At 66.7% G+C, this 56,224-nt stretch carries 51 protein-coding genes (1 of these 51 cut by a window edge); 31 read left to right on the forward strand and 20 right to left on the reverse strand.

Features of this window, described 5'->3' with window-relative positions; genetic code table 11:
* Positions 1-357: 357 nt before the first annotated feature.
* Together AC5P99_RS18730 and AC5P99_RS18735 are read right to left on the reverse strand one after the other, a co-directional pair.
* A complete protein-coding gene (locus tag AC5P99_RS18730; protein WP_495213424.1) occupies positions 358-2,073 on the reverse strand; it encodes a M28 family metallopeptidase in 1,716 nt (571 codons plus the stop codon).
* An 86-nt stretch (positions 2,074-2,159) separates the two neighbouring features.
* A complete protein-coding gene (locus AC5P99_RS18735) occupies positions 2,160-2,822 on the reverse strand; it encodes a DUF4097 family beta strand repeat-containing protein (RefSeq protein ID WP_005407780.1) in 663 nt (220 codons plus the stop codon).
* A 94-nt stretch (positions 2,823-2,916) separates the two neighbouring features.
* On the opposite strand from AC5P99_RS18735, the gene AC5P99_RS18740 reads away from it, so the two are divergent.
* Positions 2,917-4,218 carry a murein hydrolase activator EnvC family protein gene (locus AC5P99_RS18740; protein WP_032965528.1) on the forward strand — a complete coding sequence of 434 codons (1,302 nt, stop codon included), beginning with the start codon at positions 2,917-2,919 and terminating at the stop codon, positions 4,216-4,218.
* A gap of 108 nt (positions 4,219-4,326) precedes the next feature.
* Positions 4,327-5,775, forward strand: a complete 1,449-nt coding sequence (locus AC5P99_RS18745; protein ID WP_123958143.1) for a S41 family peptidase — start codon at positions 4,327-4,329, stop codon at positions 5,773-5,775.
* Positions 5,776-5,857: 82 nt separating this feature from the next.
* On the opposite strand, the gene AC5P99_RS18750 is transcribed toward AC5P99_RS18745, so the two are convergent.
* A complete protein-coding gene (locus AC5P99_RS18750) occupies positions 5,858-6,550 on the reverse strand; it encodes a rhomboid family intramembrane serine protease (protein ID WP_005407784.1) in 693 nt (230 codons plus the stop codon).
* A 227-nt stretch (positions 6,551-6,777) separates the two neighbouring features.
* Between AC5P99_RS18750 and AC5P99_RS18755 the strand changes: the two genes are divergently transcribed.
* The 3 genes from AC5P99_RS18755 (at position 6,778) to AC5P99_RS18765 (ending at position 9,974) form a co-directional block, all read left to right on the forward strand.
* A complete protein-coding gene (locus tag AC5P99_RS18755; protein WP_005407785.1) occupies positions 6,778-8,205 on the forward strand; it encodes an outer membrane protein transport protein in 1,428 nt (475 codons plus the stop codon).
* 109 nt (positions 8,206-8,314) lie between these two features.
* A complete protein-coding gene (pnuC, locus tag AC5P99_RS18760) occupies positions 8,315-8,914 on the forward strand; it encodes a nicotinamide riboside transporter PnuC (RefSeq protein WP_088436385.1) in 600 nt (199 codons plus the stop codon).
* Positions 8,901-9,974, forward strand: coding sequence for an AAA family ATPase (locus AC5P99_RS18765; protein ID WP_088436386.1), 1,074 nt, complete (start codon positions 8,901-8,903; stop codon positions 9,972-9,974). Before pnuC ends, AC5P99_RS18765 begins: the two co-directional genes overlap by 14 nt.
* Positions 9,975-10,092: 118 nt before the next feature.
* Here the strand turns inward: AC5P99_RS18765 and putA are convergent, their stop codons facing one another.
* A complete protein-coding gene (gene putA, locus AC5P99_RS18770) occupies positions 10,093-13,311 on the reverse strand; it encodes a bifunctional proline dehydrogenase/L-glutamate gamma-semialdehyde dehydrogenase PutA (RefSeq protein ID WP_049448259.1) in 3,219 nt (1,072 codons plus the stop codon).
* A gap of 274 nt (positions 13,312-13,585) precedes the next feature.
* On the opposite strand from putA, the gene AC5P99_RS18775 reads away from it, so the two are divergent.
* From AC5P99_RS18775 to AC5P99_RS18800, 6 genes are read left to right on the forward strand one after another with little or no spacing between them, the layout of a single operon-like run.
* Complete coding sequence (locus AC5P99_RS18775; RefSeq protein ID WP_004153894.1) at positions 13,586-14,062, forward strand: DUF2244 domain-containing protein; 477 nt, start codon at positions 13,586-13,588, stop codon at positions 14,060-14,062.
* A gap of 11 nt (positions 14,063-14,073) precedes the next feature.
* Positions 14,074-15,030, forward strand: coding sequence for a cytochrome c oxidase subunit II (gene coxB, locus AC5P99_RS18780; RefSeq protein ID WP_005407789.1), 957 nt, complete (start codon positions 14,074-14,076; stop codon positions 15,028-15,030).
* Between the two features lie 59 nt (positions 15,031-15,089).
* The gene (gene ctaD, locus AC5P99_RS18785; protein WP_005407790.1) at positions 15,090-16,697 is read left to right on the forward strand and encodes a cytochrome c oxidase subunit I; all 1,608 of its coding nucleotides are present in this window, start codon (positions 15,090-15,092) and stop codon (positions 16,695-16,697) included.
* A gap of 8 nt (positions 16,698-16,705) precedes the next feature.
* Positions 16,706-16,948: a hypothetical protein gene (locus AC5P99_RS18790; RefSeq protein WP_032966368.1), complete on the forward strand. Its 243-nt coding sequence runs from the start codon at positions 16,706-16,708 to the stop codon at positions 16,946-16,948.
* Positions 16,945-17,535: a cytochrome c oxidase assembly protein gene (locus AC5P99_RS18795; RefSeq protein WP_005407792.1), complete on the forward strand. Its 591-nt coding sequence runs from the start codon at positions 16,945-16,947 to the stop codon at positions 17,533-17,535. Before AC5P99_RS18790 ends, AC5P99_RS18795 begins: the two co-directional genes overlap by 4 nt.
* 13 nt (positions 17,536-17,548) lie before the next feature.
* Positions 17,549-18,424 (forward strand): cytochrome c oxidase subunit 3, encoded by an 876-nt coding sequence (locus AC5P99_RS18800; protein WP_005412024.1) that lies wholly within the window; start codon positions 17,549-17,551, stop codon positions 18,422-18,424.
* Positions 18,425-18,444: 20 nt separating this feature from the next.
* Here the strand turns inward: AC5P99_RS18800 and AC5P99_RS18805 are convergent, their stop codons facing one another.
* Positions 18,445-18,663 (reverse strand): twin transmembrane helix small protein, encoded by a 219-nt coding sequence (locus AC5P99_RS18805; RefSeq protein ID WP_005412025.1) that lies wholly within the window; start codon positions 18,661-18,663, stop codon positions 18,445-18,447.
* A 57-nt stretch (positions 18,664-18,720) separates the two neighbouring features.
* Here AC5P99_RS18805 and AC5P99_RS18810 point away from each other — a divergent pair, with 57 nt between their 5' ends.
* From AC5P99_RS18810 to AC5P99_RS18830, 5 genes are all read left to right on the forward strand, one after another.
* Complete coding sequence (locus AC5P99_RS18810; RefSeq protein WP_285310068.1) at positions 18,721-19,434, forward strand: SURF1 family protein; 714 nt, start codon at positions 18,721-18,723, stop codon at positions 19,432-19,434.
* A 108-nt stretch (positions 19,435-19,542) separates the two neighbouring features.
* Positions 19,543-20,112: a redox-active disulfide-containing membrane protein gene (locus tag AC5P99_RS18815; RefSeq protein ID WP_005412027.1), complete on the forward strand. Its 570-nt coding sequence runs from the start codon at positions 19,543-19,545 to the stop codon at positions 20,110-20,112.
* Between the two features lie 10 nt (positions 20,113-20,122).
* Positions 20,123-21,286 (forward strand): COX15/CtaA family protein, encoded by a 1,164-nt coding sequence (locus AC5P99_RS18820; RefSeq protein WP_005407797.1) that lies wholly within the window; start codon positions 20,123-20,125, stop codon positions 21,284-21,286.
* Positions 21,287-21,290: 4 nt separating this feature from the next.
* A complete protein-coding gene (cyoE, locus tag AC5P99_RS18825; protein ID WP_005412028.1) occupies positions 21,291-22,184 on the forward strand; it encodes a heme o synthase in 894 nt (297 codons plus the stop codon).
* A gap of 146 nt (positions 22,185-22,330) precedes the next feature.
* Complete coding sequence (locus AC5P99_RS18830; RefSeq protein ID WP_099605588.1) at positions 22,331-23,137, forward strand: calcium-binding protein; 807 nt, start codon at positions 22,331-22,333, stop codon at positions 23,135-23,137.
* A gap of 116 nt (positions 23,138-23,253) precedes the next feature.
* Here AC5P99_RS18830 and AC5P99_RS18835 read toward each other — a convergent pair whose 3' ends face one another.
* From AC5P99_RS18835 to rpsU, 6 genes are all read right to left on the reverse strand, one after another.
* Positions 23,254-24,225 (reverse strand): bile acid:sodium symporter family protein, encoded by a 972-nt coding sequence (locus AC5P99_RS18835; protein ID WP_005407800.1) that lies wholly within the window; start codon positions 24,223-24,225, stop codon positions 23,254-23,256.
* A 31-nt stretch (positions 24,226-24,256) separates the two neighbouring features.
* Complete coding sequence (locus tag AC5P99_RS18840; protein WP_495213425.1) at positions 24,257-24,757, reverse strand: protein tyrosine phosphatase family protein; 501 nt, start codon at positions 24,755-24,757, stop codon at positions 24,257-24,259.
* Between the two features lie 26 nt (positions 24,758-24,783).
* On the reverse strand, positions 24,784-26,523 hold the full coding sequence (dnaG, locus tag AC5P99_RS18845) for a DNA primase (protein WP_033833640.1): 1,740 nt from the start codon (positions 26,521-26,523) through the stop codon (positions 24,784-24,786).
* A 61-nt stretch (positions 26,524-26,584) separates the two neighbouring features.
* On the reverse strand, positions 26,585-27,505 hold the full coding sequence (locus tag AC5P99_RS18850) for a YihY/virulence factor BrkB family protein (RefSeq protein ID WP_012478940.1): 921 nt from the start codon (positions 27,503-27,505) through the stop codon (positions 26,585-26,587).
* A 105-nt stretch (positions 27,506-27,610) separates the two neighbouring features.
* A complete protein-coding gene (locus AC5P99_RS18855) occupies positions 27,611-28,054 on the reverse strand; it encodes a GatB/YqeY domain-containing protein (RefSeq protein WP_005412032.1) in 444 nt (147 codons plus the stop codon).
* Between the two features lie 134 nt (positions 28,055-28,188).
* Positions 28,189-28,404 carry a 30S ribosomal protein S21 gene (rpsU, locus tag AC5P99_RS18860; protein ID WP_002808376.1) on the reverse strand — a complete coding sequence of 72 codons (216 nt, stop codon included), beginning with the start codon at positions 28,402-28,404 and terminating at the stop codon, positions 28,189-28,191.
* Between the two features lie 166 nt (positions 28,405-28,570).
* Between rpsU and tsaD the strand changes: the two genes are divergently transcribed.
* Positions 28,571-29,596, forward strand: coding sequence for a tRNA (adenosine(37)-N6)-threonylcarbamoyltransferase complex transferase subunit TsaD (gene tsaD, locus AC5P99_RS18865; RefSeq protein ID WP_049448268.1), 1,026 nt, complete (start codon positions 28,571-28,573; stop codon positions 29,594-29,596).
* 31 nt (positions 29,597-29,627) lie between these two features.
* On the opposite strand, the gene AC5P99_RS18870 is transcribed toward tsaD, so the two are convergent.
* Positions 29,628-30,281: a hypothetical protein gene (locus AC5P99_RS18870; protein WP_049448269.1), complete on the reverse strand. Its 654-nt coding sequence runs from the start codon at positions 30,279-30,281 to the stop codon at positions 29,628-29,630.
* A gap of 354 nt (positions 30,282-30,635) precedes the next feature.
* Here AC5P99_RS18870 and folB point away from each other — a divergent pair, with 354 nt between their 5' ends.
* The 4 genes from folB (at position 30,636) to AC5P99_RS18890 (ending at position 35,331) form a co-directional block, all read left to right on the forward strand.
* Complete coding sequence (gene folB, locus AC5P99_RS18875; protein ID WP_005407807.1) at positions 30,636-30,989, forward strand: dihydroneopterin aldolase; 354 nt, start codon at positions 30,636-30,638, stop codon at positions 30,987-30,989.
* Positions 30,990-31,080: 91 nt separating this feature from the next.
* Positions 31,081-32,352 (forward strand): mechanosensitive ion channel family protein, encoded by a 1,272-nt coding sequence (locus AC5P99_RS18880; RefSeq protein ID WP_005407808.1) that lies wholly within the window; start codon positions 31,081-31,083, stop codon positions 32,350-32,352.
* 128 nt (positions 32,353-32,480) lie between these two features.
* Positions 32,481-34,655, forward strand: a complete 2,175-nt coding sequence (locus AC5P99_RS18885; protein ID WP_495213426.1) for a glycoside hydrolase family 3 N-terminal domain-containing protein — start codon at positions 32,481-32,483, stop codon at positions 34,653-34,655.
* A 130-nt stretch (positions 34,656-34,785) separates the two neighbouring features.
* A complete protein-coding gene (locus AC5P99_RS18890; protein WP_495213427.1) occupies positions 34,786-35,331 on the forward strand; it encodes a hypothetical protein in 546 nt (181 codons plus the stop codon).
* A 64-nt stretch (positions 35,332-35,395) separates the two neighbouring features.
* Here the strand turns inward: AC5P99_RS18890 and AC5P99_RS18895 are convergent, their stop codons facing one another.
* A complete protein-coding gene (locus tag AC5P99_RS18895; protein ID WP_049433370.1) occupies positions 35,396-36,565 on the reverse strand; it encodes a PQQ-dependent sugar dehydrogenase in 1,170 nt (389 codons plus the stop codon).
* A 168-nt stretch (positions 36,566-36,733) separates the two neighbouring features.
* Between AC5P99_RS18895 and yiaA the strand changes: the two genes are divergently transcribed.
* Entirely contained in the window at positions 36,734-37,186 is a 453-nt protein-coding gene (yiaA, locus tag AC5P99_RS18900) for an inner membrane protein YiaA (protein ID WP_005407812.1), read from the forward strand.
* Between the two features lie 87 nt (positions 37,187-37,273).
* Here yiaA and AC5P99_RS18905 read toward each other — a convergent pair whose 3' ends face one another.
* From AC5P99_RS18905 to AC5P99_RS18930, 6 genes are all read right to left on the reverse strand, one after another.
* The gene (locus tag AC5P99_RS18905; protein WP_005412038.1) at positions 37,274-37,597 is read right to left on the reverse strand and encodes a hypothetical protein; all 324 of its coding nucleotides are present in this window, start codon (positions 37,595-37,597) and stop codon (positions 37,274-37,276) included.
* A 110-nt stretch (positions 37,598-37,707) separates the two neighbouring features.
* Positions 37,708-39,009 carry an APC family permease gene (locus AC5P99_RS18910; protein ID WP_495213428.1) on the reverse strand — a complete coding sequence of 434 codons (1,302 nt, stop codon included), beginning with the start codon at positions 39,007-39,009 and terminating at the stop codon, positions 37,708-37,710.
* On the reverse strand, positions 39,006-39,767 hold the full coding sequence (locus tag AC5P99_RS18915; protein ID WP_285311725.1) for a L,D-transpeptidase family protein: 762 nt from the start codon (positions 39,765-39,767) through the stop codon (positions 39,006-39,008). Before AC5P99_RS18915 ends, AC5P99_RS18910 begins: the two co-directional genes overlap by 4 nt.
* Before the next feature lie 15 nt (positions 39,768-39,782).
* On the reverse strand, positions 39,783-40,631 hold the full coding sequence (locus AC5P99_RS18920; protein ID WP_099605593.1) for a MurR/RpiR family transcriptional regulator: 849 nt from the start codon (positions 40,629-40,631) through the stop codon (positions 39,783-39,785).
* A 283-nt stretch (positions 40,632-40,914) separates the two neighbouring features.
* A complete protein-coding gene (locus AC5P99_RS18925) occupies positions 40,915-42,009 on the reverse strand; it encodes a dipeptide epimerase (RefSeq protein ID WP_049448557.1) in 1,095 nt (364 codons plus the stop codon).
* Positions 42,010-43,446, reverse strand: a complete 1,437-nt coding sequence (locus tag AC5P99_RS18930; RefSeq protein WP_099605775.1) for a C40 family peptidase — start codon at positions 43,444-43,446, stop codon at positions 42,010-42,012.
* A gap of 132 nt (positions 43,447-43,578) precedes the next feature.
* On the opposite strand from AC5P99_RS18930, the gene AC5P99_RS18935 reads away from it, so the two are divergent.
* The 9 genes from AC5P99_RS18935 to hglS all read left to right on the forward strand — a co-directional run bounded on the left by AC5P99_RS18935 (position 43,579) and on the right by hglS (position 54,646).
* Entirely contained in the window at positions 43,579-45,069 is a 1,491-nt protein-coding gene (locus AC5P99_RS18935; protein ID WP_495213429.1) for a transglutaminase-like domain-containing protein, read from the forward strand.
* Between the two features lie 51 nt (positions 45,070-45,120).
* Positions 45,121-48,120, forward strand: coding sequence for a TonB-dependent receptor (locus AC5P99_RS18940; RefSeq protein ID WP_099605777.1), 3,000 nt, complete (start codon positions 45,121-45,123; stop codon positions 48,118-48,120).
* Positions 48,121-48,142: 22 nt separating this feature from the next.
* Positions 48,143-49,693, forward strand: a complete 1,551-nt coding sequence (locus AC5P99_RS18945) for a serine hydrolase domain-containing protein (protein WP_495213430.1) — start codon at positions 48,143-48,145, stop codon at positions 49,691-49,693.
* Entirely contained in the window at positions 49,626-50,339 is a 714-nt protein-coding gene (locus AC5P99_RS18950) for a M15 family metallopeptidase (protein WP_087803659.1), read from the forward strand. Before AC5P99_RS18945 ends, AC5P99_RS18950 begins: the two co-directional genes overlap by 68 nt.
* Before the next feature lie 398 nt (positions 50,340-50,737).
* The gene (locus tag AC5P99_RS18955) at positions 50,738-51,109 is read left to right on the forward strand and encodes a hypothetical protein (RefSeq protein ID WP_012478956.1); all 372 of its coding nucleotides are present in this window, start codon (positions 50,738-50,740) and stop codon (positions 51,107-51,109) included.
* Positions 51,110-51,341: 232 nt separating this feature from the next.
* Positions 51,342-51,758 carry an EF-hand domain-containing protein gene (locus AC5P99_RS18960; protein WP_005407824.1) on the forward strand — a complete coding sequence of 139 codons (417 nt, stop codon included), beginning with the start codon at positions 51,342-51,344 and terminating at the stop codon, positions 51,756-51,758.
* 84 nt (positions 51,759-51,842) lie between these two features.
* The gene (locus AC5P99_RS18965) at positions 51,843-52,595 is read left to right on the forward strand and encodes an HAD family hydrolase (RefSeq protein ID WP_049448571.1); all 753 of its coding nucleotides are present in this window, start codon (positions 51,843-51,845) and stop codon (positions 52,593-52,595) included.
* A gap of 31 nt (positions 52,596-52,626) precedes the next feature.
* Positions 52,627-53,115 carry a hypothetical protein gene (locus tag AC5P99_RS18970; protein WP_049448574.1) on the forward strand — a complete coding sequence of 163 codons (489 nt, stop codon included), beginning with the start codon at positions 52,627-52,629 and terminating at the stop codon, positions 53,113-53,115.
* A 166-nt stretch (positions 53,116-53,281) separates the two neighbouring features.
* On the forward strand, positions 53,282-54,646 hold the full coding sequence (gene hglS, locus AC5P99_RS18975) for a 2-oxoadipate dioxygenase/decarboxylase HglS (protein WP_049448576.1): 1,365 nt from the start codon (positions 53,282-53,284) through the stop codon (positions 54,644-54,646).
* 173 nt (positions 54,647-54,819) lie between these two features.
* Here hglS and scpC read toward each other — a convergent pair whose 3' ends face one another.
* Positions 54,820-56,224, reverse strand: the 3' portion of a protein-coding gene (gene scpC / locus AC5P99_RS18980) for a succinyl-CoA:acetate CoA-transferase ScpC (protein WP_005407828.1). The gene runs 110 nt beyond the window's last position; the window shows 1,405 of its 1,515 coding nt (coding positions 111-1,515); its start codon lies beyond the right edge, outside the window — the gene reads right to left on this strand; the stop codon is at positions 54,820-54,822.

Raw genomic sequence — 56,224 nt, forward strand, 5'->3', positions numbered from 1 at the left:
AGTGTGGCTCAAGCCATGCGAGAGTAGGTCATCGCCAGGGTTTACACCCAAAACCCCGCTGCTCACGCAGCGGGGTTTTTCTTTGTGCGCAGTAAATGCGGGTCGTGCCGGCCGCTGGCCGGCAACCCGATGGCATTACATGGTCCGGTAGATCCACGCCATGCGTGGAGATCCTCTGCGAAGAAGCATGGCGCCAACCAAGGTTGGCCGCTACCAATCGATTGCCGGCCAGCGGCCGGCACTACCGGCAGATCCACACCAACCGTGGATGAGCCGCCGACGGTACGCAAAAGAAAAGCGGCGCCCCGTGGGGCGCCGCTCTGCTCTCAACGATGTTCAGTCGAGCATGGCCCGGCTCTACTTTGCCGAAGCCTTGTCTTTCATCATCGCGTCGCGGGCTGCCTTGAACGGGTTGCCTTCGTACCAGTTCGGCCAACGATCGCCACCGGCCAGTTCCTTGCCGACGCCGTACATCAGCTGCAGGTCCTCGACAGTCCCGTCCAGCTTCCAGGTGGACGCGTCGAACTCGTCCTTCGGACCGTGGTAGCGGTTGGCGCCGTAGTCCGCTGCGGCCTTGCGGCCGGCGTCCACGCCACCCTCTCGCAGATCCTCGCCACCATCGGCGTACAGGGCCGGCACGCCGGCCTTGGCGAAGTTGAAGTGGTCCGAACGGAAGTAGAAGCCGCTCTGCACCGAGGTCTCACCATGCAGCGTGCGGTCCTGGGCCGCAGCCAGCGGCTTGAGGATGTCCTCCAGTTCCGAGCTGCCGAAGCCGGTGACGGTCACGTCCTTGGCACGGCCGGCCACCGACATTGCGTCGATGTTGATCACACCGGCGATCTTGTCCAGCGGGAAGGTCGGGTGGGAGACGTAGTACTTCGAACCCAGCAGGCCGGACTCTTCCAGGGTCACCGCCAGGAACACCACCGAGCGCTCCGGCTTCGGATCCTGGTGGGCCATGGCTTCGGCCACCTCAAGGATGCCGGCCACGCCGGTCGCGTTGTCGACCGCACCGTTGTAGATGTTGTCGCCGGTTTCACCCTCGTGCTTGCCCAGGTGGTCCCAGTGCGCCATGTACAGCACGGCCTCGTCGGCACGCTTGCTGCCCGGCAGCACGCCCACCACGTTGCGCGACTGCTTCTGCGCGATCTGGCTCTTCAGGTCGACCGTAGCGGTGGCCTTCAGCGGCACCGGCTTGAAGCCGCGCTTGCTGGCGTCCTTGTAGGCCTGTGCCAGGTCCAGGCCGGCGCCTGCGAACAGCGCCTTGGCGGCGTCGGCACTCAGCCAGCCCTGCACCGGAATGCGGGCTTCCGGGTCATCCTTGGCCGGCAGGTCATACTGCGGGCCGGCCCAGGAGTTCTTCACCACGTCCCAGCCATAGGAGGCACCGGCGGTGTCGTGCACGATCAGCGCCGCGGCGGCGCCCTTGCGCGCGGCCTCTTCGAACTTGTAGGTCCAGCGGCCGTAGTAGGTCATGCGCTTGCCGTCGAACAGCTTCGCGTCGTCAACATGGAAGCCCGGATCGTTGACGAACATCACGACCGTCTTGCCCTTCCAGTCCTGGCCGGCGTAGTCGTTCCACTTCTGCTCCGGCGCATCAACGCCGTAGCCGACGAACACCAGGTCGCTGGCATCGACTTTCACCTCAGCCTGGCCGGTACGGGTGCCGACCACCATGTCGGTACCGAACTTCAGCTCGGTGGTCTTGCCACCCTGGGTGATCTTCAGCACGGTCGACGCGTCGGCCGTGGTCTCGGTCATCGGTACGTCCTGGAACCAGCTGTCACCGTTGCCCGGCTGCAGGCCGATGCGCTGCATCTGGTCGCGGATGTAGTTGACCGTCAGTTCCTCGCCCTTGCTGCCCGGCGCGCGGCCTTCGAATTCATCCGAGGCCAGGGTCTGGACCATCTCGGCGAAGTCGCCGGCGTTGATCTCGGGGGAGAGCTGATGAGCCGCCGGCTTCGCGGCAGCGGTGTCGGTGGCTGACGCCGGTGCGGTGGCCGGCGTGTCTTCGCCTTTGCAGGCACTGAGCGCGGCCGCGGCGGCCAGGCACAGGAGGAGTTTGCGGGGCATCGTCGATTCCTGGGAAACAAAGGGCGGCCGCACGTCGTGCACGGCCGGTATCAGCGAGTATCACCGAACCAAGCGGTCCGGTGCGCTCAGTCCGCCGGGGCGGTTTCGGTGTCGAACGGGATCGGTTCGGCGCCGGTGACCGGACCGATGCGCGCGGTGCGATGCACGTAAAGCACCACCTCGCGTTCGAACTGCAGGGGGCCGTTGACCACGGCATTCGGGCCGACGATCACGCGCGGCTTGCGGCTGGCGGTGAGCGAGACGCTGAAGTTCGGCTTGCGCACGTGCACACCGCCGTTGACCTGGGAACCGATGCCGACGGTGATATCGCCGTTGACGGTCTCCACGTCCTTGCCGACGCGGCTTTCGACCAGGCCGATGCCACCGTTCACGGTTTCGACGCCGCCTTCGATCTGGCTGCCGCGATCGGTGAAGATGCTGCCGTTGACGGTGCTGACGCTGCCGTGTGCAATCACCTCGCGGCCCAGGCGTACGCCGCCGTTGACCGTTTCAATCTTGCCGGTACGTGCACGGTCGGCCACCTTGACCCCGCCGTTGACGGTGTCGATGCTGCCGGTCTCGACGCCTTCACCAACCCGGATACCGCCGTTGACGGTATCCAGCTTGCCGTAGCGCTGGCCAGGCTCGGCGCTGATGCTGCCGTTGACCTTGCTGATGTTGTCCTGGGCACCGGCGGGGCCGGCAACGAGCAGGACGCCCAACAACAGCGGAATGGAAAGAGTTTTCATGGGACCTCGATGGATGTGCGGCTGGCAGGCCGCGTGCGGAGATGTCACCATTCCCCGGTACCCCCTGCAACTGCCTGAAGTCACTGGAAAGCCCTTGCGCGACAACGCCTTCCCATCACGCCGACATCACATCGCCGCCATCCGCGGCGGGCGCTGCCTGCTGTTGGGGCTGGCCATCGCCTTGGCGCTGCCGTTGCCGGGCGCCGCTCAGACCACCCGCGAGACCGAGCGCAAGCTGCAGAAGCTGCGTAGCGAGTTGAAGGGCGTGGCGCAGGAGCGCAGGCAGATCGAGGGCCAGCGGGGCCAGGCCTCGCAGCAGCTGCGTGAGGCGGACGAGAAGGTGGCCCGCACCGGCCGTGCGCTTGCGCAGACTGAAACTGCGCTGCGCGAGCAGGGAAGGGCCCTGGCCGAGGCCGAACAACGCCGCAGCACGCTGCAGGCCAACCTCGCCCAGCAGCATCGCGAGCTGGCCGGCCTGCTGCGTGCGGCCTACCAGCTGGGCAACCATGCACCTCTGAAGCTGCTGCTGTCGCAGGACACGGTGGCCGATGCCAATCGTGCCCTGGCCTACCACCGCTACCTGCAACGCGAGCGGGCACAGCGCATCACCACGCTGACAGCCGACCTGAAAGAGCTGGAAGTGCTGCAGGCGCAGATCGCCGAGCGCAAGCAGAAGCTGCAGGGTGCGCAGCAGGACCAGAAGCAGCAGGCTGCGGCGCTGGAAGCCGACCGTCGCGATCGCGCCAGGACCGTCGCCTCGCTGGATGAGCGCTTCAAGGACCAGCGCGAGAAGGAACAGGCGCTGGGCCAGGACGCCAAGGCACTGGAGACGCTGCTGGCCAACCTGCGTGCCGCTGCGGCACGGGCCGAAGCCGAGCGCCGCGCCGCGGCGCGGCGAGCAGCCGCTGAAAAGGCCGCCGCCGAGCGTGCCGCACGCCAGGCTGCCGCGCAGGGCCGCCCGCCACCGCCGCCCACCAAGGTCCCGCCTGCCGTGGCCTCTGCGCCGGCGCCGAAGGTGGGTGGCCTGGGCTGGCCGTTGTCGGGCAACCTGTTGGCCCGCTACGGCGGAAAGCTGCCCGACGGCCGCACCAGCAGTGGTGTGTTGATCGGCGCGCCCGCCGGCAGCACCGTCACCGCCGTGGCCGACGGCACCGTGGTGTTCTCCGACTGGATGACCGGCTACGGCATGATCCTGATCGTCGATCACGGCAACGGCTACATGAGCCTGTACGCGCACAACGACACCCTGCTGAAGGATGCCGGCGCACGGGTCAGCCGCGGCGATGCGGTGGCCAAGGTCGGCAATTCCGGTGGCCAGGGCGTGACCGCGCTGTACTTCGAACTGCGCCGGGGCGGGCAGCCGGTCAACCCGGACAGCTGGCTGCAGCGGCGCTGAATCCGGCGCTGTCGCGTGGCGGACGGATTCAACGGGAATTTAGCTGTGCTTCGCGCATAATCGACGCATGTGCCTTGGGCACGATGCCAACGTCGACAGGAGTGATCCATGCGCGCAGCCCGTACCGCCACCCTCTTGCTGGCCCTGTTGCCAGCGCTGTCCTGGGCGCAGCAGACCGCGCCCGCCCCGAGCCAGGAAACCAGCGGGCAGGCAGCGAACAGCGAGGAGGCGGTGACCTCGAAGGTGCCGCTGGAGGACATCCGCCGCTTCGTGGCGGTGTACAACGCGGTGCGCGCGGCCTATGTCGACCCGGTCGATGACAAGAAGCTGATGCAGTCGGCGGTGCGCGGCCTGCTGCTCGACCTCGACCCGCACAGCACGTACTTCAACAAGGAAGACGCGCAGGCCTTCGACGAGCAGGCCAACGGCGCCTACGAGGGCATCGGCGTGGAGTTGCAGCAGCAGCCCGACAACGCCAGCATGAAGGTCATCTCGCCGATCGACGACACGCCGGCGGCCAAGGCCGGCATCCTCGCCGGTGACCTGATCATCGCCATCGACGGCAAGCCGATCAGCGCCATTGATGCGAGCGAACCGTTGCGTGGCCCAGCCGGCAGCAAGGTGGTGCTGACCATCGTGCGCGCGGGCAAGCCGAAGCCGTTCGACGTCAGCCTCACCCGCCAGACCATCCGCGTGACCAGCGTGCGCAGCCGCCTGCTGGAGCCGGGCTACGGCTACATCCGCCTGAGCACCTTCCAGGCCGACACCGGGTCGGACTTCCAGAAGCACCTGCAGCAGCTGCAGAAGCAGTCCGGTGGCCAGCTCAAGGGCCTGGTGCTGGATCTGCGCAGCAACCCGGGCGGCCTTTTGACTGCCGCCGTGCAGGTGGCCGACGACCTGCTCGACAAGGGCAACATCGTCAGCACCCGCGGCCGCATCAGCATCAGTGATGCACGGTTCGATGCGACGCCGGGCGACCTGCTGAAGGGCGCACCGGTGGTGGTGCTGGTCGATGCGGGTTCGGCCAGCGCCTCGGAAGTGCTGGCTGGGGCGCTGCGCGACAACAAGCGCGCGCGCGTGGTCGGCAGCCGCACCTTCGGCAAAGGCTCGGTGCAGACCGTGCTGCCGCTGGACAACGGTGACTCGGTGAAGCTGACCACCGCGCGTTATTACACGCCCAGCGGCAAGTCGATCCAGGCCACTGGCATCGTGCCGGAGGTCGAACTGAAGCCTGCGGCGCGCCCGGAAGACGAGGCGCTGCCGGCCAGCCTGAGCGATTACAGCGAAGCGACCCTGCCGGGCCATCTGCGTGGCGACGACGAAGGCACCGAGGGCTACCACGCCGGTGCGGTGCTGCCGGGCGATGGCCCGATCAACGACGCGCTGGCCGAGCTGAAGAACCCGGGTTCGGTGGCTGCACGCTTGAAGGCCGAAGCCGCCAAGGCGGATGCGGCCAAGGCCGCGAAGGCCGCTGCGGCGAAGCCGGAAGCGAAGGTCGAACCTAAGCCGGAAGCAAAGCCGGAAGCAAAGCCCGCACCGGCCCCAGCGAAGCCGTGAGGTAGCGCCGGGCCATACCCGGCGTCGGCTCAAGGGCGGAAGAAGAAACCAAATGCCGGCCAGCGGCCGGCACTACCAGGGGTCAGAAGCCGTGGCGCTTGCGTAGGCGGCGGGCGATGGCCGCGCGCACGTAGACCCCGTACACCAGGCCGAACACGAAGCCGCCGATGTGCGCCCACCAGGCCACCATGCCGAAGCTTGGGCCGATATGGGCGAACACCACCTGCAGTGCGGCCCAGACGCCGATCAGCAGGTAGGCCGGGGCCCGCACGAACTCCAGGAACAGGCCGAGCGGGATCACCACGCCCAGCCGGGCGCCCGGGAACAGGGCCAGATAGGCGCCGATCAGCGCCGAGACCGCGCCACTGGCACCGATGATGATCTGGTCCGGGCTGCCCATGGTGTAGATCGCCACCAGGTTCGACACCGCGCCGCCGACCAGGAACAGAAGTAGCAGGCGCCAGGGGCCCAGCACCCGCTCAGCGGGCAGGCCGAAGATCAGCAGGAACACCAGGTTGCCCAGCAGATGCGACCAGTCCGCGTGCAGGAACAGGGCGGTGAACAGGCGCAGCACGCTGCCGTCCTGCAGCGTCGCCCACCAGTCGAGCGGGTGGGTCAGGCCGGTGGACAGGGCGCCCCAGTCCAGCCAGAGGCTGCCGCGGGCATCGTCCGGGCGCGAGATCGACCACAGGAACGCCAGCCATAGTGCCGCAAACAGCACGGGCGTGGCCCAGCGCAGGGCCGCCTTCTTGCGGGACGGGAGGGAGACGAACATGGCACTAGCCTAGCGTGCGGGCGCTTGCGACGGGGATTGTCCTGTTCAGCTTTTGAGACGGAAAAACCGCCTGCGTCGTTATTGTTTCATTAACGGCTCTGGGTAATACTCGCATACGGCGTCGTATGTCGGGAGGGGAATCCGGCGCGCTTCGACGGGCCTCTGGGCCTGCCGGGCGCAGGCGCACTCAGAGCACCATCACCGCTTACCGGAGAGAGAGAACTACGATGCAAACCGCTTCCACCATTGCCCGACTGACCCTGCTGGCCGTCGGCGTTGCCGGTGCGCTGGCCGCCGCCGATGCCAATGCTGCCGCCTTCCAGCTGAAGGAAAACAGCGCCAAGGGCCTGGGCCGCGCGTTCGCCGGCTCCACCTCGACCGAAGGTGACGCCTCGGTCATCGCCACCAACCCGGCCTCCATGCGCCTGCTCGACGGCACCCTGATCCAGGGCGACGTCAGCGCCATCAGCTTCGGCGCCAAGTTCCGTGGCCAGGGCCAGTACGGCAACGGCCAGCCGATTTCCGGCGGCAACGGCGGCGACGCGGGCATGATCGCCCCGGTTCCGGCCGCCTACTTCCACCTGCCGTTCGGCGAGAAGGAGAACATGCACTTCGGTGCATCGCTGACCGTGCCTTTCGGCTTCAAGACCGAATACGACCGCGACTGGGTCGGCCGCTATAACGGCGTCAAGACCGAGCTGCAGGCGGTCGACCTGGGCGTGGCGTTCTCCTATGACGTCAATCCGTACCTGTCGTTCGGTGCGTCGGTGTTCGCCGAGCGCCTGAACGTCGACCTGACCAGCGCTGTCGACACCGGCACCGCGATCAACGCCACTGCCCAGCGCACCGCTGCGGCGCGCGTGCTGGCTGCCGGCGGCACCGCCGCCCAGGCTCTGGCGGCGTCGCAGGCGGCTGCACGCCAGGCTGCCCAGCTCGGCTTCTCGCCGGGTACCGCCGATGGCTACCTGCGCATCAAGGGCGATGAAGTGTCGGTCGGCTATACCCTGGGCATGACCGTCACCCCGGTGGAAGGCACCAACATCGCCTTCAGCTACCGCTCGAAGGTCGAGCACAAGATCACCGATGGCAAGGCGGACTTCACCATTCCGCAGAATGCGGCGGCCTTCCTGGCCACCGCTGCCCCGGGTACCTTCATCGACAGCAACGGTCGCGCGACCATCACCCTGCCGGCCAGCGCCACCGTGGGCTTCACCCACCGCGTGAACGACCAGTGGCAGATCATGGCCGAAGTCACGCGCACCGCGTGGAGCAAGTTCGACCAGGTCACCGTCGACTATGACTCCAACCAGCCGGACAGCGTGCTGCCGTTCCACTACCGCGACACCACCTTCGCGTCGATCGGTACCGATTTCCGCGTGAACGACAAGCTGACCCTGCGTGGCGGCCTGGCCTATGACCAGACCCCGACCACCGACGCCCACCGCGACGTGCGCGTGCCGGACACCACCCGCAAGTGGCTGTCGCTGGGCCTGACCTACGCCGCTTCGGACAAGATGGAATACAGCGTGGGCTACACCCACCTGTTCACCAAGGATCCGAACGTGACCTCGACCTCGGCCACCGCCAACACCGTGACCGGCAAGTACAAGGTCAGCGGCGACGTGCTGGCGGCTTCGATGCAGTACAAGTTCTGAATCGGGCGATTGCCTGACGCAGGACGAAGGAGGCCCCGCGCAAGCGGGGCCTTTTTTTGCGGGGTGGTGTGGGCCATCCACGCACGTGGATCTACGCGACAATAGCGTCATGAACCTGTCCGACCCGAACTTCCAGCTGGAGCTGGCTGCCAACATCGCCGTCGCCGGCTCGATCCTGCTGGCCGGCCGCAACAACGTGCACACCTGGTGGCTGGGCATCGTCGGCTGCGCATTGTTTGCTGCGGTGTTCGAACGATCGCACCTGTATGCGGACATGGTGCTGCAGTTCTTCTTCATCGCCATCAGCGTGCTGGGCTGGTGGCAGTGGCTGCGCGGTGACCACGGTGCGCCGTTGCCGATCACCGCGCTGCGCCCACGTGCCTGGGCCTGGCTGGTGCCGCTGGCGGTAGTGGCCACCTTCGGCTACGGCTGGATGCTGACCCGACTGACCAACGCCTATGCGCCCTACATCGATTCGGCAGTGCTGGTGTTGAGTGTGATCGCGCAGATCCTGATGATGCGACGCAAGCTGGAATCGTGGTGGGTGTGGCTGCTGGTGAACACCGTTGCGGTACCGCTGTACTACAGCCGTGGCCTGCACCTGACCTCGATCCTGTACGTGGGCTTCTGGGTCAATGCGCTGGTGGCCTTGCGCCACTGGCGGCACCTGATGCGTGACGAGGCCAAGACGGCCGATGCTGCTGCCTGAGCGCGTTGCACGCGGCCTGGTGGTGGGCAAGTTCTGCCCGCTGCATCTGGGTCACGAACACCTGATCGACTTCGCCGCCACGCGCTGCCGGCAGCTGCTGGTGATCGGCTGGTCGCAGCCGGGTTTCCCAGGCTACAGCGCCGAGCGTCGCGAGCGCTGGCTGCGAGCGCGCTTCCCACAGGCGACGGTGGCGGTGCTCGATGATGCGCGCCTGGCGGCATTGTGCACGCAGCATGGTTTGCCCGTGCGCACGCTGCCGCAGGACAGCGACAACGAGCACGTGCAGCGCGAGTTCACCGCCTGGCTGTGCCTGAGCCTGTTCGGCGGGCCGGTGCAGGCGGTGTACACCGGCGAGGACTACGGCGACGGCTTCGCGCAGGCGCTGGCCACGCACTTCGGCGCGCCGGTACGCCATGAGCGGCTCGAACGCGCACTGGACGTCGGGCAGGCGTGTGGCACCCAGCTGCGCGCCGATCCGCATGCGCACCGTCATGGCCTCGCACCGCAGGTCTATGCCGGCTATGTGCAGCGCGTGGCGTTCATTGGTGGCGAGTCCAGCGGAAAGACCACGCTGGCGCGCGTGATGGCCGAGCGCCTGCAGACCGCCTGGGTGCCGGAGTATGGCCGCACGCTATGGGAGCAGCAGGGCGGAGAGCTGACGCCAGATGATCTGCTTCGCATCGCAATGGCACAGCCGCAGCACGAAGACGAGACCGCACGGCATGCGCATCGCTGGCTGTTCTGCGATACCACGCCGCTGGTGACGCTGGGCTACAGCGGCTGGATGTCTGGTACGGCGCCGGAGGCACTGCGGCAGGCTGCATTGCGACCGTATGACCTGCTGTTCCTGTGTGCGCCGGATATCCCGTTCGACCAGGACGGCACGCGGGTGGGCGAAGCCTTCCGGGCGAAGCAGCATGCGTGGTACGTGCGCGAGCTGGAGGCGCGGGGAGTCGACTACGTGCTGCTGGAGGGGGGGCTGGAAGCGCGCATCGCGCGCGTGCACGGCGAGCTGGCGAAGCGGGCGGACAATCGGTTCAGTGTGGCCCAGCCTCTGTAGAGCGAGCCCACGCTCGGCTGTGCGAGGAAAACCGAGCGTGGGGCCCGGCTCTACAGGAAGCAAGGCATAAAAAACCCCGCTTTCGCGGGGTTCTTCGTTCACTGCATCAACCGGGCGATCAGTCGCCCAGGGTCAGCAGCGAGGCGTTGCCGCCGGCGGCGGTGGTGTTCACCGTCACCGTCTTTTCGGTGGCGAAGCGCAGCAGGTAGTGCGGGCCGCCGGCCTTCGGGCCGGTGCCGGACAGGCCCTGACCGCCGAACGGCTGCACGCCGACCACCGCACCGATCTGGTTGCGGTTGACGTAGACGTTGCCGACATGGACGCCGTTGCTGATGCGGTCGACGGTCTCGTCGATACGCGAATGCACGCCCAGGGTCAGGCCGTAGCCGGTGGCGTTGATCTGGTCGATCACCGCGTCGAGCTGGTCGCCCTTCCAGCGGATCACGTGCAGCACCGGGCCGAACACTTCCTTCTGCAGCTGGCCCAGGTCCTTCAGTTCGTACGCGCGCGGTGCGAAGAAGGTGCCGTTGGCGGCCTCGGCCGACAGCTCGGCGGCGGCGATCAGGCGCGCTTCGCGGTCCATCCGCTCAGCGTGGTCCTGCAGGATCTTCAGCGCATCTGCGTCGATCACCGGGCCGACGTCGGTGGACAGCAGGCCGGGGTTGCCGACCTTCAGTTCCTTCATCGCACCGGCCAGCATGGTCATCACCTTGTCGGCGATGTCGTCCTGCACGAACAGCACGCGCGCGGCCGAGCAGCGCTGGCCGGCGGAGGTGAAGGCCGAACCGATCGCGTCCTTGACCAGCTGTTCCGGCAGCGCCGACGAATCGGCGATGAAGGCGTTCTGGCCGCCGGTCTCGGCAATCAGCACACCGATGGCGGCGTCACGCGCCGCCATCGCGCGGTTGATCGCACGGGCGGTGTCGGTGGAGCCGGTGAAGGCCACGCCGGCCACGCGCGGGTCGGCGGTCAGCGCGGCACCGACGGTAGCACCGTCGCCCGGCAGGAACTGCACCACCTCGGCCGGCACGCCGGCGTCGTGCAGCAGCTTCACCGCGTAGTAGCCGATCAGGTTGGTCTGCTCGGCCGGCTTGGCGATGACGCTGTTGCCGGCGGCCAGGGCGGCAGCGACCTGGCCCAGGAAGATCGCCAGCGGGAAGTTCCACGGGCTGATGCAGACGAACACGCCGCGGCCGTGCAGCTGCAGCTCGTTGGACTCACCGGTCGGGCTCGGCAGCTTCTCGGCGTGGCTGAACTGCTCGCGCGCCTGCTTGGCGTAGTAGCGCAGGAAGTCCACCGCTTCGCGCACTTCGGCGATGCTGTCGGGCAGGCTCTTGCCGGCTTCCTTCACGCACAGCGCCATGAATTCCGGCATGCGTGCTTCCAGCTGGTCGGCGGCGTGCTCGAGGATGGCGGCGCGGCTGGCGGCCGGGGTGCGGTTCCAGGCCGGCTGCGCGGCTACGGCATTCGCCAGGGCCTTCTGCACGGTGGCGGCGTCTGCGGCCAGCCACTGGCCAACCACTTCACGGGTGTCGGCCGGGTTGGTCACCGGCAGCGCGGCGCCGGCCGGGTTGGCGCCCGGCACCAGCGGCGCAGCCTGCCAGGGCTTCACAGCCGCGTTGATCTGCTCGGCCAGGGCGCGCAGTTCGTTGTCGTTGGCGAGGTTGGCGCCCATGGAGTTCTTCCTGTCGTGGTTCTGGCTGCGCAGCAGGTCAACCGGCAGCGGGATCTTGGGATGCGGAATCGAAGCGAACGAGGCGACCATCTCGACCGGATCGCGGATCAGGTCGGCGATCGGCACGCGCTCGTCGGTGATGCGGTTGACGAAACTGGAGTTGGCGCCGTTTTCCAGCAGGCGACGCACCAGGTACGGCAGCAGGTCTTCATGCGAACCGACCGGTGCATACACGCGGCAGGGCAGGCCCAGGCGGTCAGCCGGCACCACCTCGGCATACAGGTCGTCGCCCATGCCGTGCAGCTTCTGGTGCTCGTACACGCCGCCGTTGGCGATGCTGCGCACGGCCGCGATGGTGTGCGCGTTGTGCGTGGCGAACATCGGGTAGATCGCGTCGGCATGGGTGAACAGCCGCTTGGCGCAGGCCAGGTAGGACACGTCGGTGTTCTGCTTGCGGGTGAACACCGGGTAGCCCGGGTAGCCTTCGATCTGCGCGCGCTTGATCTCGGCGTCCCAGTACGCGCCCTTGACCAGGCGCACCTGCAGGCGGCGACCGGCGCGGCGCGCCATGTCGGCCAGGTGGTCGATCGTGTACGGGGTGCGCTTCTGGTAGGCCTGCACGACCACGCCGAAGCCATCCCAGCCGGACAGCGACGCGTCGGAGAACACCTGCTCGATGATGTCCAGCGACAGTTCCAGGCGGTCGGACTCTTCGGCGTCGACGGTGCAGCCGATGCCGTAGCTCTTGGCCAGCTGTGCCAGTTCCAGCACGCCCGGTACCAGGTCCTTCAGCACGCGCTCGCGCTTGGCGTGCTCGTAGCGCGGGTACAGCGCCGACAGCTTGATCGAGATGCCCGGGGCATTGTTGACGTCGCCATCCGAACGGCCGCCGCGTGCCTTGTGATCGCCGCCGATGGCGTGGATCGCACGACGGTAGTCTTCCAGGTAGCGCAGCGCGTCCTTCATGGTCAGCGCACCTTCGCCGAGCATGTCGAAGGAGTAGCGGTAGCTGGCGTTGTCGCCCTTGTGCGAGCGCGCCAGCGCTTCGCTGATGGTGCGGCCCATGACGAACTGGTGGCCCATGATCTTCATCGCCTGGCGCACGGCCAGGCGCACCACCGGCTCACCGACGCGGCCGACCAGGCGCTTGAACGCGCTGGGCGCATCGGCGCGGGTGGCGTCGTTCATCTGCACCAGCTTGCCGGTCAGCATCAGGCCCCAGGTGGAGGCATTGACCAGCACCGAGTCGCTGCCGCCCAGGTGCTTTTCCCAGTCGGCATCGGCCAGCTTGTCGCGGATCAGCTTGTCGGCGGTGTCCTGGTCCGGAATACGCAGCAGTGCCTCGGCCACGCACATCAGCAGCACGCCTTCCTCGCTGCCCAGGTCGTACTGGCGCATGAAGGCTTCGATGGCGCCCTGGTCCTTGGCGCGCACGCGCACGCGGCCGACCAGGTCGGCGGCCAGTGCCTGCACCTTGGCCTGTTCTTCGGCGGGCAGGCGGGCCTGCGCCAGCAGCTCGCGCACGTGGGTGGCCTCGTCCTTCAACCAGGCGTCGGTGATGGCCTGGCGGAACGGGTTGGGGGGCGCCGGCAGTTCCGGCGACAGCAACGCGCCGGGACGCAGGGCGTCGGGGGCTGCGGGGGAGGAGGAAGGTGCGTTCATGCCGGTCCGGCCAGTGGAAAACTTGGCGATTTTAATCATTTTTGCGGGTTGCGGAAGTGCCCTGCAGCCACCTTCGTGAAGCGCTGATAGCCAATAGCTGCGGTGGATTCAGCGTGTTCAGCAAGTGTGGATGAGTTTGTGCCGAATTCGTCATTCGTACCGCCGACCTCATGCTGTGTTGCAGCATCGGAAAATGTGTGAATGCACCCTTGCTACCGGCGAGAGGGCGGGGCTACCATCGAGGCGTTTCCCGCGGCAGGAACGCGGTTGCGACATGATCGAGGTGCTTCCAGCTCCGGATGGGTCAGGTACGCAGCTGCGGCTGCGTCCCCCACGGGCGCTCGATGCGCGGCAGTTCGTCCTGTTGTTCACCGTGTTGTCGGGTGCGATGTGGCTGGTGTCCGCCCTCGGGTGGTTGGCCGGCAATGCATTCGCCCCCCTGTTCGCGCTGCTGTACAGCCTGGTGCTGGCGGCCGCGCTGCGTGCCTTGTGGCGCAGCGGTGAACGGCAGGAGGAGATCCGGGTGGTGCCGGCGTACGTGGAGGTCATCCCCGTACCCGGTGGATCGCCGGTGTTCCGGGCCCATCCCCACTGGGTGCGCCTGCTCACCGACGATGAGAGGGTCCGGCTGGCATCCAGCGGCCGGCAGGTGGAGGTGGGGAGTTTCCTCGCGCCGGCCGAACGTCAGACGCTCGCAGAGACACTTGAAAGCTTGCTCGCCGCCAGCGATGGCGGCAACCGACGACGCTAAGGGTCTAGGCAATGAAGCAAAGCAGCAGGTGGGGCACGAAGTGCGTGAACGCGGTCGCCGCGATGCTGGCGACCGGGGGACTGATGCCGGCGTTGGCCTGGGCCCAGGCGGCCGATCCGAAGCCGTGGCAGCTGAACATGGGCAAGGGGGTGACCCAGACCTCGCGCCTGGCCTGGGAATCGAACAACCTGTCGTTGATCATCTGCACGGTGATCGGCGTCATCGTGTTCGGGGCGATGGCCTACGCCATCTTCAAGTTCCGCAAATCCAAGGGCGCGGTCGCGGCCACCTTCAGCCACAACACCAAGGCCGAGATCATCTGGACAGTGATCCCGGTGATCATCCTGATCGTGATGGCATGGCCGGCCACGGCCAACCTGATCAAGATGTACGACACCCGCGATGCCGAGATGACGGTGAAGGTCACCGGCTACCAGTGGATGTGGAAGTACGAATACCTCGGCGAGAACGTCACCTTCACCAGCCGCCTGGACCGCGAGTCCGACCGGGTGCGGCAGAGCGGCATCGTGCCGACCCGCGAAAGCCATCCGCACTACCTGCTGGATGTCGACAACCGCCTGGTGCTGCCGGTCGATACCAAGGTGCGTTTCGTCATCACCTCCGACGACGTGATCCACGCCTGGTGGGTACCGGCGCTGGGCTGGAAGCAGGACGCCATCCCCGGCTTCATCAACGAAGCCTGGACCAGCATCGAGCAGCCCGGTGTCTACCGCGGCCAGTGCGCCGAGCTGTGCGGCAAGGACCACGGCTTCATGCCGATCGTGGTCGAGGCGGTGTCCAAGGAGGACTTCAGGAAGTGGCTGGCGCAGCGCAAGCCGGCGCCGCCCGCCGAGCCCGCCACGCCTGCGGCACCTGCCGAACCGACTGCACCGACGGGCGAGGCACCAGCTGCGCCTGCTGCTGCAGAAGCCGGCAGCGCGCCTGCCACCGCGGCCAGCGGAGCGTGATGTAAAGCCCGCGGCCGTTCGCGGCCGCGGTGACAACCGATTCTGAGAGGTGTTTTGCAATGGCGCACTCGGCAGTTGGGCACGACGATCACCATCACCACCAGAGCTTCTTCGAACGTTGGTTCTTCTCGACCAACCACAAGGACATCGGCACGCTGTACCTCGGTTTCAGCTTCATCATGTTCATCATCGGCGCGGCGATGAGCGTGGTGATCCGCGCAGAGCTGGCGCAGCCGGGCCTGCAGTTCGTCAAGCCCGAGTTCTTCAACCAGATGACCACCGTGCATGCGCTGGTGATGATCTTCGGTGGGGTGATGCCGGCCTTCGTCGGCCTGGCCAACTGGATGATCCCGCTGCAGATCGGCGCGCCGGACATGGCGCTGCCACGCATGAACAACTGGTCGTTCTGGTTGCTGCCGGTGGCTTTCAGCCTGCTGCTGCTGACCCTGTTCCTGCCGGGCGGTGCACCGGCCGGTGGCTGGACGCTGTACCCGCCGCTGTCGCTGCAGGGCGGCTACAACGTCGCCTTCAGCGTGTTCGCCATCCACGTGGCCGGCATCAGTTCGATCATGGGCGCGATCAACATCATCGCCACCGTGCTCAACATGCGTGCGCCGGGCATCGACCTGCTGAAAATGCCGATCTTCTGCTGGGCCTGGCTGATCACCGCCTTCCTGCTGATCGCGGTGATGCCGGTGCTGGCCGGTGCGGTGACCATGCTGCTGACCGACAAGTTCTTCGGCACCAGCTTCTTCAATGCCGCCGGTGGCGGTGACCCGGTGATGTACCAGCACATCTTCTGGTTCTTCGGCCATCCCGAGGTCTACATCATGATCCTGCCCGCCTTCGGCGTGGTCAGCGAGATCATCCCGACCTTCAGCCGCAAGCCGCTGTTCGGCTACCAGGCGATGGTGTACGCCACCGCCGCGATCGCGTTCCTGTCGTTCATCGTCTGGGCCCACCACATGTTCACCGTGGGCATGCCGCTGGGCGGCGAGATCTACTTCATGTTCGCCACCATGCTGATCTCGATCCCGACCGGGGTGAAGGTGTTCAACTGGGTCAGCACCATGTGGCGTGGCTCGCTGACGTTCGAGGCACCGATGCTGTGGTCGGTGGCCTTCGTCATCCTGTTCACCATCGGTGGCTTCTCCGGCCTGATGCTGGCGATCGTCGCCGCCGACTTCCAGTACCACGACACCTACTTCGTGGTCGCCCACTTCCACTACGTGCTGGTGACCGGTGCGGTGTTCGCGCTGATCGCCGCGGTGTACTACTGGTGGCCGAAGTGGACCGGGCGGATGTACAGCGAGAAGTGGGCCAAGGTGCACTTCTGGTGGTCGATCGTATTCGTCAACCTGTTGTTCTTCCCGCAGCATTTCCTCGGCCTGGCCGGCATGCCGCGCCGCATTCCCGACTACAGCGTGGCGTTTGCCGACTGGAACCTGATCAGCTCGATCGGTGCGTTCGGCATGTTCGTCACCCCGTTCATGATGGCCGCGATCCTGCTGTCGTCCCTGCGCAATGGCGAGAAGGCCGAGGCCCGTTCCTGGGAGGGTGCGCGCGGCCTGGAGTGGACGCTGCCGTCGCCGGCACCGGCGCACACCTTCACCACGCCGCCGACCATCCGTCCGGGGGATCTGGCGCATGACGACATCACGCATTGAGGTGGGGCATGCATAACGAGAGCCCGCTGCCGATCGGTAGAGTCGACTGTCAGTCGACTCGCGAAGTGCAGCCGACTAACAGTCGGCTCTACCAAAGCCAAAGCCAAAGCCAAAGCCAAAGCCAGACCGAAGCCCAACGCCACGGCATCGAACAGCAACGGCAGCGCGCCAGGCGCACGGCGATGTGGGTCGGCGCCATCGCCGTGCTGGTCTACGTCGGCTTCATCCTCAGCGGGGTGATCGGCCGATGAGCGAGGCACCGGCCAGCACACCGTCACGCAGTGCGGGGCTGCCGCGCCTGATCGGTGTGGCGGTGGCGGTGTTCCTGCTCACGTTCTCGCTGGTGCCGCTGTACCGCATCGCCTGCGAGAAGGTGTTCGGTGTGCGCCTGGAACGCGGCCCCGGCAGCGAGGCCAGCACCGGCGCGGCCACCGGCAAGCGCACCGTGCGCGTGGAGTTCGATGGCGGCGTCAATTCGCGGCTGCCCTGGTCGTTCCATCCCGAACAGCTGACCATGGACGTGGTGCCCGGCGAACTCAACGAAGCGCTGTACTTCGCCCGCAACGACAGCCAGCAGGCGGTGGTCGGCAGTGCGGTGCCTTCCGTGGCGCCGGCGCGTGCCTCGGGCTTCTTCAGCAAGACCGAATGTTTCTGTTTCACCGCGCAGACGCTGCAGGCTGGCGAGAAGCGCGACATGCCGGTGCGTTTCATCGTCGATCCGGACCTGCCGCCGGAGATCAAGACGATCACCTTGTCCTACACCTTCTATCGCAACGACGCGCTGTCCGATCGGCTGGCCCCGGCCGCCACTTCGGAAGGCGCGCACGCCGCACCCTGACCCGGATACCGACATGGCCCAGACACCGACCGACGCCAACGTGTACTTCGTCCCGGCCCAGAGCAAATGGCCGTTCGTGGGTTCCATCGCGATGATGGTGACCATGGTGGGCGTGGCCAGCTGGCTCAACGATGCCAGCTGGGGACGCTGGACCTTCTACATCGGCATCGCGATGCTGGTGCTGACGTTGTTCTGGTGGTTCAGCGACGTGGTGCGCGAGTCGCAGGCGGGCAACTACAACCACCAGGTCGATGGCTCGTTCCGGATGGGGATGATCTGGTTCATCTTCTCCGAAGTGATGTTCTTCGGCGCCTTCTTTGGCGCGCTGTTCTACACCCGCAACCTGGGCCTGTCGTGGCTGAGCGGCGAAGGCCGCGGGGTGATGACCAACGAGCTGCTCTGGCAGGGTTATTCCGCCGGCTGGCCGACCAACGGGCCGGCGGCGATCGGTGGCGCGTTCCAGACCATCCCGGCCTGGGGCCTGCCGCTGATCAATACGCTGATCCTGCTCACCTCCGGCGTGACCCTGACCATCGCCCATCACGCACTGAAGGCCGGCAACCGCCGCCAGCTGCTGATCTGGCTGGGCCTGACCGTGGTGCTTGGCCTGGGCTTCCTCACCCTGCAGGCGGAGGAGTACATCCACGCCTACAAGGAACTGAACCTGACGCTCGGCTCGGGCATCTACGGTTCGACGTTCTTCATGCTGACCGGCTTCCACGGCGCGCACGTGCTGCTGGGCACGATCATGCTGATCGTGATGTGGCTGCGTTCGGCCAAGGGACACTTCACCCGCGACAACCATTTCGGTTTTGAAGCGGCCGCGTGGTACTGGCACTTCGTCGACGTGGTGTGGCTGATGCTCTTCATGTTCGTCTACGTGCTTTGACCGCGCACGCATCGGTGGCCTCAGCCGCCGATGCCGTGCGGTTTGATCCAGCCCATGTAGATGCTCACGATCACCAGCAGGATCAACGCAACCGACACCGCGATGCGGCGCGTCAGTGCGTTGACCGTGCGCTTGGTCTGGCCGCGGTCGACCAGCAGGTAATACAGGCCGGCGCCCAGATTCCAGACGATGACGATCAGAAACGCGATTACCAGCAGGGTCTTCAGCGAATCACTCATGCGCGGCTCGAGGGCAGGGTGGATGCGCCTATCTGACCGCGTTTGCGCGGACTTGTCATGATGCGCCAGCACACACGCGTGATCGGATGGCTGCTGGCGGTGCTGGCAATGGTTGGTTTCACCGCATTGGGGCTGTGGCAGCTGCAGCGCATGCATGCCAAACAGGCAATGTTGGATGCACAAGGTCCAGCTGTGGCACAGGCGCTGCCACTGGCGCAGGCCCTGGCTGCACCTGGCGCATTGCACGGCGTGGCCGACCACGGCCGTTTCCTGCCCGGCGTGGTGCTGCTGGACAACCAGACCCGGGACGGCCGCGCGGGCGTGAAGATCTATCGCCCGTTCCGCAGTGACGAGGGCAGCGTGCTGCTGGTCGATCTGGGCTGGCGCGCGCTGCCGCCCGATCGCAGGCTGCCGGATGTGCCGTCGCCGCCTTCGCCGGTGGCGGTGCGTGGCCTGCTGGCGCCGCCGCCGTCGGCGGGGCTGGCCTTGGGCCCGGCGTTCTCCGCTACCGATGAGGCCGGGCGTTGGCTGGCCAGCCGCTTGCCCGCCGAGGGCCTGGCGGCGGCGCTTGGCCTGCCGGCATTGCCCGATCGCGTCCTGCGGCTGGACCCGGCGCTGCCATTTGGCGACGAACGCGACCTGGACCTGCTGCCGAACACGCTGCCGCCGCAGCGCCACCTGGGCTACGCCGTGCAGTGGTTCGGCCTGGCCCTGACCGTGCTGGTGGTCGCGCTGGTACTGGAGTGGCGCAGGCGACGTGCTGCCCGGTAGTGCCGGCCGCTGGCCGGCAACCCCCGCATTCCTGGATGCCGGCCAGCGGCCGGCACTACCGCGGCGTCACACCCGCATCCCTCACCCAACCATGAGAAAATGCCCCGCATGAACACTGCTACGTCCCCGCAGGCGCGCGGCTCCGGCCGCCGGACCCTGGTGCTGCTGTTTGCCGTGTTCTTCGGGGCGATGGCGCTGGCCGCCGTGCTGCGCTTCTCTGGCTGGCAGCCCACCGGGCACCGCAATGCCGGCCAGCTGCTGAAGCCGCCTGTGGACCTGCGCCAGCAGGCGCCGACCCTGGCCAACGGCCAGCCGTACCCGTGGAACCCCGAAGCCCGCACCTGGCGCCTGCTGGTGGCGCCGGCCGGTGCCTGCGACGCCCAGTGCGTCACTTTGTCGCAGGGACTGGGCAAGGTGTGGCAGCTGTTCGGCCATAACGCCGATAATGTCGAAATCCTGTGGCTGGGAACGCCACCGGCGTCGATCGCCTCGCTGCCCGCGCTGCGGCCGCTGGCTCCGTCGCCAGCACTGCGCGCGGCCCTGCCCGGCGTCGACGATCCGGCTGGCCTGCCGGTCTACGTGATCGATCCGAACGGCTTCGTGATCATGCGTCATGCCCCGGGCACCGACCTCGGTGGCCTGCGCAAGGACATGGCCACGTTGCTGAAACTGAAGTGAGTCCCGTTTGATGAGCCTTTCCGCGCGTCCGGCGCTGCACCGCAATTTCCACCGCCTGGCGTGGTTCGCCATGATCATGACCGCGAGCACGATCATGTTCGGCGCCTTCGTGCGCCTGTCCGATGCCGGCCTGAGCTGCCCGGACTGGCCGACCTGCTATGGCCAGGCCACCTGGCCGCAGCACGTGGAGGAGACCATCGGCCACCCGGCGGCGGAGATCCGCCCGCTGGAAACCCACAAGGCCTGGCGTGAACAGGTGCACCGCTTCCTGGCCGGCGCACTGGGCATCGAGATCCTGACCCTGGCGCTGCTGGCCACGCGCAAGCGGCGATTCGGAAGCACGGCGGTGGTGACCGCCTGCGTGCTGGTGGCCGCCGGCATACCGCTGTACATGATGGGCTGGCATGGCACCGCCAGTACCTTGGCTCTGATCGGCGAGGCGATCCTGCTGATCGCGGCGCTGCGCTGGAGCAACATCGACCTGGCGCGCGCTGCACTGCTGACCCTGGCCGTGGTGATCTTCCAGGCCCTGCTGGGCATGTGGACGGTGACCCTGCTGCTCAAGCCCATCGTGGTGATGGGGCACCTGCTGGGCGGCATGCTGATGTTCGCGCTGCTGGTCTGGATGGCCTGGCGCGCCACGCACATGCCGATCACCCTGGCCGAAGCACCGAAGCTGAAGTGGGTGCTGCGCATCGGCGTGGCGGTACTGGTCACCCAGATCGCACTGGGCGGCTGGGTCAGTGCCAACTACGCGGCGCTGGCCTGCGGCGGCGGCAGCGCCTCGCTGGACAACTTCCCGCGCTGTGCCAACCAGTGGTGGCCGCAGCACAACTTCGTCGAAGGCTTCACCCTGTGGCGCGGCATCGGCGTGGATTACGAAGGCGGCGTGCTGGATGGCGCCTCGCGTATCGCCATCCAGATGGCGCACCGGCTGTTCGCGGTGGTGGTGGCCGTCTACCTGCTGTGGCTGGGCGTGCGCCTGTTCCGCTTGCCGAGCATGCGTGGCTGGGCCAGCGCGCTGATCGCGCTGCTGGTGCTGCAGGTCACCCTCGGCATCCTCAACGTGAAGCTGGCGCTGCCGCTGGAAGTGGCGGTGGCCCACAACGGCGTGGCCGTTGCCCTGTTGTTCGTGCTGGTCAGCCTGCTGGCCCGCCTGCGCGCCCCGGACTGACTCCATGTTTTCCAATTACCGCCAGTACTGGGACCTGACCAAGCCCAAGGTCGTTGCCCTGATCGTCTTCACCGCCCTGGTCGGCATGGTCCTGGCCATTCCGGGCGTGCCGAGCTGGGAGCAGGTGCGCGCCGGCGTGCTCGGTTTCCTCGGCATCTGGCTGGCGGCCTCTGCCGCGGCCGCCATCAACCAGCTGCTGGACGCGCACATCGATGCGCAGATGGCGCGCACCTCGTGGCGTCCGCTGGTGGTGGGCAAGGTCAAGCCATGGCAGGTGCTGGTGTTTGCCGGTGTGCTGATCGTGCTGTCGATGACCATCCTGGTGCTGTGGGTGAACCTGATCACCGCCGTGCTCACCTTCGCCTCGCTGATCGGCTACGCGGTGATCTACACCGTGTACCTCAAGCGTGCGACCTCGCAGAACATCGTCATCGGTGGCCTGGCCGGCGCGATGCCGCCGATGCTGGGCTGGGCGGCGGTGACCGGCATGCAGGGCTCGTCGGACTGGGCGTACTCGTCGCTGCTGGTGCTGATCATCTTCATCTGGACCCCGCCGCACTTCTGGGCGCTGGCGATCTTCCGCCGCGAGGACTACGCCAAGGCGGAGATCCCGATGCTGCCGGTGACCCACGGCGTGGTGCATACCCGCAAGCAGATCATGGCGTATTCGGTGGTGCTGGCGCTGGTCTGCCTGCTGCCGTACCTGGTGGGCATGAGCGGTGCGTTCTACCTGGGCGGCGCGATCGTGCTCAACGCGGTGTTCCTCTGGTATGCCTGGCGCATGCTCAACCCGCCGGACGAATTGTTCTCGATGAAGATGTTCTATTACTCCATCGTGTACCTGATGGCGCTGTTCGCCTTCCTGCTGGTGGACCACTGGATCCTGCCCTGGTTGTGAGGGGCTGCCCTTTGTAGAGTCGAGCCACGGTCGACTCAGGCCCGGTCTGATGGCGGGAGCATCCACGCACGGCGTGGATCTACTTGAACCGCGGTTGCTGCGTCGCCATTGCTGTTCCTGACCGCAAAGGAAAGGAAGGCGCAGGGATGCATTCGATCTTCCGTTGGACCACCGCGCTGCTGCTGGCGCTGGGTGTGGCCCTCACCGCGCATGCCGATGACACCGCCGCGCAGATCCGCCAGCATGCCGGTGAGCACCGCCTGCTGGTACTGGGCGAATTCCATGGCACCCGCGAGACCCCGTTGCTGGTACGCCAGCTGGTGGACGACTACAGCCGCAACGGCCCGGTCCTGATGGCGCTGGAACTGCCACGCGCCGAGAACCCTGTGCTGCGCGACTATCTGGAATCCGATGGCGGGGCCAGGGCGCGCCGGCACCTGCACGGCCGCGCGTTCTGGACCGTGCGCGATGACCAGCATGATGGTCGCCGCAGCCGCGACATGCTGGCGATGATCGAAGGCCTGCGTGTGCTGAAGACGCAGGGGCGCGTGATCGAAGTGGTTGGCTATGACGTCAATGCCAGCAGTGGCGGCAACCAGGCGCGCGATGACTTCATGGCAGCCGAGTTGCGACGGCTCTATCGAGAGTTGCCAGACAATGCACGCATGCTGGTGCTGACTGGCAATGTCCACGCCATGCTGCGGCGACCGGAAGGTATGCCGCCGGAAATGCAGAGGCGGCCCATGGCCTCCCAGCTGCGGGACCTGGATATCTACAGCGTGCGGTTGGGTGCGCTGCGTGGCCAGGCGTGGGCGTGCGCGGACCGTTGCATGGCGCGGCCACTTCCAGAGCAGGTGGCCCCGCGGCCGCGGGGCGATACCCATGCGGAACGGGCGTACGACCTGTGGGTGTGGATGCCGGAGCTGAGCGTCGGCACGCTCGTGGATCCGTAGTGTCAGGCAACCCATCCACGCATGGCGTGGATCTACTGGTGGTTCACGCCATCCGTGGTTTGGAGTAGATCCACGCCATGCGTGGATGGTCTACCCGGAACAACCCGCGTGCCCTGTCAGGGCTTGCGCCGCGCATACCGCTGCGCGATCACACCGCAGACGATCAGCTGGATCTGGTGGTAGATCATCACCGGCAGCACGATCGCGCCGAGGCTGCCGCCGGCGAACAGCACCTTGGCGATCGGCACGCCGGTGGCCAGGCTCTTCTTCGAGCCGCAGAACACGATGGCGATCTCGTCCTCGCGGTTGAAGCGCAGCCGGCGGGCGATGAAGGTGATCAGCGGCATGGCGATGCCGAGCAGCACGGCAGCCACCACGGCCACGGCCAGCAACGAGAGCAGCGGTGTCTTGCTCCACAACCCTTCGGTCACCGCTTCGCCGAACGCCGAATACACCACCAGCAGGATCGTGCCCTGGTCGGTGTAGCGCAGCAGCGCGCGCTGCTTCTCAACCCAGCCGGCAATCCACGGCCGCAGCAGGTGGCCGGCCACGAACGGCACCAGCAGCTGCAGCATGATGCCGCCGATCGCGTGCAGTGGGTCATGCACGCCGCCGGAGGTGCCGGCCAGCGCGGTCAGCAGCAGTGGGGTCAGGAACACGCCGAGGATGCTCGACAGCGAGGCGCTGCACACCGCTGCCGGCACGTTGCCGCGGGCCATCGAGGTGAACGCGATGGACGACTGCACGGTGGACGGCAGGGTGCACAGGAACAGCACGCCCAGGTACAGCTCCGGAGTCAGCAGCCAGCCCGACAGTGGCTTGAACATCAGCCCCAGCAGCGGGAACAGGAGGAAGGTGCAGGCCAGGATGGTCAGGTGCAGCCGCCAGTGCAGCATGCCGCCGATGATCGACTCGCGCGGCAGGCGCGCGCCATGCAGGAAGAACAGCGCGGCGATGGCGACGGTGGTGACATCGTCGAGCACGATGGCGGCGGCGCCCTTCATCGGCAGCAGCGAGGCCAGGCCGACGGTGCACAGCAGGGCGAGGGTGAAGTTGTCCGGTCGCAGGCGCGACCACCAGCGGGTCATGGTGGGCAGAGTCCTTGGTGCGGAGGGTGGTTCAGGGCGAGGTGACCGGTGCGGCCAGGCGCTGGCGGGTGGCGGCTTCCAGCGACTTCAGGCCGGCGCGCTGGCCGAGCTGAAGCGCCTGCTCCGGGCTGGCATGTTCATAGCGGGCATTGACCAGGCCGAGCACGGCACCGGCGCGGTTGCCGGAGGCGCAGTGCAGCAGCACCGGCCCCTGGCTCTGCTGCAGGGCCTGGTGCACGGCGCGCACATTGGCCGCATCCAGGCCCTCGGCGCCGGCCACCGGAATGCGCACATAGCGCAGGCCCAGCGATTCGGCCGCGTGGATTTCATCGAAGCCCCGGTCCTCGCCAGGCTGGCGCAGGTCGATCACCGTGCGCACGCCCTGCGCGGCCAGGGCCTGCAGCTGTGCGGCGCTGGGCTGGCCACCGGCATACAGGCCGGGGCGGACTTCATTGAGCGGGGCATCTGCGGCCAGGGCCGCCAGCGGCAGGCAGAGCGACAACAACAGCAGGCAGGTCAGGCGCAGCGGCATGGTCCTCTCCGTGAAACGTTCTGCCGCTACAGGCGCAGTCCGGCGCGCGCCTTCAGCAGCTCGCGCAGTTCGTACTTGTCAGTATCGTCCAGGCCCTGCTGGCGCTGCTTTGCCAACAACTCCTCCAGACGTTGCACCAGCAGCTGTTTCTCCAGCTGTGCCACTGCGTCGTGCAGTTCCTGGGTCCAGCTGGCCTCGGTGCCGGGCAGCGTCTGTGCGGCCAGGGTATGCAGCGAGGCCTGTTCCTCGCGCCCGTCGAAGTGTTCCAGCAGGGCGCCGGTGCTGATGTCCGGGCGCTGTTCGACCAGCCCCAGCAGCTCCAGCAGCAGTTCCACGCCGGGCAGGCGCAGGCCCTGGAAGTGGTGCTTGCCGCCCAGCGTCAGCGCCAGCGAGGGTTGCTGCAGCAGCACGGCGATCGCGCCGCGCACCAGGCTGCGCCTGGCCACCGGCTGGATCGTGCGCGAAGGCTGGCGTTGCGGCATCGGCGTGCGTGCAGCCTGGGCGTTGCCGCCGAGCCCGGTCAGCTGCGCCAGCTGCTGCTTCATCAGGTCGCCGAAGGCACCGTCGGGAATCTGCGCCAGCATCGGCTTTGCGCGTTCGGCCAGGCGCGCCTTGCCGTCCAGCGTGCCCAGGTTGATCTCGCGGGTCAGTTCATCGAAGAAGAACTGCGACAGCGGCGTGGCCTGCTTCAGGCGCTCGTTGAAGGCCTCGGCGCCTTCCTTGCGCACGATGGTGTCCGGGTCTTCGCCATCGGGCAGGAACAGGAAGAAGGCCTGGCGGCCGTCCTTCATGCGCGGCAGCACCGACTCCAGCGCCTTCCAGCCGGCGCGGCGGCCGGCGGCGTCGCCGTCGAAGCAGAAGAACACGTCCGGCGCGTTGCGGAACAGCAGCTCGGCATGGTCCGGAGTGGTTGCGGTACCCAGTGTTGCCACCGCCTGGGTGACACCGAACTGGAACAGCGAGACCACGTCCATGTAGCCCTCGACCACGATCAACCGCTCGATCTTCTGGTTGGCCTGGCGCACCTGCCACAGGCCGTACAGTTCGCGGCCCTTGTGGAACAGCGCGGTTTCGGGCGAGTTGAGGTACTTGGGGCCGTCGTCCTTCTCGAACACGCGGCCACCGAAGGCGATCACCCGGCCACGGCGGTCGAAGATCGGGAACATCACCCGGTCGCGGAACTTGTCGTAGACGTGGCCGCGGTCGTTCTTCGAGAACAGGCCGGCGCGGTCGAGCAGTTTCATGCGCCGCTCGTCCTTGCCCAGTGCATCGCGCAGGCCGCTGTACCCATCCGGGGCGTAGCCGATCTGGAAGCGCGCGCGGTTCTCTTCGTCCACGCCACGCCCATCAAGGTAACTGCGTGCCTTGTCGCTGCCTTCCAGGTTCTTCTGGAAGAACCGGGCGGCGGCATCCAGTGCCGAATACAGCTCGCGGCTGTCGTCCTGCTGCTGGGGGCTGCGCGGGTTCTCGTTGCGCGGTACTTCCATGCCCGCGCGCTTGGCCAGCTCATCCACCGCGTCGAGGAACTCGAGGCGGTCGTAGTTCATCAGGAAGCTGATCGCGGTGCCGTGCGCGCCGCAGCCGAAGCAGTGATAGAACTGCTTGGTGGGCGAGACCGTGAACGACGCCGAGCGCTCGTCATGGAACGGGCAGCGGGCGGCGTACTCCTTGCCCTGGCGCTTCAACGGCACGCGGCTGCCCACCACCTCGACGATGTCGGTGCGGGCGAGCAGGTCGTCGATGAAAGCGTCGGGGATACGGGCCATGGGCAACAGGGCAGGGCGCGGTGCAGGACCACGCGACGGAACCGGGGGCGGTCGGCCTAGTTTACCCCCTGTCGGGCACCTGGCTGGCGGTTGCCGGATCAATGCCGGCTGCGGCCAGGTGATGACGCGCGCGCAGGCGCTCATCGATCACCGCCGTCATCAGGGCGCCAACGAAGAACACGACGGTGGCGTAGTAGATCCAGACCAGCGAGATCACCAGCGCGCCCATCGAGCCGTAGGCACTGCCGGGGGCCACGGTGGCGATGTAGACGCCGATGCCGTACCGGCCCAGTGCGAACAGTGCCGAGGTGATGACGCCGCCGATGAAGGCCTGGCGCCACGCCACGCGACGGTCGGGCAGGTAGTGGTACATGAAGGCGAAGCCGACTGCGTACAGCAGCAGGCTCGTGACGTACCCCAGCGCGGGCAGGATCGAGGGCAGTTGCGCGAAGGCCACCTGCAGCACCGTGGTGGCGGTCATCGACAGGATCAGCAGGAAGCCCAGCGCCAGCACCACGCCGAACGAGAACACGCGCTTGCGCAGCCAGGCCTTGAGGCCTTCCAGGCGCTCGCCGCTGGTGCGGAAGATCAGGTTCAGTGCGTTCTGCAGCTGGGCGAACACGGCGGTGGCGCCGACGAACAGCAGCAGCGTACTCCACACACCCGCCAGCGAGCCGACATCCGGCTGGTTGTCGGCGTTCTTCAGAACGGTTTCGGCCACGGTGGCCGCGCTGCTGCCGGCCACCGAGCTGATCTGGTCGATCAGTGCCTGCTGGGCCGGTGGGTACAGTGAGGCGGTCAGCCACAGCAGCAGCACCAGCAACGGTGCCATCGACAGCAGGGCGTAGAAGGAGACGGAAGCTGCCTGGGTCAGCACGTCGACGTCGACGAAGCGCTTGGCCACCGCCATCGGGAAGCTGTCCTGCAGGCGCTTGATGTACTTGCGCAGTGACACGGGAACGTTGGGCTCGGGTTCAACCATGTGTGCGGTTGTAGCAGGCGACCGACGAAGGTGCGGTGAAGCGGGTGCATCAATGGGGTCAGAGCCCTTCCGTATCGCGGAAGGGATCCGACCGCAAGTGCTGGATTACGCCAGCAGCTGCTTGACCAGCTTGGAGACCAGGCCCATGTCGGCCTGGCCGGCGAGCTTGGGCTTCAGTGCGCCCATCAGCTTGCCCATGTCGGCCGGGCCGGAGGCGCCGGTTTCGGCGATGGCGGCCTGGATGGCGGCCACGATCTCGGCTTCGCCCATCTTGGCCGGCAGGTAGGCTTCGATGACCACGATCTCGGCGCGCTCGATCTCGGCCAGGTCTTCGCGGTTGGCGGCTTCGTACTGGCTGACCGAGTCCTTGCGCTGCTTGACCATCTTGTCGAGCACGGCGATCACGGCGGTGTCGTCCAGTTCGATGCGCTCGTCCACTTCGCGCTGCTTGATGGCGGCATTGATCAGGCGGATCACGCCCAGCTTGTGCTTCTCGCCCGCCTTCATGGCGGCCTTCATGTCTTCGGTGAGCTGCTGCTTCATGCTCATGAGGAACCTCGTGGTGGTAGGTGGGGCGGGGGCGGATGCCCGAACCCGGAAACGCAAAAAGCCGGCGACGCTCGCGCGTGCCGGCTTCGGCTCCATCGCGACAGGCAGGCCCGCCGCAATGAAGATGCGTCCGATCAGTACAGGCGCTGACGCTTGGTGACGTCGCGCGACGAGCGGCGCAGCTGACGCTTCACAGCAGCGGCGGCCTTGCGCTTGCGCTCCTGGGTCGGCTTTTCGTAGAACTCGCGCTTGCGGGTTTCGGCCAGCACACCGGCCTTTTCGCAAGTGCGCTTGAAGCGGCGAAGAGCAAACTCGAAGGGCTCGTTCTCGCGGACTTTGACGCTGGGCATGGAATCTCCGGGACACAGTAGAACCGGGTCACGCCCGGCGAGCCGCACATTATAGCGGCGAATAGACAAACTGCAAGCGGCCAACCCTGAATACGGGCCGGAAGTTCGAAAGCAGTGAGATCTGCACATCCCCCGAGGGGGCGGCAGGGGCGTCATAATAGCAGGCATGCGAGTCCTTGGCATCGAATCTTCCTGTGATGAGACCGGCGTGGCGGTGTATGACACCGGCCTGTCCGGCAGCGCGGCCCTGCGCGCCCATGCGGTCTACAGCCAGATCGCCCTGCACGCCGAATACGGGGGTGTGGTGCCAGAGCTGGCCAGCCGCGACCACGTCCGCAAGCTGCTACCGCTGGTGCGCCAGACCCTGGCCGAAGCCGGTCTGGGGGTAGGCGATATCGATGGCGTGGCCTATACGGCCGGTCCCGGCCTGGTCGGCGCGCTGCTGGTGGGCGCGGGCGTGGCGCGTTCGCTGGCCTGGGCGCTGGAGGTACCGGCCGTGGGCGTACACCATATGGAAGGCCACCTGCTGGCCCCGCTGATGGAAGACGACCCGCCGGAAGCGCCGTTCGTGGCCCTGCTGGTGTCCGGTGGCCATACCCAGCTGGTGGCGGTGGATGCGATCGGCCAATACCGGCTGCTGGGCGAGACCCTGGATGACGCGGCCGGCGAGGCCTTCGACAAGACCGCCAAGCTGATGGGGCTGCCGTACCCCGGTGGCCCGCAGCTGGCCAGGCTGGCCGAGCAGGGCACGCCGGGCGCGTACCGCTTCGCGCGGCCGATGACCGACCGCCCGGGGCTGGATTTCAGCTTCTCCGGCCTGAAGACCCAGGTCCTGATGGCCTGGCGCGACAGCGACCAGAGCGAGCAGACCCGTGCCGACATCGCCCGGGGCTTTGAAGATGCGGTGGTCGAGACCCTGTCGATCAAGTGCGAGCGCGCGCTGGAAGCGGCGGGGACCAACGTGATCGTGGTGGCCGGCGGCGTCGGCGCCAACACGCGCCTGCGCGCCCGCCTGCAGCAGATGGCCGAGCGCCTCGGCGGCCGCGCCTGCTTCCCGCGGCCGGCACTGTGCACCGACAACGGGGCGATGATTGCCTTCGCCGGCGCGCTGCGCCTGCAGGCCGGCCAGCACAGTCCGCCGAAGGTGGATGTGACCCCGCGCTGGGACATGGCGACCCTGCCGGCGGTGTGAACCGGTAGCGTCGGGCCAGCCGGCGGACGCATTACCGATGCACTGCCAACGGCGACGCCGCCAGCACGGTTGTCGCCCGCTCATGGCGCTGCAGCCAGCCCAGCGTGTGCGGGCAGCGGGCATGGATCAGCCGCCCGATCGCGGCCAGGTCGGCGCCGATGTCGCGCTCGAGGATGGGCTCGTGATGGGCGATGCGGTTGCGCAGGTGGCGGATGCGGTCGAGGTCAGCATGGATGTTCCTGCGGACCACGCTGAGAGCATCCTGTGGCGCGTTCGGCAACGCAATCTTCAAGCCCCGCGCCCAGATGGCTCCCTCGAAGCGCCGCGTGAAAAGCTGCTGCCAGAAAGCGAAACGAAGACTGGCGATGATCTCCGGAGTGTCCATCCGAGGATCTGCCTGTCTATGGATATCCTGCAAGGCCGACAACGCGCCATCTGCTGGCATCCGCTGCAGCAGTGCAGGATGCCAGGGCCAGCGCGGCCCGAAGGTATGCGCCAGCGCCGCGGCCACCGCATTGCGGATTACGATTTCACAGACGTGCAGGGGAGATAGCAGCGCGCCGCACATCTGCATGTTCCATACGTAAAGTGAGGCGGCGTCCAAACAGTGCCGGTATGCAATGCGTTTGTACGTCGCCCACCGTGGGCGTGACAGCGCTGCCTGCAGGATTCGTTGCTCTCTCATCAAATACGGGACCACATGGCGGATCACTAGCCTGCGCTGGTTGCCGCAGGCGTGATATCGGACAATGCCGCCGTGTCAGGCAGCAAAATTCCTGTATCGCCTTGGGCTTCCTCCAGTATGTCGTGATTGACTCTGGACCGTAGAGGAAATGAACGTCACGATCTGCATCGTGTGCTCCGGGACTCGCGGCTGGATTCCAGCTCCCCCCGGGGACGTTGAGAGGTACCAAAGGGCCCCGCTAGCAGGGCCCTTTGTTTTTTCCGGACCGCCCCACGCCGGTGGCCCGCCGCCCGTTCCGGGCAGGCTCACCGCCGTGCCGGTACCATGGCCGTCTGTATTCGGCTGGTAACCGCAATGGACAAGGTTTTCATCGAGGGGCTGACGATCGACGCCCTGATCGGCATCTACGATTGGGAGCGGCGGATCCGCCAGGACCTGGTGTTCGACCTGGAAATGGGCTTCGACAACCGTCGCCCCGCAGCCACCGATGACATCGCCCACACCCTGAACTACAAGGCGGTGAGCAAGCGCCTGGAACAGTTCGTGCGCGAGTCGGAGTTCGGCCTGGTCGAGACCCTGGCCGAACGTTGCGCGCAGATCGTGCTGGACGAATTCGATGTGAAGTGGCTGCGCCTGAAGCTGAGCAAGCCGGGCGCGGTGCGCGGCGCGCGCGCGGTGGGCGTGATCATCGAACGCACGCGGGACTGACCCGGTCGCGCCGGCCATTGGCCGGCAACCCCGGTAGTGCCGGCCGCTGGCCGGCAACCTTGGCAACAACGAAACAGACAGGAGACAACCGATGGTGGACGCGGTGGTGGCGGTACAGTGGCTGGAACGGCTGCAGAACACACTGGAACCCTATCCTGGCGCCTACCTGGCGTTGATGATCTCGGCGCTGCTGATCGCCGCTGGCCTGGCCAACTGGGTGACCAAGCGCATCCTGCTGCGCGGGCTGCGACGCCTGCTCAGCCGCCTGCCGGGCGCTGATACCGGCCGCGGCAGCCACCTGATGCGGGTGATCTCGCGTCTGTCCAATGTGGTGCCCAGCCAGGTGATCGCCTCGGGCATCCGCATCGTGCCGGACCTGCCGCCGGGGCTGGTGAGCTTCATCATCGGCGCCTGCCAGGCGTGGGCGATCCTGACCGTGGTGCTGGCCATCTCGCATGCGCTGGATGCGGCCAATGATCTCTACGAGCGCCGCCCCGAGGCACGCAACAAGCCGATCAAGGGGTACCTGCAGGTCGCCAAGATCGTCATCTTCGTGATCGCCGGCCTGTCGATCGTTGCCACCCTGGCCGGCGTCGACCTCCGCTATCTGGTCACCGGTCTCGGCGCCGCCACCGCAGTGCTGATGCTGATCTTCCAGGACACCATCCTGTCGCTGGTGGCCAGCGTACAGATCAGTGGCGATGGTCGTGTACGCATCGGTGACTGGATCGAGATGCCCAGCCAGAACGCCGATGGCGATGTGATCGACATCGCCCTGCATACCATCACCGTGCAGAACTTCGACAAGACCATCACCACCATCCCGACCAAGAAGCTGGTGACCGAGTCGTTCAAGAACTGGCGCGGCATGCAGGAGGCGGGTGGGCGCCGGATCAAGCGCGCGCTGTACCTGGACCAGCACAGCGTCGGCTTCCTGGATGAGGGCGACCTGGCCTTCCTCGGTGAATTCGCGCTGCTGCGCGACTACCTGCAGGCCAAGGAGCAGGAGCTGGGGCAGTGGAACGGGCGCCTGCGCGAGCAGGGCGTGGCCGAGGTCAACAGCCGCCGGGTGACCAACCTGGGTACCTTCCGGGCCTATGTGGAGCGCTACCTGCGCAGCCACCCGGGCATCCATACCGACATGACCCTGCTGGTACGCCAGCTGCAGCCGACCACCGAAGGCCTGCCGCTGGAGCTGTACTGCTTCACCCGCAGCACCGCCTGGGGCGAGTACGAGGCGGTGCAGTCGGACATTTTCGACCACCTGCTGGCGATCCTGCCGGCCTTCGGCCTGCGGGTGTTCCAGGCCTCCAGCGACGCCATGTTGATGGCCGGGCAGCGCCAGTTGGCCGGCTCGGAGTAAGCTGCGGTGCCCCCGGCGGGGCCATACGGACCCCGCTGGTGGCTGAAACTGAATGAACAAACCCCTCGCCAAATCGTCCGGGATCGCTAGAATGCCGGGCTTGTAAACGTTTTCATCAAGGACTGCCGGTGGCCTCCGATCGCATCGAATCCCTCATTGCCCAGATGACCGTCGAGGAAAAGGTCGGCCAGCTGGGTGTCTTCGCGGACATGGTCCGCCCGTTCGCCCCGGACGTGAACCCGGAAGCCAACGTGCGCAATGCCGACCAGGTGCTGCAGCAGGTGCGCGAGGGCAAGGTCGGCTCGCTGTTCAATGGTGTGGGCGCCGAACTGGGCCGCCGGATCCAGCAGGTCGCCACCGAAGAGAGCCGCCTGGGCATCCCGGTGATCCTGGCGGCCGACGTCATCCACGGCATGCGCACCGTGTTCCCGATTCCGCTGGGCGAGGCCGCCAGCTTCGAGCCGGCGCTGGCCGAGCGCACCGCGCGCGCCACCGCCATCGAGGCCACCGCTGCCGGCCTGCACTGGACCTATGCCCCGGCCGTGGACATCGCCCGCGACCAGCGCTGGGGCCGTGGCGCCGAAGGTGCCGGTGAGGACGTGGTGCTGGGCTGTGCCTTTGCCGCCGCCCGCGTGCGCGGCTTCCAGGGCAGCGACCTGCGCGCCGCCGATTCGCTGCTGGCCACGCCGAAGCACTTCGCCGCCTATGGCGCGGTGATGGCCGGCATGGAATACAACATGGTGGACATTTCGCCGCAGACCCTGCGCGACGTGCACCTGCCGCCGTTCAAGGCGGCCTTCGACGCCGGCGCGATCACCGTGATGTCCTCGTTCAACGACATCAACGGCGTGCCGGCCAGTGCCAACGCCGAACTGCTGACCGACATCCTGCGCGGTGAATGGAAGTTCCCGGGCGTGGTGATCTCCGACTACACCGCCGATATGGAACTGGTCGCGCACGGCTATGCTGCCGACGACCGCGATGCCACTGCCAAGGCGTTCACCGCCGGCCTGGACCTGAGCATGCAGAGCGGCTTCTACGCCGAGCACCTGCCGGGCCTGGTCGAGAGCGGCGAGGTGCCGATGGCGGTGCTGGATGAGGGCGTGCGCCGCATCCTGTGGCTGAAGGAAACCATCGGCCTGTTCGACGACCCGTACCGTTCGCTGGACCCGGCGCGCGAAGCCGATAACTCGTACCTCGCCGCGCATGACGAACTGTCGCGCGATGCCGCGCGCCGTTCGATCGTGCTGCTGAACAACCGTGACAACGTGCTGCCGCTGCAGAAGACCGGGCAGAAGATCGCGCTGATCGGCCCGTTCGTGCAGGACCGCGAGAACATTGAAGGCTGCTGGACCCTGTTCGGCGACAAGCAGCGTTACGTGGACCTGGAAACCGGCGTGCGCGCCGCCATCGGCGATGAAGCGCTGCTGGAGATCGTGCCGGGCTGCGAACTGGAAACTGCCATTCCGGGCGGCACCGAAGCAGCGGTGGCTGCCGCGCTGCGCGCCGACGTGGTGGTGCTGGCGCTGGGCGAACCGCAGCGCTACAGCGGTGAAGCGCAGTCGCGCGTGGAGATCACCCTGCCGCCGGCACAGCAGGCACTGGCCGAGGCGGTGGCGATGACCGGCAAGCCGCTGGTGGTGCTGCTGCGCAACGGCCGCGCGCTGGCATTGCAGGGTGCGGTGCGCAATGCGCAGGCCGTGGCGGTGACCTGGTACCTGGGCACGCAGACCGGTCATGCCGTGGCTGATGTGCTGTTCGGCGACTACAGCCCGTCCGGCCGCCTGCCGGTCAGCTTCCCACAGGTGTCCGGCCAGCAGCCGTACTTCTACAACCACCCGCGCACCGGTCGCCCGGAACTGCCGACCATGTCGGAGTTCAAGGCTCGCTGGCGCGAGATTCCGAACGAGCCGCTGTACCCGTTCGGCCACGGCATCGGTTACACCACCTTCGCCTACGGCGTGCCGCAGCTGAGTGCGGCGCAGCTCGGCTGGGACGACACCCTGACCATCACCACCACGCTGACCAATACCGGCGACGTGGCCGGCGAGGAAGTGGTGCAGCTGTACATCCACGACCGCGTGGCCAGCCGCGTGCGTCCGGTGCGTGAACTGAAGGACTTCCGCAAGGTGGCACTGCAGCCAGGCGAGTCGACCGACGTGGTGTTCACCCTCACCCGCGAGCAGCTGGCCTTCACCGGCCGTGACGGCGTGCTGCGTGCCGAACCGGGCCACTTCGACCTGTGGGTCTGCGCGTCCTCGACGGCCGGCGAAGCCGTGCAGTTCGAGCTGCTGAAGGCCTGATCGAAGAAAAAGGGGACGGAGGGGATTAAGTCGTTTGTGCCACTAACGACTTAATCCCCTCCGTCCCCTTTTTGTTGTCCTCACCGCGGCGGCGCTACCATCGGGCTCCCTGTTTCGATGGAGTGCGCGCATGCGCCGGATGGCTTGTCTGATTCCCGCCCTGATGCTGGCCGCCTGTTCGCAGCCGGCGGCACCGCCGGCCGAGCCTGCGGCGGATGCACCGCCGCCGATGCAGGCCAGCGCCCCGGCAACGCCTGCGGCATCTGCCACTGAACCCGCTGCTTCGGCACCGGCCGCGCCCGCAGCGGAAGCGCCCGCCGAAGACGCACGCGCGCGCATCGAAACGCTGCTTGGCGATGCGGCGCAGTTCGAGAAGGTCTTCAATGCGTTCAAGGCCGCCGTGGTTGGCGGCGATCGCGCTGCGGTGGTCGAGGAAGTGCGCTTTCCATTGAACGTCGGTAGCGGAAAGAAGATCACCGGCCCCGGTGAGTTCCAGCGCAACTACGAGAAGATCATCACCCCGGCGGTGGTCAAGGCGGTGTCCGAGCAGGATTTCGGCAAGGTGTTCGTCAACCAGCAGGGCGTGATGATCGGCAGCGGCCAGGTGTGGTTGAACGGGCAGTGCCTGGATCAGGCCTGCACGAAGACCGAGGTGAAGGTCATCACCATCCAATGAACGCAGACGGCCCCGCGTGCGGGGCCGTTGCGGACAAACGTGCCGGCCAGCGGCCGGCACTACCTCAGGTGCTCGGGGTGAGCTTCAGCAGGCGCGCCTTGCTGCCGTCTTCCAGCAGCCACAGGGCGCCATCCGGGCCCTGTTCCACTTCGCGGATGCGCTCGCCCATGTTGAAGCGTTCGGCTTCGCGCGCGCTGTCGCCGTCGAAAGCCACGCGCACCAGCGAGGTGGAGGACAGGCCGCCGATGAAGCCGCTGCCCTTCCACTGCGGGAACAGGTTGCCGCTGTAGATCACGAAGCCGGCCGGCGAGATCACCGGCGTCCAGGTCACCTTCGGCGCGGCGAATTCCGGGCGCGTGTCGTGGTCGGGAATCGGCCGGCCGTCGTAATGGTCACCATTGGAAACGATCGGGTAGCCGTAGTTGGCGCCGCGCACGATCAGGTTCAGTTCGTCACCGCCGGCCGGGCCCATCTCGTGTGCCCACAGCTTGCCGTTGGCATCGAAGGCCATGCCGAGGATGTTGCGGTGGCCCAGTGACCACACCTGCGCGGCCACGCCGCCCTGCGAGGCGAACGGGTTGTCGGCGGGCAGGCTGCCATCATCGTTGAGGCGGATGATCTTGCCGAGGTTGCCGCCCATGTCCTGCGCCGGATCGAACTTCTGGCGCTCGCTGGAGCTGATCCACAGCTTGCCGTCCGGGCCGAAAGCAAGGCGATGGCCGTAGTGGCCTTCACCACTCACCTTCGGGCTCTGTCGCCAGATCACCTTCAGGTCCTTCAGCTGGCCGGCACCGTTGGCATCCAGCGCCAGCGTGGCACGGGCCACGGCAGCGCCGCGGGTGTCCAGCGTGCCTTCCTCGGCATAGCTGAGATAGATCACGTGGTTGCTCGCGAATTGCGGGTGCAGGATCACGTCACCGAAGCCGCCCTGGCCGCCGTAAGCGACCTTCGGAACGCCGGTAATCTCGTGCTTCTGGCCGCTGGCCAGGTCCAGGTGCTGCAGCTTGCCGCGCTTTTCGGTGACCAGCAGGCTGCCGTCCGGCAGGAAGGTCATCGCCCACGGCTGGTCGAACCGGCTGATTTCGGTGGCGGTGAACGGGCGCTGGTCGGCAGTGGTGGAGGCTGCGGGCGCTGCGGTCTGGGCGCCGTTGGCGGCCGGGTCGGCGGCATTGCAGGCGGAGGTGGCAAGGATCGGCACCAGGCCGAGGGCGAGCAGCAGGGGCGTGCGGGTCATGGGTATCTCCAGTGCGGGGATGCGGATGGCCGGGCTGTCCCTTGTATACCACCGGCGCCGTGAGCGTCGTGGCCCGAAGGTCCTGCGACCCCTGTGCGAGCGCGGCGGGATCGTCTAGGGTGGGCACGCCCGGGCAAAGCGTGCCCGTCTGCCTGCCAAGGATCTGCAATGAACACTGCCATGCCCCACAAGCCCTCCACCGCCTTCATCGCCGCCTCATGGGTGGCCCTGCTGCTGGGTGCGGCGGCCTACCTGATCGGTCTGTTCAACGCCACGATGGCGCTCAACGAAAAGGGCTACTACCTGACCCTGCTGCTGTTCGGCCTGTTCGCAGCGGTGTCGCTGCAGAAGAGCGTGCGTGACCGCGTCGAGGGCATTCCGGTGAGTGGCCTGTACTACGCGCTGTGCTGGTTCGCACTGCTGTCGGCGTTGATGCTGCTGCTGGTTGGCCTGTGGAATGCCACGCTGGCACCGAGCGAGAAGGGTTTCTACGGCATGGCGTATGCACTGTCGCTGTTCGGCGCGGTGGCGGTGCAGAAGAACACCCGCGACCTGATCGCCGCCGGTGGCGGTGAGAGCAAGCGCAGCGCGGTCGTGCCGCCGCTGCCGGAACAGGAGTGAATGTGTAGAGCCGGGCCCATGCTCGGCTGTCCTGCGGCGTTTGTTGAGTCGAGCCGAGCGTAGGCTCGGCTCGACAAAAGCGTGGCGCTATCGCTTCAACAACGGATCCGCCTGCTGCGCGTCCTCCCAGCCACGGCGCACGGCATTGCGTGCCTGCGCCCATTCCAGCCGGCTGCGGCCACGCTCGCTGGCCCAGCGCGACTCCAGTTCAGCTTCGACCTGTTCGTAGGCGCGGATCATGTCCTGCGCACGCGCGGCATGGCCGATGCGGTAAGCCGGTTCATAGTCCTCGAAGAACAGCTGGTCGTCGTAGTACGGTTCGGCGGTGTAGCGTTCGCGCCAGTAGTTGCTGACCGCATCGCGCGGCGTGCTGTCGTCCGGTACGCGGCCGGGGATCTGGTACTCGGTCATGGAAGGCTCCGTTGTGGACGAAGCCTGATCCTGCCTGTGTGGCGGTTAACGGCCCGGTCCGGCAGCGTGATCACCAGATCAATCCGCCGGGCATGGCCCGGCGCTATCGGTCATCCGGCGTCGGCATCTTTTCGCGGCAGCTTGTAGATCACCGCGCCGATGGCGAACGCCACCAGCGCAGCAGCGATGTTCTGCCAGCTGGCACTGGCGAACAGCGCCAGGCACAGCAGCAGCGCGAGTACCGGAATCAGCGGGCCACCCGGCAGTTTCAGTGCGCCCGGCCGGTCCGCATAGCGCTTGGCCAGCACCAGTACCGCAGCGGCCGTTCCGATGTAGGCGAACAGGCGCGTGGTCATCGACAGCAGGGCCAGCTGCACGAACGAACCGGACAGGGCCAGGCCCAGTGCGATCAAACCCTGGCACAGGATCGACGCGGCTGGCGTGTGGAAGCGCGGATGCACCTGCGCCAGGATCTTCGGCCCATAGCCATCGCGGGCCAGTGCGAACAGGAAGCGTGGGCCCATCATCATCGTGTTGCTGTTGGTGCCGAGGATGGAGATGGTCGCGCCTACGGTGAGGATCAGCGCCAGTGCTTCGCCGCAGAAGCCGGCAGCGGCATCGGCCAGCGGCGTGGCCGAGCTGGCCAGACCAGCCAGCGTGCCCTGTGCCACCACCTGCACCGCGCCGTAGATGACGGTGACGGTGATGATCATGGTGATCAGCGCGAACGGAATATCGCGACGCGGATTACGGTACTCGCCGGCGGCGGCCGGGATGTTCTCGAAGCCGGCGTAGGCGTACAGCAGCAGCAACGCGGCCTCGCCCATGCGCTGCAGGTCGTGCGGGTCGGGGCGCTGGCCGGAGAAGGCCAGCTGCGGGTCGATATAGAACGCACCGATGGCCACGAACAGCAGCAGCGGCAACATCTTGCCGATCACCAGCACCACGCCGGTGCGCGCGGCCGAGCGCACGCCGATGATGTTGACGCCGGTGAGGAAGCCCAGCGACACCACGATCACTGCGATGCGCCCCATGCCGGCACCGGCCCACGGCCAGAAACGCGCGACCGCATCGGCCAGCGCGTTGCTGAGTGCGGCCGCCGAGCTGATGCGGGTCAGCCAGATCATCCAGCCGATCTCGAACCCGGCGAAGCGCCCGAACGCCTCGCGTGCATACAGGTAGCTGCCACCGGGCTCGTCGAAATAGCTGGCGGCCTGCGCGTAGCACAGCACCAGCAGCGCCACGACGATACCGGCGGCGACCACGCCCCACAGGCTGAAGGGGCCGAGCAGGGCGACGGTGGCGGCCGGCAGCAGGTAGATGCCGCTGCCGATCACATCGTTGATCGAGAGGCCGACGATCTGCCAGCGGCTGACCGCGCGCTGCAGCTGCGGTTCGTCCTGCGCGCTCAACGGGCGTCTCCGCGCAGTGCGGGCAGTTGCCACTGGGCCTGCAGGCGCGTGTACTCGGCGCGCGGCAGCAGCACGAAGCGCGGCGCATCCTGCGGCCGCAACCAGTCCAGCAGGGCCTGCATGCGGGCCTGCGGCATGGCGGTGCAGCCGGCCGTGGCCTCACCGGGTTGGCGCCACAGATGGGCGAAGATGCAGCTGCCCTTGCCGGGCTGGTTGTCCGGGTTGTGGGCGATCACGAAGCCTTCCTGGTAACGCACGTCGCCCTTGTTGTGCAGATCCAGCCGCATCGGCTCGGTGGAGCCTTCCACAACTGCCTTGCCGACCTTCTTCGCGTCGACGATGCGGTTATAGAACGGCGACGCCGGCACATCCATGCAGTAGCTGCTGTCGAGCATCGGCTGGTAGGGCATGGCGGTGCCGGGGCGGGTGACGGCATAGCCGAACGCGCTGCCGAGCGCGAACACGCCTGCCGGGCTGCGGCCATCGCCTTCCTGCTTCTGCGGGCCATCGGCCTGCGCCGGGTGCAGGCCCAGGCCCCAGGCGCTGCCGGTGCGGCCCAGTGCCACCGGGAACGCCTCTCCATGTGCGTGCCAGCCCTTGCCATCACGCACATAGGCCTGCAGCTGGCCCTGTGTGCTGTCCCAGCTTTCGCTGGTGACCACGATCAGCTGGCGCGCACCCTGCAGCGGCGCAGCGTGGACGGATGCCGCCGCGGCAAGCAGCAGTGCAGCGGTAGCGAGACGGACCAGCGATTTCATCAACAGGTGCTCCGGTCAGGAATCCAGCAGGTGGTCGATCCGCTCCAGGTTCACCGCCAGCTGCTGCCGGCGGTCCGGATTGGTGTGGCAGAGCAGCACGAACAGGAAATCGAGCAGGGCGTGCATGGCGCTACGGTACAGCAGCTGCGCGACCTGCGGCGTGCGCTCGTGCGCACACACCACCAGCGCTGCGTCAGCATGCGCGCGCAGCGGGTTGGCGGTATGGCGGGTGATGGAAATCACCTTGCCACCCATGTCCTGGAACTGGCGCGACAGCTGCGAAAGCTGAGGCAGGTTGCCGAATTCGGAGAACACCAGCAGCGCATCACCGGGGCGCGCGGCCGACAGGTTGGCCAGCATCAGGATCGGGTCGGTATGCGGCACCACCAGCAGGCCGAGCAGCGACAGCCGCATGGCGAACTCGCGGGCATACAGGCCGTCGTCACCCAGGCCGTACACGAACAGCTTGGGCGCGCCGTCGAGCAGCTGCACGATGCGCTCGATTTCCTTGCGTGGGTTGGCCTGGCGGGTTTCCTCTTCGGCCTGCGCCTTGCTGCGGCGCAGGGTGTCGCCCAGGCGCAGGTAGTCGTCGCCGCTGTCGGGTTCGCTGGGGGCCTGCTGCGGATCGGCGCCAGCACGGGCGACATCCTGGCCGATGGAGTACTTCAGGTCCGGGTAGCCCTTGAAGCCGAGCTTCTGGCTGAACTTCACCACGCTGGACTGGCTGATGCCCAGCGCGCTGGCCAGTTGCTGGGACGAGTAGTCGCGCAGCAGGTGGGCGTTGTCGAGGATGAAGTCGGCGATGCGTCGCTCGATGGCCGACATCTGCCCGCGCTCGGAACGGATCTTCAGCAGGGGCGGCATGCGGGGTGTCCGGGCATGTGTAGGCGCGTTGCGGTTGGCAGCGTAGAGCGTGCCATGGAATGGGTCGGGCGGGTTCCAGCCGCGAAGAGGTTACGGAGTGCAGTTGTTGCCTTTGACGTCGAGTCCGCCTTCAAGCGAACCGAGCACCGCAGGGCACCGACGTGCGCAGCACGTCGGCTCGCGGCCGGCGGAGCGTTTCTTTTGGTTATTTTTCTTTTCGCGAAAAGAAAAGTAACGCGCGACCCAGCGTCAGTGGCGCGCAACGTCAGCCGCAAGGCAGAAATCACCCCAGCATCTCCAGCCCACGCACCTCAGTAATGCCCAGCCCCGGCACGTCGCTGATGCTGATCTCCGATTCGTTGAAATGCACGCCGCCGCTGACCGGGTCGAACTGGCCCAGCGAGGGACCGTCGAGGTCAACCTTGGTGATCACGTCGCTCTTGGCCACGGCCAGGTGCACGGCGGCGGCCACGCTGATGCTCGACTCGATCATGCAGCCGATCATGCACGGCACGCCGTAGATGCCAGCGATGTCGGCGATGCGGATCGCGTTGGACAGGCCTCCGGTCTTCATCAGCTTGATGTTGATGATGTCGGCCGCGCGCTGCTGGATCAGGTCCATCACCTGGCTGGGACTGAACACGCTCTCGTCGGCCATCACCGGCGTGTTGACGCGATCGGTGACGTACTTCAGGCCGCTGATGTCAGCCGCCTTCACCGGCTGCTCCAGCAGCTCGAGCACCACGCCCGCTTCTTCCAGCGTACGCATCGCATGCACCGCCTGCTTGGCGGTCCAGCCCTGGTTGGCATCCAGTCGCAGCAGGGCGCGGCCTTCCACGGCGGCATGGATCGCCTTGACCCGTTCGATGTCCAGGCCGATGTCCTTGCCGACCTTGATCTTCAGCGACTCGAAGCCGCGCTCGATGGCCGACAGCGAATCGGCCACCATCTTGTCGATGTAGTCCACGCTGATGGTGATGTCGGTGGTGATCACCGGGTCGCCACCACCGAGCATCTGGTACAGCGGCGCACCGTGCAGCTGCGCCCACAGGTCGTACAGCGCGATCTCCACCGCTGCCTTGGCGCTGGTGTTGCGCTCCATCGCGGTCTGCACCAGCGTGCACAGATGGTTGAGGTTGACCACGTCCTGGCCGATCAGGCGCGGGGCGATGAAGTGGCGGATCGCTTCGATGATCGAGCCGTGCGTATCGCCGGTGATCACCGCGGTGGCCGGGGCTTCACCGTAACCGGTGGTGCCGGTGTCGGTGCGGATCAGCACCACCACGTCCTCCACGGTTTCCACCGTGCGCAGGGCAGTCTTGAACGGCGTCTTCAGCGGCACGCGCAGCATGCCCAGTTCGATGGCAGTGATCTTCATTCAGGGGGTCTTGGCCCGCAGGCGCTGGATGTTGGTGATGCGGTCGATGTAGCGGACGGTATCGCTGGCCATCATCGGCTCCAGCGGCGTGACCGAAACACCATTGAGATGGGCCTGCACACGTCTGCCGTCGGCACCGAACCAGCTGCCGCCCGCCGTATCGTGGATCACCCAGGTGTGGCCGTCGACGTGGCCAATGGCCATCATCACGTGGCCGGGGATGTAGACCAGGTCGCCGACCTGTAGTTCGGTGACCGCACGGTCGCGCGCGGCCTTGCCGACATTGTCGGTGAACGGCAGGCGATCCAGTGCCGGGCTGACCGCCTGTGCACTGGTATTGCGCGGCAGCAGCACGCCGAAGCTGCGGTAGATCTCGGAGACGAACCCGCTGCAGTCACGGGTGTCGTAGTCATGGCCCCAGCCGTAGCGTTCGCCCAGGAACTTGAAGGCCTGCTGCAGCAGCAGGCGCGGGGTCAGTGGCAGGTAGTCGGCGGCGGTGTCCTGCGAGCGCGGCAGCAGCGCCGGTACGAGCTTCAGACGCCCATCGGCCTCGCGCACCGGCAACTGCACCACCCACGAGGCATGCGCCTGCTGGCCGTTCACCGGCTCTGACGCAGGCCAGTCGGCCAGCACCGGCAGGCGCACGCCCATATCCAGCTGCAGGCGCGAGACGCGCGGTTCTTCCGGGGTGTAGACGGTCTGCGCCGTGGCACCGGTGATGATGCGGTACGGTCCCTTCGCGCCGTAGCCGAGCACCGTGGCCTTGTCGCCGCTGGCGATGGCGTCGGCTTCGATCCACGCGCTGTAGCGCTCGCTGTGCACGAACAGCCAGCGGCCGTCGGCACTGCGGTGAACCACCGCGACCTTGTCGCCGGGGAACAGCGCCGATTCCTGGAAGCGGTCGATGTCGGTGTCACCGGCGGTGCTGAAGACGCGCTCGCGGGTGGGGAAGGTACGCAGTGCCGCGCGCTTCACCACCAGCCCATAGGCCGGTGCCACCTGGGCAGGAATCGCATCGAGGCCGAGGTTGGCTTCGATGCCGCTGCGCAGCGCGGGGGCGATGGCCTGGCCCGTCTCGTTGAACAGTGCACGCGTGGGCCAGCTGGACAGCGCGCTGATGCTGGCACGCACCGTCGCCGCATCAAGCTGGGCGGGCAGTGTGGCGATGTCCTGGATATGGCTGTCCTGCGCCCGCATCCGCGCGTTCTGCGCCTCGACCTGCGCGCGATCCAGAATCGGCGCATCAGCGTTGTCCAGGCGCGCGGCCCAGTACTGCGGGGTGAGGTAGGCCTCGTGCAGGCCGATCACATAGGGCAGCGGCGCACCCGGGTCGGGCGGTGGTGCCGCCTGTGCAAAGGCCGGTGCGGCCAGCAGGCACAGGGCCAGGGTCAACCGGCGCGGCCAACGCCGGTGCGGTTCGCGGGAAGCCAGGCTCATGCGGTGCACACCCTCCTCGAATGCCTGTTGGAATATTTATTCCTTTTGGCATCGAAAGCAAGAATAAATTATTGACCGGCATCCCGGCCCGTGTTACACAGCCGTTACCACCCGCGCTGGGGAAGTGTCGCTGTGGAGTCTGCCGTTCGCAAACCGCGTCTGCCTGCTGCTGCCGGCCTGTGTGCCGCGCTGCTGCTGTGGGTGTGGTCGGCGGGAGCGGAACCGCCGCCCTCGGCCGTCCAGTTTGCGCGCGTCGTGCAGATGATCGACGCGGGACGGTTCTTTGAAGCTCACAGCGAACTGAACACCTGGTCGGCCGCCGACGCGGCGGAGCCTGGCGTCAGTTTCGACGACATCGCGTTCCAGGAAGAACGCATGCGCCGCATCCGCCTGGATTTTTCCCTCGACGAAACCGCCGCCAAGTCCGCCGTGCGCCGCTGGATTCCCGGCCTCACCGACGAGGAATTCGCGCGCTGGGACCAGCTCGGCCTGATTGAACACCTCGATATCGACGGCACGCGCTGGTACTTCAAGCGCGCACCGTCGAACCTGTTCCTGCTCAGCGATGAGGCGCGCGCACGCCGCCGCGCGGATGCACCGATGCCGCCTCCGGGCCCGAACGAGGTGCTCAACGCGCACCATGCGCACGTGCTTGCCGCGGCCCAGCAGAGTGGCCAGGCGTCGGTACTGCCGCAGCGCATTGAATTCACCCAGTCGCTCACGGTGAAGGCCGACGCCGTACCGGCCGGCGAAACCGTGCGCGCCTGGATTCCGTACCCGCGCGAGATTCCGGGCCAGCAGGAGCAGGTGCAGTGGCTGGGCAGCAGCCCGGGCAAGGCGCGGGTGGCACCGGCCAGCACCTTGCAACGCACGGCCTATCTGGAAGCCAAAGCGGTGGCCGGGCAGCCGACCCGCTTCGAGGTCCGCTACGCGGTCACGATCTTCGCGCGGCATACCGCGATCGATCCCGCCAAGGTGCAGGCCACACCGAACGATCCCGCATTGAAGCCCTACCTGGCCGAAGAGCTGCCGCATGTGCGCTTCACCCCCGCGCTGAAGCTGTTCTCCGACCAGGTGCTGCAGGGCGAGGCGCGCCCGTATGAAGTAGTGCGCAAGCTGTTCGCGGCGATCGATCGCATTCCATGGGCGGGCGCGCGCGAATACTCCACGCTCAGCAACATCAGCGATTACGCCCTGCGCGCTGGCCATGCCGACTGCGGCCAGCAGACCCTGCTGCTGATCGCATTGCTCCGCATGAACGGCATTCCCGCGCGCTGGCAGTCGGGGATGGTGTTCTCCGACGATGGCAGCGGCTACAACAACCTGCATGATTGGGGGCAGGTCCACCTGGCGCCCTACGGCTGGCTGCCGATGGACGTGACCACCGGCGCGCTGGCCAGCGATGCGCCTGCACTGCGCAATTTCTATCTGGGTGGCCTCGACGGCTACCGCATCGCCTTCAACGACGATTTCGGCCAGCCCTTCGTGCCGGCCAAGCAGCATTACCGCTCGGAAACGGTCGACTCGCAGCGCGGCGAGGCCGAGTGGGCAGGCGGCAACCTGTACTTCGACCAATGGAGCTACGACTTCCAGTGGCGGGTACTGCCAGCCGGGCAACGCTAGCGCGACACATCGCAACTCACACCATTCAATTCTTGCAGGAGAGAGCAGGGGATGAAGGCTTACAGCATCAAGCGGGCGGCGTTGTGCGTCGCCCTCGGGGCGTGTCTGGGCGTGATCGCGCCCAGCGCATTCGCACAGGATGGTTCGGTGGTCGGCCGGTTGGTCAGCGATGCCGGCCAGGTGCCGGCCGGTGCCACGGTCACCGTACGCAACCCCGCCACGGGCTTTGTCCGATCGGTGCAGGCCGACGCCAATGGCAGCTACCGCATCCCGTTGCTGCCGGTCGGCACCTACGAGATGGACGTGAGCCTGCCGGGTGGAGCGGCCAGCCGTGTTGGCCAGGTCACCGTCAGCCTTGGCAGTGCGACCACGGTGAACGTGCCGCTGGGTGCGGTCAGCACGCTGGGTACGGTCGAGGTACGTGCACCGCAGGTGGTGTCGATAGTGGATGTCAAGTCCACCGAATCGGCCACGAACATCACCCGCGAAGAGCTTTCGCGCCTGCCGGTGGACCGTGACATCACCGCCGTGGCACTGCTCGCGCCCGGCGCGGTGAAGGGCAAGGGCTCGTTGGGCGGCCAGGGCATTTCCTTCGGAGGTTCGTCGGTGGCCGAGAACACCGTCTACATCAACGGCCTGAACGTTACCGACTTCTACAACCGGGTCGGCTTCTCGTCGGTGCCGTTCTCGTTCTACCAGGAATTCCAGGTCAAGACTGGCGGCTATTCGGTAGAGTTCGGGCGCAGTACCGGCGGTGTCATCAACGCAGTCACCCGGTCGGGCAGCAACGACTTCAAGGCCGGTGCCGAACTGGTATTCGAACCGCGTGCCTGGCAGTCGCAGGCGCGCGACCGCTACGACGGCAGCGGCAGCCGCTACATCACAGCGAGCCGCGATGACTACAGTCGCAGTGCGCTGAACGTATTCGCGTCTGGTGCGCTGGTGAAGGACCGCTTGTTCTTCTTCGGCATGTATGAAGCTCGCGACTACCGCCCGACATCGACCAACGACGCTGGCACCCGCCTGAGCCAGGGCAAGGCCGATGATCCGTTCTGGGGCGGCAAGATCGACTGGCAGATCACCGACAACCAGATGCTGTCGCTGTTCGGATTCTCGGACAAGAGCAAGACGCTCACCGATGTCTACGATTACGACTACGCCACGGGACAGACTGTGGGTGAGCGCAGCAACCAGATCTACAACACGGTGGGCGGCAAGAACTGGTCCGGCACCTATAGCTGGCAGGTCAACAGCGACCTGACCATGAAGCTGATGTATGGCGAGAACAAGCGCAACCGCATGCAGAGCTCGTTGATGGACGAGAACTGCAACCGTGTGTTCGACAACCGAACGGCCAGCCAGGGCGTGCCACCCTCGCTGCAGGGTGACCGCAGCTGCACCAGCAGCTCGCAGCTGGAATCAGCATTGGATACCCGCAAGGCCGCCCGCGCCGATTTCGAATGGACACTGGGCAATCACCTGCTGCGCTTCGGCATGGACCGCGAGGAGAATACCTCCGACTACAGCCGTGCCTACCCCGGTCCGGGCGGCCTGCGCTACGACATCTATGCGCGTACTCCGGGAAGTTCACTCAACGGCGGCGTGGTGCCGGCCAGTGGCCTGGTGGCGCGTACGCGCCGCTATGAGGTGGAGGGTGCGTTTGAGACCATCAACTCGGCCTGGTACCTGGAAGACAACTGGCAGGTGACGCCGAACCTGCTGCTGAACATGGGCGTGCGCCTGGAAGCCTTCGACAACAAGGGCGGCGATGGCAGCAGCTACATCAAGATCGATGACATGGTGGCGCCACGCCTCGGCTTCTCGTGGGACGTGCGCGGCGATGGCACCACCAAGGTGTTTGGCAACCTGGGTCGCTACTTCCTGCCGGTGGCCAACGTCATCAACATCAAGCAGGCCGGTGGCTTCCTCGACGAACGCACCTGGTATGAGTTCCTGGGCTACAGCGGCGCGGCCAACAATGTGCCGGTGCTGGGCGCGCAGATCGGACCGGTGGACAATTCGCAGGGCGATGGCAGCGTGCCGGACCTGCGTGCCGAAGTGAACCGGGACATGGATCCGGTCTACCAGGATGAAGCGATCCTGGGCTTCCAGCAGATGATCAACGAGGCCTGGTCGGTTGGCGCCAGCGTGACTTACCGCCGCCTGCACAACGCCATCGATGACATGAACATCACCGCCACCGGCCAATGCGGTGCCATCGACGGGGTGTGGATCATGGGCAACCCGGGACGCACCAACACTGTCTGGGGCGACACCAACTGTGATGGTACCAATGATGGCTGGATCAACATCGACACATCCAGGGAAGGCTGGGCGCTGTACGACGATGATGGCAACTACGTGGGCCAGCGCGGCTGGGTAAAGCCCAAGCGCGACTACAAGGCGCTGGAACTGCAGGTCGACCGTGCGTGGGATGGCAAGTGGGGCTTCAACGCGTCCTATACCTTGGCCTATGGGCGCGGCAACGCCGAAGGCCCGGTCAACTCCGATACCGACTTCGCCGATGCCGGCCGCACCGAGAACTTCGACAACCCGTGGGTCAACTATCGCGGCTACGGCTACCTGGCCAACGATCGCCGCCACCAGTTCAAGTTCCGCGGCAGCTACGCGTTGACCGAGAACCTGAGCGTGGCCGCCACCCTGGGCGTACAGTCGGGCAGCCCGATCACGCGCTTCGGTGCCGGCAATCCTTTCGACGACACCGACTTCCACAGCTACTACGTGTGCGTGTCCAACTGCCAGGCGACGGTGCCGTCCGAACGTGTGTTCGTGCATTCGCCGCGCGGCGGCGATGGGCGTACGCCGTGGACCTACGACCTGGACGTGAGTGTTTCGTACAAAGTGCCGATCCCCACCGATCTGCGCCTGAAGTTGGCGGTGTACAACGTTCTGAACCAGCAGCGCGTGGTGACCGTGGACCAGGATTACGAGCCGCAGGACAGCATCGGCACGCCGAATCCGCTGTACCGCTACGGCACGAGCTTCCAGTCGCCGCGCTACGCGCAGCTGACCGTCACCTGGGCCTACTGAGGCCCAGTGCCGGGGCGTGAGCATGTATAGCCTCTGGATGCTGGCGGCATTGGCCGCCTCTTCGGCATCGGCGACCGACACCGCATCCTTCGATGCCGATGTCGCCACCGTGGTCCGGGTCGAACATCTGCCCGGGCTTGCGATGGCAGTGGTCGACAACGGGCAGGTGGTCTATCGCCATGCGGAGGGCGCGCGCGGCGATGGCGGCCATATCGACGAGGACACGCTGTTCAAGATCGCCTCCAACAGCAAAGCGATGACCGCAGCGCTGCTGGCGCGGTTGGTGCAGCAGGGCACGCTGCACTGGGATGATCCGGTGCAGCGGCACTTGCCCAACTTCCGCATGCACGATGCGTGGGTGGGCCAGCAGATGCAGGTGCGTGACCTGTTGATCCACAACAGCGGCCTTGGCCTGGGCGCCGGTGATCTGATGCTGTGGCCGGAGCCGAACACGTTCACCCGCGCCGACATCATTGCCGGGCTGGCGCACCTGAAGCCGGTCAGTAGTTTTCGCAGCCACTACGCCTACGACAACCTGATGTATGTGGTGGCAGGTGAAGTGGCGGTGGCGGCGGGTGGCGAGCCGTATGACCAGCTGATGCGCGAGCAGGTGTTCGAACCACTGGGCATGACGCGCTGCCAGGTGGGGGTGTGGTCGGTGAAGCGCGAGGGCAACGTGGCGCAGCCGCATGCCCGGCGTGGTGAACGCAACGAGGTGGTGAACGCCGATGCTGCGATCAGCCCGGACCTGCCCTCGATGGCGGCGGGAGGCATCCGTTGTTCGCTGCGCGACATGACACGCTGGATGCAGGTGCTGCTCGATCCCGCGCTGGTGCCGGACTGGCTGGGCAGCGAGCAGCGGCGCACGCTGTGGACCCTGCACATGCCGATGCCGTTGGGTGAACGCCAGCGGCGCTGGGACAACGCGCATTTCTACGGTTATGGATATGGCTGGCGGGTGTCGGACATGGACGGGCAGTGGAAGGTGGCGCATACCGGCACGTTGTCGGGCATGTACTCGTCGCTGGCATTGCTTCCTGACCGCAGGGTTGGCGTGGTGATGCTGATCAACGGCGAAGGCGAGGATGCACGCACGGCGCTGATGCAGGCCACGCTGAAGCGCTTCACCGCACCAGACGATGCGCGCCCTGCGATGGAGTACCTGGCCGAACTGAAGGCTGACCGGGCAGCGCAGGCAGCATCTGGCCATCAACGGCCAGCAACCACCGCCGCACAGCCAGCACGCGGCAATGACCTGCCGCGTTGGCAGGGCCGCTACTCCGACCCCTGGCTGGGCCCGGCTTCGCTGTGCCCGGGCAAGGATGGCCTGCGCTTCAGCGTGGACAAGTCGCCCAGGCTGCAAGCGGCCGTGCTGCAACTGCAGGGGCGCTGGCTGCTGCGCTGGGATACGCTGGGTGACGAGGCGCAGGCGTGGCTGCAGCCGGGCGAGGGCCCGGCACCGACACTGGACCTGCGTGCCATCGATCCGGACATCGACTTCAGCTATGACTTCCAGGACCTGCATTTCACTCGTACTGGCGACTGCCCTGGCGGCGACCGCCAACGCCGCTGAGCCACCGCGCGTTTCGCCGGCCACTGATGCGGCCAGCGCCGGATTGGTGGAGATCCGCACGTTGTCGCCAGGCATCGACATGGACATCCGATACGCCAATGCCAACAACTTCACCGGCGCGCGCGTGCCCGGCTATGAGGCGCCATCCTGCTACCTGCTGGCGCCCGTGGCGAAAGCGCTGGCGCAGGTAGAACAGGATCTGCGCGCGCAGGGCTTTGGCCTGCGCCTCTACGACTGCTACCGGCCGGTGCGCTCGGTGCAGGCCTTCATGGCCTGGGTGAACGATCCGCGCGAACTCTCGCGCAAGGCACAGCAGTACCCGGACCTGGACAAGCCACGTCTGCTGGCCGACGGCTACATCGCCGAGCGTTCTGGCCATAGTCGTGGCGCCACGGTTGATCTTGGCCTGCTGGATTGCCGCACTGGCGCCTGCACGCCGCTGGACATGGGCACCGACTTCGATTTCTTTGGCCCGCGCGCGCATACCCGGACGAGCGGGCTGAGCACTGTGCAGCAGGCGAACCGCCAGCAGCTGGTGCAGGCGATGGCGCGCCGTGGCTTCGTCAACTATCCGCAGGAGTGGTGGCACTACACCCTGCAGCCCGAACCGGATCCCGGCACCGCGTACGACGTCCCGGTGCGGTAGGGGTATCGGCAGGGCTGCGCCCTGCACCCGCGGTAGTGCCGGCCGCTGGCCGGCAACATCAGACGCAACAGCAACAGCGTGCGTTCCGTGGGTTGGCTGGGCGGTGCCGGAGTGCGGGGACGCCGTAAATCCGTCCATGGAGGCTTGGCAGCCGCATCCATGCGGCTGACACCCCGCACTCCGGCACCGCCCAGCCTCTGACAGTTTCCCGCGCGGTCCGTTGTAGAGCCGAGCCCATACTCGGCTGCTCTTTGTTCATCGGCTGCTTTTTGTTCAATCGTCGAGATACTCGATTTCGATGGAGATTCATCCACGCATGGCGTGGATCTACTGGGGCTACCGGATTGGGTCCGGGGCAGATCCCTTACACTGGCCGCCTCTTCATCCCTGCCCACCCGATGAACCTTCCCCTGCACTTCGGCCTGCTCGGTACCCTGGAAGCCGGCGCCATCGCCCTGCTGGTCGGGCTGCTGGTGTACTTCCTGTGGTCGCAGCTGTGCCGGCTCCTGCACTGGACAGCGGGTCACGCGATCGGGTGGTCCTGTGTCATCGCCGTGATCATCTCCGCCGGCATCGATGCATGGAAGCTGTTCTACATGGGCATCGTGCGGCTGGAGTCGCCGCTGTACGCGCGCCTGTTCCTGGCAACCATCCACGATCCGAACGAACTCGGCAGCCGCGTGGTGCTGGAAATCGCCGGTGCGCTCGCCGGTGTTGCGCTCGGCTGGGTGTTGTTCAGTTCGCGGTCATCGGAAAAAACCGTCGACTGACGCAGGTTTTTCGTTGGTTGCCGGTTAAATCCGGCAGCGCTGAATGCGCATCTTATGAGCTGCTCACTTGCTGCTAACCACCGCGCTAATGCATGCGCGGGGGCGAGTGGTTAATGGTGCGTGTTGACGCGGGTCGCGGGGCAAAATCGATTCAGAAACGGAGTGGCAGGGTAGGTGCCGTGCGGAGACAACACGCCGCGCAACACCACCCAATTGGCAGGAGACACCCCTGATGACTATTCGCAACCGCAAGCCCCTGATCGCCCTGATCGTCGCCGCTGGCAGCGTGCTGGCCATTCCGGCGATGGCCCAGTCGGCCAAGCAGCAGGCGGCGCATGCGCAGAACGAGGCCGCACAGGCCCAGCAGGCGGCTGCACAGGCCGGCCAGGCTGCCGACCAGGCGACCAACGCTGCCGCAGCCGCATCGGCGCAGGCCAACGGCGGTGGCCAGACCTGGGCCAGCATCGATACCGATGGCAACGGCACCATCAGCAAGACCGAGGCGCAGGTGAACGCGGGCCTGGCCCAGGTGTTCGACCAGGCTGATACCAACAAGGATGGCGAGCTGAGCGCCGATGAGTACAAGGCCTATGTCGCCGCCCAGCAGGCCGGCGCCGGTGGCGCAGCGCAGGGTGCGCAGGGCAGGTAAGACCTGTATCGGGGCGTATGGGAACCCGGGCGGCTTCGGCCGCCCGGGTTTTTTTCGTCACCACGGCCCCTGTATCCTTGCGCGATGAACACCTCCACGCCTGCGCCGTCGAGCGCCATCGGCCTGGTCGGTTTTGACGGTGACGATACGCTGTGGAAGAGCGAGGACTACTACCGCAAGGCCGAGCAGGACTACCTTGACCTGCTGTCGCGCTACGTCGACGTGCACGACACCCAGACTGCGCGCCACCTGCTGGAAGTGCAGCAGCGCCACCTGGGCACCTTCGGCTACGGCGTGAAGAGCATGACGCTGTCGATGATCGAAGCGGCCATCGACATCACCGGGCAGCGCATCGAAGCGAAGGACATCCAGCGCATCCTGGATATCGGCCACGACACCCTGCGCCACCCGGTCGAACTGATCGACGGTGTGCGCGAAGCGGTGGCGGCCATCGCCGAGCACTACCCGGTGGTGCTGATCACCAAGGGCGACCTGTTCCACCAGGAAGCGAAGATCAAGGTTGCCAACCTGGGCGAGCTGTTCCCGCGCATCGAGATCGTCTCGGAGAAGGACCCGGAAACCTACGCCCGCGTGCTGGCCGAGTTCGACCTGCCGATGCAGCGCTTCGTAATGGTCGGCAACTCGCTGCGTTCGGACATCGAGCCGGTGGTTACCCTGGGTGGCTGGGGCGTGCATACCCCGTACGCGGTGACCTGGGCCCACGAGACCCAGCACGGCGTGGCCGACGATGAACCGCGCATGGTCACCGCCGACACCGCCCACGACTGGCCGGCCGCACTGGCGGCGATCGAAGCCAAGGCCGCTGCGGCGGCCTGACAGGGCCCGGCGGCTGCGGCAGAATCGGGGCATGAATTACCGACTGCGCGTGTTGCTGTTGTCCCTGCTGCTGGCGCCGGCCACCGTGCTGGCCCAGCAGACCGCCGAGCGTTCGGCTGCGTATGAGGTGGCAACCGGCGACAGCTGGGTTGATGCCCAGCTGCAGGACATCAACCATTACGCCGAACGCTACCCGGATGCCTTTCTCGATGAGGTATCGCGCTATGCCGACGTGCCCCGTGGCTACATCAGCGCGCTGTTCACCACCCATGGCTGGCAGGCCGGGGACATCTACTTCGCCTGCTTCTGGGCCAAGGCCAGCGGCCAGACCTGCCGCGACAGCGTGCGCGCCTTCAGCCAGGACCCGGACGGCGGCTGGGAAGCGGTGGTGAAGCGGATGCCCACCAATCCGGACAACCTGCATTACCGTGCCGTGCGCCACGCCATCGTGGCCAGCTACCAGCATTGGGACCGGCCGATCACCCTGGATGCCACCCTGAAGCGCCAGCTCAAGCGGTAGTGCCTGCCGCTGGCCGGTAATTGCACCCTTCCAGGCATCCGGAGATTGCCGGCCAGCGGCCGGCACTACCTGTTTGTTTCATGTTGCTCTGCATATCGCCGCCACCGCGCGCTCCGGCGACAATACGGGTCCGAGCTGTTCCCCCGTTCCCGTAATCGAGTGACTGATGAGCGCCTCTTTGGTTTCGCCTGATGTGATCCGCCGCCTGTTCGCACAGGCCATGTCCCGCATGTACCGCACCGAAGTGCCGCTGTACGGCACGCTGGTGGAACTGGTGGAGCGGATCAACGCGCAGGTGCTGGAGCAGGACCCGGCGCTGGCCGCGCAGCTGCAGCGCAACGACGAGCGCGCACGCCTGGATGAAGAGCGCCACGGCGCGATCCGCGTGGGCACCGTGCAGGAACTGGCCACGCTGCGCCGCCTGTTCGCCGTGATGGGCATGTACCCGGTCGGCTACTACGACCTGTCGGTCGCGGGCGTGCCGGTGCATTCCACCGCGTTCCGCCCGCTCACCGGCGCGGCGCTGGCGCAGAATCCGTTCCGCGTGTTCACCTCGCTGCTGCGCCTGGAGCTGATCGAAGACGAAGCGCTGCGTGCCGAATCGGCGAAGATCCTTGCGCGCCGCCGCATCTTCACCGACGGCGCGCTGGCACTGATCGACCAGGCCGAGCGTGACGGCGGCCTGTCGCAGGCCGATGCCGAACGCTTCGTCGACGAAGCGCTGGAAACCTTCCGCTGGCACGGCGATGCCACCGTCGACCTGCCGACCTACCACGCGCTGCACAACGCGCACCGCCTGGTGGCCGACGTGGTCAGTTTCCGTGGCCCGCACATCAATCACCTGACCCCGCGCACGCTGGACATCGACGCTGCGCAGGCGGCGATGATCGAACACGGCATGGCCGCCAAGGCGGTGATCGAAGGCCCGCCGCGCCGCGCCTGCCCGATCCTGCTGCGCCAGACCAGCTTCAAGGCATTGGAAGAGGCCGTGCATTTCCCGGGCGGCGAAGGCGGCGATGCCGGCACCCATACCGCGCGCTTCGGCGAGATCGAACAACGCGGCCTTGCGCTCACCCCGAAGGGCCGCGCGCTGTACGACCAGCTGTTGTCCCAGGCCCGCGATGCCGGTGGCGAAGGCAGCACCGGTGGCGACTACGGCCAACGCCTGCAGGCGGTGTTCGCCAGCTTTCCGGATGACCATGACACGCTGCGCCAGGAAGGACTGGGCTATTACCGCTACCAGCTGACCGACGCCGGCCGTGCCGCGCCCGAGCGCGTGGCGGATCTGCCGGCTGAAGTGCTGGTGGCCGCCGGCCTGGCCACGGCCGACCCGATCGTCTATGAGGATTTCCTGCCGGTCAGTGCCGCGGGCATCTTCCAGTCGAACCTGGGTGGTGAAGAACAGCGCGCCTATGCCGCACATGCCAACCGCGAGGCCTTCGAACAGGCGCTGGGCGTGGCGGTGAATGACGAGTTCGAGATCTACGAGCGGCTGCAGGCCGAATCGCTGGCGAGCCTGCGCATCGCGTGAAGGTAGAGCCGGACGCTGGCCGGCTGTTGGGGAAGCCGGCCAGCGGCCGGCTCTACCCGATTCCGTAGCTGGGGTCAGAGCCCTTTCCTGTGGAAAGGGATCCGACCCCGACGTTGCGCATGATCGGGGTCAGATCCCCTTTTGGTAGAAAAGGGCTCTGACCCCCAACGCAATCAGCCCTTCATCGTTCCGGTATCCAGCCAACGCTGGTGCCACGACAGCGCTTCCGGCAGCAGGTGCGGGGTGTGCTTGCCGTAGCTCTCGCGGCTGGCGCGGTCGAAGTAATCCTGCAGCTGCGGACGGAAATCCGGATGCGCGCAGTTGTCGATCAGCACCTGCGCGCGCTTGCGCGGGGTCAGGCCACGCAGGTCGGCCAGGCCCTGTTCGGTGACGATCACCGACACGTCGTGCTCGGTGTGGTCGACATGGCTGGCCATCGGCACGATCGCCGAAATGGTGCCGTTCTTCGCGGTGGACGGGCTCAGGAACGCCGACAGGAAACCGTTGCGGGCGAAGTCGCCGGAACCGCCGATGCCGTTCATGATCCGCGTGCCCATCACGTGCGTCGAATTGACGTTGCCGTAGATGTCCACCTCGATCATGCCGTTCATGCCGATGCAGCCCAGGCGGCGCACCAGTTCCGGATGGTTGGAGATTTCCTGCGTGCGCATGATGATGCGCTCGCGGTAGAAATCGATGTTCTCCTTGAACGTCTCGTTGGCCTGCGGGCTCAGCGCGAAGCCGGTGCACGAAGCGTAGCTCAGCACGCCATCACGCAGCAGGTCGAGCATGCCGTCCTGGATCACTTCGGTGAACGCGGCCAGGTCGCGGAAACCGCTCTTGGCCAGGCCGGCCAGCACCGCGTTGGGAATGTTGCCCACGCCCGACTGCAGCGGCAGCAGGTTCGGCGGCAGGCGGCCCTTCTTCACCTCGTGCTTGAGGAATTCGATCAGGTGCGAAGCGATCTGTTCGCTGGTCGCATCGATCGGGCTGAACGGGCTGTTGCGGTCGGGGCCGTTGGTACGCACCACCGCCACGATCTTGTCCGGGTCGCAGCGCAGCGCGGTGTCGCCGATGCGGTCGTTGGCGTTCACCAGCGGAATCGGCTTGCGGTGCGGCGGCAGCGCGGTGCCGTAGTAGATGTCGTGCATGCCGTCGACGCCGGCCGGCTGCCATTCGTTGACCTCGACGATCACCTTCTTGGCCAGGTCCAGCCAGGTCTTGTTGTTGCCGACCGAGGTGGAGGGCACCAGCGAACCGTCCTCGCGGATGGCCGAGACTTCGATCACGGCGGTATCGATCTCGCCGTAGAAGCCGAACCACACGTGCTGGGCAACGTGGCTGAGGTGGATGTCGATGTAGTCCAGCTTGCCCTCGTTGATGCGGTTGCGCGCATCCGGGTCGCTCTGGAACGGCATGCGCATGGCGATGCCATCGGCCTTGGCCAGCGCGCCATCGAGTTCCGGCGCGGTGGAGGCGCCGGTCATCAGCTTGATCTGGAAAGGGTTGCCCTGGGCATGCACCGCTTCGATGCGGCGGGCCAGTTCGACGGGAACGGCCTTGGGATACCCGGAGCCG

This window comes from Stenotrophomonas sp. YJH_SMC_80 (assembly GCF_059372495.1).

Bases quoted from the DNA above. Each gene is read 5' to 3' on its own strand.
- AC5P99_RS18965 (WP_049448571.1), top strand. From the start codon at position 51,843: ATGAACACCTCCACGCCTGCGCCGTCGAGCGCCATCGGCCTGGTCGGT.
- AC5P99_RS18735 (WP_005407780.1), bottom strand. From the start codon at position 2,822: ATGAAAACTCTTTCCATTCCGCTGTTGTTGGGCGTCCTGCTCGTTGCC.
- coxB (WP_005407789.1), top strand. From the start codon at position 14,074: ATGAAGCAAAGCAGCAGGTGGGGCACGAAGTGCGTGAACGCGGTCGCC.
- AC5P99_RS18890 (WP_495213427.1), top strand. From the start codon at position 34,786: ATGCGCCGGATGGCTTGTCTGATTCCCGCCCTGATGCTGGCCGCCTGT.
- AC5P99_RS18800 (WP_005412024.1), top strand. From the start codon at position 17,549: ATGGCCCAGACACCGACCGACGCCAACGTGTACTTCGTCCCGGCCCAG.
- AC5P99_RS18950 (WP_087803659.1), top strand. From the start codon at position 49,626: ATGACTTCCAGGACCTGCATTTCACTCGTACTGGCGACTGCCCTGGCG.
- AC5P99_RS18855 (WP_005412032.1), bottom strand. From the start codon at position 28,054: ATGAGCATGAAGCAGCAGCTCACCGAAGACATGAAGGCCGCCATGAAG.
- AC5P99_RS18920 (WP_099605593.1), bottom strand. From the start codon at position 40,631: ATGCCGCCCCTGCTGAAGATCCGTTCCGAGCGCGGGCAGATGTCGGCC.
- AC5P99_RS18955 (WP_012478956.1), top strand. From the start codon at position 50,738: ATGAACCTTCCCCTGCACTTCGGCCTGCTCGGTACCCTGGAAGCCGGC.
- AC5P99_RS18795 (WP_005407792.1), top strand. From the start codon at position 16,945: ATGAGCGAGGCACCGGCCAGCACACCGTCACGCAGTGCGGGGCTGCCG.
- AC5P99_RS18730 (WP_495213424.1), bottom strand. From the start codon at position 2,073: ATGCCCCGCAAACTCCTCCTGTGCCTGGCCGCCGCGGCCGCGCTCAGT.
- rpsU (WP_002808376.1), bottom strand. From the start codon at position 28,404: ATGCCCAGCGTCAAAGTCCGCGAGAACGAGCCCTTCGAGTTTGCTCTT.
- AC5P99_RS18835 (WP_005407800.1), bottom strand. From the start codon at position 24,225: ATGACCCGCTGGTGGTCGCGCCTGCGACCGGACAACTTCACCCTCGCC.
- dnaG (WP_033833640.1), bottom strand. From the start codon at position 26,523: ATGGCCCGTATCCCCGACGCTTTCATCGACGACCTGCTCGCCCGCACC.
- AC5P99_RS18765 (WP_088436386.1), top strand. From the start codon at position 8,901: ATGCTGCTGCCTGAGCGCGTTGCACGCGGCCTGGTGGTGGGCAAGTTC.
- AC5P99_RS18755 (WP_005407785.1), top strand. From the start codon at position 6,778: ATGCAAACCGCTTCCACCATTGCCCGACTGACCCTGCTGGCCGTCGGC.
- hglS (WP_049448576.1), top strand. From the start codon at position 53,282: ATGAGCGCCTCTTTGGTTTCGCCTGATGTGATCCGCCGCCTGTTCGCA.
- AC5P99_RS18820 (WP_005407797.1), top strand. From the start codon at position 20,123: ATGAGCCTTTCCGCGCGTCCGGCGCTGCACCGCAATTTCCACCGCCTG.
- ctaD (WP_005407790.1), top strand. From the start codon at position 15,090: ATGGCGCACTCGGCAGTTGGGCACGACGATCACCATCACCACCAGAGC.
- AC5P99_RS18775 (WP_004153894.1), top strand. From the start codon at position 13,586: ATGATCGAGGTGCTTCCAGCTCCGGATGGGTCAGGTACGCAGCTGCGG.
- cyoE (WP_005412028.1), top strand. From the start codon at position 21,291: ATGTTTTCCAATTACCGCCAGTACTGGGACCTGACCAAGCCCAAGGTC.
- AC5P99_RS18815 (WP_005412027.1), top strand. From the start codon at position 19,543: ATGAACACTGCTACGTCCCCGCAGGCGCGCGGCTCCGGCCGCCGGACC.
- yiaA (WP_005407812.1), top strand. From the start codon at position 36,734: ATGAACACTGCCATGCCCCACAAGCCCTCCACCGCCTTCATCGCCGCC.
- AC5P99_RS18805 (WP_005412025.1), bottom strand. From the start codon at position 18,663: ATGAGTGATTCGCTGAAGACCCTGCTGGTAATCGCGTTTCTGATCGTC.
- AC5P99_RS18970 (WP_049448574.1), top strand. From the start codon at position 52,627: ATGAATTACCGACTGCGCGTGTTGCTGTTGTCCCTGCTGCTGGCGCCG.
- AC5P99_RS18960 (WP_005407824.1), top strand. From the start codon at position 51,342: ATGACTATTCGCAACCGCAAGCCCCTGATCGCCCTGATCGTCGCCGCT.
- tsaD (WP_049448268.1), top strand. From the start codon at position 28,571: ATGCGAGTCCTTGGCATCGAATCTTCCTGTGATGAGACCGGCGTGGCG.
- AC5P99_RS18945 (WP_495213430.1), top strand. From the start codon at position 48,143: ATGTATAGCCTCTGGATGCTGGCGGCATTGGCCGCCTCTTCGGCATCG.
- AC5P99_RS18940 (WP_099605777.1), top strand. From the start codon at position 45,121: ATGAAGGCTTACAGCATCAAGCGGGCGGCGTTGTGCGTCGCCCTCGGG.
- putA (WP_049448259.1), bottom strand. From the start codon at position 13,311: ATGAACGCACCTTCCTCCTCCCCCGCAGCCCCCGACGCCCTGCGTCCC.
- AC5P99_RS18745 (WP_123958143.1), top strand. From the start codon at position 4,327: ATGCGCGCAGCCCGTACCGCCACCCTCTTGCTGGCCCTGTTGCCAGCG.
- folB (WP_005407807.1), top strand. From the start codon at position 30,636: ATGGACAAGGTTTTCATCGAGGGGCTGACGATCGACGCCCTGATCGGC.
- AC5P99_RS18930 (WP_099605775.1), bottom strand. From the start codon at position 43,446: ATGAGCCTGGCTTCCCGCGAACCGCACCGGCGTTGGCCGCGCCGGTTG.
- AC5P99_RS18905 (WP_005412038.1), bottom strand. From the start codon at position 37,597: ATGACCGAGTACCAGATCCCCGGCCGCGTACCGGACGACAGCACGCCG.
- AC5P99_RS18790 (WP_032966368.1), top strand. From the start codon at position 16,706: ATGCATAACGAGAGCCCGCTGCCGATCGGTAGAGTCGACTGTCAGTCG.
- AC5P99_RS18915 (WP_285311725.1), bottom strand. From the start codon at position 39,767: ATGAAATCGCTGGTCCGTCTCGCTACCGCTGCACTGCTGCTTGCCGCG.
- AC5P99_RS18840 (WP_495213425.1), bottom strand. From the start codon at position 24,757: ATGCCGCTGCGCCTGACCTGCCTGCTGTTGTTGTCGCTCTGCCTGCCG.
- AC5P99_RS18870 (WP_049448269.1), bottom strand. From the start codon at position 30,281: ATGAGAGAGCAACGAATCCTGCAGGCAGCGCTGTCACGCCCACGGTGG.
- AC5P99_RS18830 (WP_099605588.1), top strand. From the start codon at position 22,331: ATGCATTCGATCTTCCGTTGGACCACCGCGCTGCTGCTGGCGCTGGGT.
- pnuC (WP_088436385.1), top strand. From the start codon at position 8,315: ATGAACCTGTCCGACCCGAACTTCCAGCTGGAGCTGGCTGCCAACATC.
- AC5P99_RS18895 (WP_049433370.1), bottom strand. From the start codon at position 36,565: ATGACCCGCACGCCCCTGCTGCTCGCCCTCGGCCTGGTGCCGATCCTT.
- AC5P99_RS18880 (WP_005407808.1), top strand. From the start codon at position 31,081: ATGGTGGACGCGGTGGTGGCGGTACAGTGGCTGGAACGGCTGCAGAAC.
- AC5P99_RS18850 (WP_012478940.1), bottom strand. From the start codon at position 27,505: ATGGTTGAACCCGAGCCCAACGTTCCCGTGTCACTGCGCAAGTACATC.
- AC5P99_RS18810 (WP_285310068.1), top strand. From the start codon at position 18,721: ATGATGCGCCAGCACACACGCGTGATCGGATGGCTGCTGGCGGTGCTG.
- AC5P99_RS18750 (WP_005407784.1), bottom strand. From the start codon at position 6,550: ATGTTCGTCTCCCTCCCGTCCCGCAAGAAGGCGGCCCTGCGCTGGGCC.
- AC5P99_RS18925 (WP_049448557.1), bottom strand. From the start codon at position 42,009: ATGAAGATCACTGCCATCGAACTGGGCATGCTGCGCGTGCCGCTGAAG.